The following is a 55928-nucleotide window of genomic DNA, read 5'->3' on the forward strand; positions in this document are numbered from 1 at the left end:
AGGGTCAGCAGGTCCTGGCGCAATTCCAGTTCGGCGTATTGCTCGCATTCGTTACCCAAACGGTACTTCGTTTGCGCCCCCGGCAACTGGAAGCACTGCTGCTTGCCACTGCCCGTTGAAGTGCCCGCGCCGCTGCGCAAGTAACCGGCAAATTCCAGGGCCTGCGCGGCAAAAGGTGCGGTAAGGCATGACGCAATGAGGCCCAACTTTATTGTTGTTTTCATGAAGCACTCCTTTATTTTTATTTTTTTCTTAGTTTTTGTCTTACGCGCGGCGTGCAGAGGCCGGCTCGCTGGCATTGGCGCGTTCAGGGCGCTATCGCCGGCAAGTGGGCTCCTACGGGTGACTCGCGGTGTTTCAGTCGGTCAGGTGCAGGACGAATGATTCATAGGGGCGCAACACCACCGTGGCCGTACGCAACGGGCAATCGGGGTAGTTGCTGATCAGCAGGCGTTGCTCGCTTGAGGCGTTGATCACGCCTTGCGGCAGCTGGATTTCGCAGGGTTTGCCATAGAAGTTGTTCACCACCAGCAAGCGCTCGCCATGACCTTCGCGCAGGTAGGCCCAGACCTGGAGGTGGTCTTGCAGCAGTTGGCGATAAACCCCCGCCTGAATCAGCGGCTCATGCCGACGCAACGCAATCAGCGCACGGTAGTGATGCAGCACCGAATCCGGGTCATCCCGTTGGCTTTCGACGTTGATCTGCGCCGCGTTGGCTGGAATACCGATCCAGGGTTCACCGCTGCTGAAACCGGCGTTGGCTTGAGTGCTCCACTGCATCGGCGTGCGGCCGTTGTCGCGCGACTTCTGCATGATCGCCGCCATGCTGGCGGCCTCGGACTCACCGGCATCGCGCTTGAGCCGGAAGATGTTCAGGGTCTCGACATCGCGGTACTGCTCGATCTTGTTGAAGCCAGGATTGGTCATGCCCAGCTCTTCGCCCTGGTACACATACGGCGTGCCCTGAAGGAAGTGCAGCGCCGTGGCGAGCATCTTGGCCGAGACCACGCGGTGCTCGCCGTCGTCACCAAAACGCGAGACCACCCGCGGCTGGTCGTGGTTACACCAGAACAGCGCATTCCAGCCACCACCGGCCTGCATGCCCAGTTGCCAGTCAGAGAAAATCTGCTTGAGCTGCAGGAAGTCGAAGTCGGCCTTCACCCACTTTTGCAGGTTCGGGTAATCGACCTTCAAGTGATGAAAGTTGAAGGTCATCGACAGCTCTTTCGACTCAGGATTGGAGTAGCGAATGCAGTGCTCCAGGCTGGTGGATGACATCTCGCCGACGTTGATCAGGTCATGCCCTTCGAAGACTTCGCGGTGCATTTCCTGCAGGTAGTGGTGCACATTCGGGCCGTCGGTGTAGAAGCGCCGGCCATCAGTGTTGTCTTCTGGGAAATCGGCGGGCTTGGAGATCAGGTTGATCACGTCCAGGCGGAAACCGCCCACGCCTTTGTCGCGCCAGAAGCGCATCAACTTGAACACCTCGGCGCGCACCTTGGGGTTGTCCCAATTCAGGTCGGCCTGGGTGTGATCGAACAGGTGCAGGAAGTACTGGCCGGTTTGCGCCTCGTATTCCCAGGCGGAGCCGCCGAACTTGGACTCCCAGTTGTTTGGCTGGTCGCGCCAGATATAGAAGTCGCGGTACGGGTTGTCGAGGCTGCTGCGCGCCTGCTGGAACCACTCGTGCTCGATGGAGGTGTGGTTGACCACGATGTCGAGCATCAGCGTGATGCCGCGCTTGGCCGCTTCGCTGATCAGCAGGTCGCAGTCGGCCATGGTCCCGTAGCTTGGGTCGATGGCGTAGTAGTCGCTGATGTCATAGCCGTTGTCGCGCTGCGGCGAGCGCAGGAATGGAGTGATCCACAGGCAATCCACGCCCAGCCATTGCAGGTAATCGAGCTTGTCCACGATGCCCAGCAGGTCACCGGTGGCGTTACCCGCGTGGCTGTGGAAGCTTTTTGGGTAGATCTGGTAGATCACCGAGTGCTGCCAGTTTTGCATGGTGGATTCCTTCAATAGAGTTGTGTGCGGGCCTTGCCGGCCTCATCGCGGGCAAGCCCGGCTCCCACAGGGGAACGCATTTCAAGTGTGGGAGCTGGCTTGCCTGCGATAGCGATCGATCAGGCGACCCGGTATCCAGGCCGAACAATTTTCATGCTCAACGCACAGGTCAGAACAAACGGCACCACAATCGCGATGACCATCCCGATGACAAAAACCGGGATGTACTGCGGCAGGATTGAGATAAACGCCGGCAAACCACCGACACCAATCGCCGAGGCCTGCACCTTGTTCAGCGACAGGAAAATGCTGCCCAGTGCCGAGCCGAGCAAGGCGGCATAGAACGGAAACTTGAAGCGCAGGTTCACGCCAAACATCGCCGGCTCAGTGATACCGAAGTAAGCGGAAATCGCCGAGGTCGAGGCCATGCTCTTGTCCCGCGCATTGCGTGTCGTGTAGAACACGGCGAGCGCGGCGCTGCCCTGGGCCAGGTTGGACATGACGATCATCGGCCAGATAAAAGTGCCGCCCTGGGTGGAGATCAGTTGCAGGTCCACGGCAAGGAACATGTGGTGCATGCCGGTGATCACCAGCGGCGCGTACAGCAGGCCGAAAATCGCCCCGCCGACCATCGGCGCCAGGTCAAACAGGGTGACCACGCCTTCGGTGATCAGGATGCCGAGGTGACGGGTCACCGGGCCGATGATCGCCAGGGCCAGTACGCCGGTGACGACAATCGTGGTGATCGGCACCACCAGCAGCTGGATGGCATTGGGTACTCGCGCACGCAGCCATTTCTCGATGACGCTCATCACATAGGCGGCCATGAGGATCGGCAGGATCTGCCCCTGATAACCGACTTTTTCGATCTTGAACCAACCGAAAATATCGAAGTAAGGCAGGCTCTGGCCGTCGAGGCCGGCGACTGCCTTGCCGTAGTTCCAGGCATTGAGCAGGTCCGGGTGCACCAGCATCAGGCCGAGCACGATGCCAAGGATTTCACTGCCGCCAAACCGCTTGGCCGCCGACCAGCCCACCAGCGCCGGCAGGAACACGAACGAGGTGTTGGCCATCAGGTTGATCAGGCTCCACAGGCCATCCAGGTTCGGATACGCCGCAAGCAGCGTCTTGCCCTCGATGAACATGCCTTTGGCGCCCATCAGGTTGTTAACGCCCATCAGCAGGCCGGCGATGATCAACGCGGGCAGGATCGGCATGAACACATCAGAAAATACGCGCACCAGCCGCTGCATGGCGTTGGTCTTGTCGGCGCCCTTCTTCTTCACGTCGGCAATGGTGGCGGCGGCAAGGCCGGTCTGCTCGCGCAGCGCGGCGTAGACCTTTTCCACTTCGCCGGGGCCGATCACCACCTGGAACAGGCCGCCGGTGAAGAACGACCCCTTGACCAGATCGACCTGGTTCAACGCACCGCTGTTGACCAGGCTCGGGTCCTTGAGCGCCAGGCGCAGGCGGGTCACGCAGTGGGCAGCCTGCTCAAGGTTGTCGCTGCCCCCGAGGTTCTCGAGAATCTCGCGGGCAATAGTCGAATAGTCGTGGCTCATGCTTGGTTTCCACTTTGATTTTTTTATTTGGGGGCAGTCATTGGCAGCACGCCGAGGGCAAAAGTACTCGTCTGTACGAGTTAAAGCAACAACTCGTCTGTACGAGTTACAAAAAGTTTAATTTTCTGAATGTGGAGTCAGACTTTTCCTCTATTCCACAGGTGGCCAATGGACAAAGCCCACCTCTGCCACTAAGGTTCCTGCCTTGAACGCGCAGTTCACCCTCATCAAGTCGGGCATAGAGCCATCCCCATGAGCAAATACAACCAGATCTATACGGATCTGCTTGCCAACATCACCACCGAACGCCTGCAACGCGGCACGCGCCTTCCCTCCGAAACCGAACTGATGGACGCCTACCAGGCCAGCCGTGGCACCGTGCGTCGCGCAATCGAGCAGCTGCAGGAGCGCGGTTTCGCGCAAAAAATTCACGGCAAGGGCACGTTCGTGCTGTCGCCCAACCCGATCGAGTTTCAACTGGGCGGCATCGTCAGCTTCCACGAAACCCACGCTGACCTGGGCGATGACGTACGCACCGAAGTCGTCGAATTCAGCCAGATCCCGTTGGAAGGTTCACTGCTGCAACACATCGAAGCCGAACCCGGCACCCTGATCACGCGGATCAAACGGGTACGGCGCATCGGCGGCAAACGGGTGATCCTCGACATCAACCACTTCGTCGCCGAACTGATCCCCGGCCTGGACCGCGACATCGCCGAACAGTCGATCTACGCGTTTATCGAGCAGACGCTGCAGCTGCAGATCAGCTACGCGCAACGCACCATCGAAGCCCTGCCGCGCAGCAAGGACGATCAGACCCATCTGGACCTCGAAGGTCAGAGCCATGTGATCGTGGTGAGCAACCAGACGTTTTTGCAGGATGGCCGCCAGTTCGAGTACACCGAGTCGCGGCATACGCTGGATAAGTTTTACTTTTCTGACATTGCGCGGCGCTGAGGCAAGAGAGGTCAGCTACTGTGAATATCCCAAACAAGTGGCGTGCACAGTTTGCGCAGTCGCTGATTGAGCAACAGGCCATTGGTGAATCGCGGGCTGACGTGTTTCGCCTGCGCCAGGTCGGGGGTACGGATCTGTTCCTGAAGGCCGAACCCCTGGTGGAGTTCAGCGAACTTGCGGACGAAATCGAGCGCCTTCGGTGGCTCCGGCAAGTTAATTTGCCTGCACCCGTCGTACTGGATGAGCTGATAGACACCCACCACCATTGGCTGCTGATGACCGCCGTGCAGGGGCAGGATCTGGCCAGCGCCAACACTCTGTCCGCCGCGCAGACCGTCGACATCCTGGCGACAGCCCTGCGCACCTTGCACCAGATACCCATCGCGCAATGTCCCTTCGATCACGCCTTGCAACACCGCATCGCGCTCGCGCAGGCGCACGTCAATGCCGGGCTGATCGATGAGACGGACTTCGACGACGAACGACTCGGGCGAAGCCTTGAGGATGTGTTCGCCGAGCTCTTGTCGAATCAGCCCAACACCCACGACCTGGTAGTGACCCACGGTGACGCCTGCCTGCCAAATTTCATGGCCGCAGACGGCCGTTTCAGCGGCTTTATCGACTGCGGACGCCTTGGCATCAGCGACCGCCATCAAGACCTGACCCTGGCGGCACGCAGCATCGAACGTAACGTTGGGCCGGAATGGGTAAAGCCATTCTTTGAGCTTTATGGTGTTGAGCCTGATGAGCAGCGGATGAAGTTTTACTGCCTGTTGGATGAGTTTTTCTAAACGCCTGAAGCCTGAGTGGAACTTCACCACCTCCGGAGGGACATTTTGGCCAATCAGGACGCCACTCGTATGGCCGCTTATCAGCCTCTATTCTTCTGGCGAAGCAGCTTGTTACCGTTCAGATAAGCAGCGGCCTTACAAAACAGATCCAACCTGACGTAGGATGCCCCCCGTGGCTATGGAACACCTTCCTTCTAACCTCCTATGACCTAGGGGTTTCGCTCTCCACACTGCGCCTGCTTCTTGCAGGCGTTTTTACATCAGCTGTAGGACGATGCTGCAACTCGTACACGACGGCGGCCAAGGAGAAAATCAAGCATGCATCAGGATCTGTTTTTGCGTCGCCGTAGCAAAATTCTTGTTCCGATGGGCACTGGCGGTGCCACGCAAGCTCAAGTCGCGTCGGCTATCAGGGAAATCGCGGCGTTTCGATGCGTACTGTCAGAGCCGCTGATCGAGCAAATCGGCTTGTTGTCAGCGACAGAGCTCAAGTACTGGCTACACGAAATTGTCGCCGTCCTGCGGCGAGAAGCTGGCGGCCATGTACATCACAGGCCGTTTTATCCTGACTTTCCAGAACAGGTTCTGACGGCCTCAGAGGCGGACTTGTACCTTAACGCCGTCGTGCACTACCTGACGCTTTGGCGTTTACCACCGACCGAACACGCTCGGCCCGCGATGCTCGAAGGCAACGTCATATCCCGCGTTATCGAACTGGGTAGCGTCTCTGAGTTCGAGTCACTGCTCAAGCCGTTGGTATCATCGCGCACCTCGCTCTCCGCAGCGGACACTGCCGATGTTGTCTGGTTTATCCGAGAGTACAAAAGCGATGTGTTCCGTCTGCTGCCTGAGGCCGTTCCGTTCCGGGAAACCCGCGCGCTGGTTGGCGGCGCACTTATCCTGCTTGTAGCCGGCGATGCACGGGTGGACGCATTCCTGGAGCGAAACGTCGAAACGGCGACCGACGTGCTAAGGCTCGCGGTCGCGTTGAGTGGAGGAGACGTGTCACTGACGACATCTTCGACGCGTTTCAAAGCGATGAAGCGCTCAATGCGCCGCCTGCTATTGCGCCTGCTCGATCGCACACCCAACGCTGTAGACGACGTGATGCGCCATGCTGAGCGATGGAAACGTCTGGCTGAAGTACTGCACCCAGGCGACTACGCCGATAAATACCCAAAAGCACTAGCTGCCATCACCGCAGCACGTCGCAACGAGGCGCCAGCCTCATTTGGGTCTCGTGTCGAAACATTGCTTGCCCAGCGTCACATCGCCACGCTTACAACCATACTACAAAGCCATCCTGGGGAGTTCGCACGACGGCTGGACGTAACCCTGCGACGCGCGACGGAACCAGAATCCGTTCTCGACGCGTTCGAGGCGGTTGCCACACAAGTGTCCTCACCTGTCCTGCTGCAGTTGCTGACCCACTTACGTGCGCCGCGCCCCCTCCCTCTGCGAGCCTTCACTCCGAAAGGTGCATTTGCCAAAATCTATGGCACCAAGGATCGACGCGAGCCTCTCTTGCCCGACGTGTTGGCGCGTGCAGCCAGAATCTGCGAAGACGCTCTTGTCACGCGTTTTGCGTCACTACCACCCCTAGGAGGCTGTTTCGTCGATCCAGCATTAAGTGAATACAGGGTGCCGCTGGCGCAACGCGCCTCATCGAAGTCGCTACGAACGCTGGTGCGAGGCAGTCGGCTGCCAATGCCTGACACACGTTTCATTCGCCTGTTCCTGTGGTGGAAGAACGGCAGCGGGCGCACGGATATCGACTTGTCCGCCGCATTTTTCGACGCCAACTTTGTATTCAAAAAAACGGTCGCGTACTACAACCTCAGGGATTTCGGCGGCTGTCACAGCGGTGACATCGTCGACGCGCCTAACGGGGCTTCGGAGTTCATCGACCTCGATCTTGATGTGCTCGTCAAGAAGGGTATCCGTTACGTCGTCACGTCTATCAATTCGTTCACCGAGCAACCGTACTGCGATCTTCCAGAATGCTTCGCTGGCTGGATGGCCCGTACCGACACAGCGTCGGGTGAAGTATTCGAGCCGCGCTCTGTGTTCGACCGTATCGATATAGCATCCGACACAGGGGTCTGTCTGCCATTCGTGATGGACTTGCAGGACCGACGCATGATCTGGGCCGACCTGGGACTCACTTCGTCTGTGCGGTGGAACAACGTCCAGAACAACCTCAGTGGGGTATCGTTGATGCTACGGGCTTTAATACATACACCAAAGCCGGATTTGAAGACCCTGTTCGATTTACACGTTCGAGCACGAGGCGAACGAGTAGTGTCACCGCAGCAGGCACAGACGGTGTTTACGCCGGACCAAGGGATAACACCATTCGATACGGATTTGATTCGATCACAGTTTCTCTAATATCTACGCCAGCCTTTGGCGCTTATTAAAAACCACAGCTCTTGCTTCGGAGCGTTTTACCCAAAAACAAAATGCCAGTCAGCATAACTGACTGGCATTGGCTAAAACCCTTCCCGCGCAAGTACGAATCTAGCGCTGTACTCTAGTCAGTGCAGGGCGCCCTATTACTCCCACTCAATCGTCGCCGGCGGCTTGCTCGACACGTCATACGTCACGCGCGAAATACCTTCGATCTCATTGATGATACGACCGCTGACAGTCTCCAGCAGCTCGTAAGGTAGGTGCGCCCAACGGGCGGTCATGAAGTCGATGGTTTCCACCGCACGCAGGGCAACAACCCATGCGTAACGACGGCCATCGCCTACCACACCAACCGACTTAACTGGCTGGAACACCACGAACGCCTGGCTGACTTTGTGGTACCAGTCGGCTTTGCGCAGTTCTTCGATGAAGATGTGGTCGGCGCGACGCAGCAGGTCGGCGTATTCCTTCTTCACTTCACCGAGGATCCGCACGCCCAGGCCCGGGCCTGGGAATGGGTGGCGGTAGACCATGTCGTACGGCAGGCCGAGTTCCAGGCCCAGACGGCGGACTTCGTCCTTGAACAGTTCGCGCAGCGGCTCTACCAGCTTGAGGTTCATTTCCTCAGGCAGGCCACCTACGTTGTGGTGGGACTTGATCACGTGGGCCTTGCCGCTCTTGGCGCCGGCCGACTCGATCACGTCAGGGTAGATGGTGCCCTGGGCGAGGTACTTGATGTTGTCCAGTTTGTTGGACTGGGCATCGAATACGTCGATAAAGGTGCGGCCGATGATCTTGCGCTTCTTCTCTGGATCGGACTCGCCGGCCAGGTTGTTCAGGAACTGGTCTTCCGCGTTGGCGCGGATCACCTTGACGCCCATGTTCTCGGCGAACATAGCCATCACCTGCTCGCCTTCGTGCAGGCGCAACAGGCCGTTGTCGACGAACACGCAGGTCAACTGGTCGCCGATGGCTTTGTGCAACAGGGCAGCAACTACCGAGGAGTCAACGCCGCCGGACAGGCCGAGCAGCACGTTGTCGGTGCCGACCTGGGCGCGCACTTGGGCGATGGCGTCTTCAGCGATCTTCGACGGGGTCCACAGGGCTTCACACTCGCAGATGTCGAGGATGAAGCGCGACAGGATGCGACCGCCTTGCTTGGTGTGGGTCACTTCCGGGTGGAACTGCACGCCGTAGTAGCCGCGCTCGTCGTTGAACATGCCGGCAATCGGGCAGCTCGGGGTGCTGGCCAGGATGTGGAAGTCTTCCGGCATCTTGGTGACCTTGTCACCATGGCTCATCCACACGTCGAGGCCGAACAGGCCGTCGGCGTCGATGTGGTCTTCGATGCCGTCCAGCAGACGGCTCTTGCCGACCACATCAACACGGGCGTAACCGAATTCACGCAGCTCGGAACCTTCAACCTTGCCGCCCAGTTGCTCGGCCATGGTCTGCATGCCGTAGCAGATACCGAAGACGGGCACGCCCAGGTCGAATACGGCTTGCGGGCAGCGCGGGCTGTTGGCTTCGTGCACGGACTCGGGGCCACCGGCGAGGATGACGCCCTTAGGGGCGAATTCGCGAATCGCTTCGTCATCCATGTCGAACGGGTGCAGTTCGCAGTACACACCGATTTCGCGCACGCGGCGGGCGATCAGCTGGGTGTACTGGGAACCGAAGTCGAGGATCAGAATGCGGTGGGCGTGAATGTCGAGGGCCATGAGGATCAGTCTCGTCTATGTAATTCAGAAACAACTCGGGGCTGAATAAAACAGCCCCGGTTACTTAACATTTTGCTGGAAGCCTCAACCTACGCGGTAGTTTGGCGCTTCCTTGGTGATCTGCACGTCGTGGACATGGGATTCAGCCATGCCGGCGCCGGTGATCCGTACAAATTCAGGCTTGGTGCGCATTTCTTCGATGTCGGCGCTGCCGGTGTAGCCCATCGAGGAACGCAGGCCGCCCATCAGTTGATGGATGATCGCGCTCAGGGTGCCTTTGTACGGCACACGGCCTTCGATGCCTTCCGGTACGAGCTTCTCGGCGCCTGCCGAGGAGTCCTGGAAGTAACGATCAGAAGAGCCTTGCGCCTGGGACATGGCGCCCAGCGAACCCATGCCGCGGTAAGCCTTGTACGAACGACCCTGGAACAGTTCGATCTCGCCCGGCGCTTCTTCAGTACCGGCGAACATCGAGCCCATCATCACGCAGGAAGCACCAGCGACGATGGCCTTGGACAGGTCACCGGAGAAACGGATGCCGCCGTCGGCGATCAACGGCACGCCGGTGCCTTCAAGAGCAGCGGCGACGTTGGCGATAGCGCTGATTTGTGGCACGCCCACACCGGCGACGATACGCGTGGTGCAGATCGAGCCCGGGCCGATGCCGACCTTGACGGCGTCGGCGCCCGCTTCGGCCAGGGCCTTGGCGGCAGCGCCGGTGGCAATGTTGCCGCCGATCACTTGCACGTCAGGGAAATTCTGTTTGACCCAGCGCACGCGGTCGATCACGCCTTTGGAGTGACCGTGGGCGGTGTCGACCACCACCACGTCAACGCCGGCAGCGACCAGGGCCGAAACGCGATCACCGGTGTCTTTACCGGTGCCGACCGCAGCGCCAACGCGCAGACGACCTTGGTCATCCTTGCTGGCCAGCGGGTAAGCCTTGGCTTTTTCGATGTCGTTGACGGTCATCATGCCTTTAAGGGCGAATTTGTCGTCGACGATCAGCACGCGCTCGATGCGGTGCTTGTGCAGCAGCTCGCGCACATCGTTCTTGTCGGCGCCTTCCTTGACAGTCACGAGGCGCTCTTTAGGCGTCATCACTTCGCGGACGGTGACTTCAAGACGGTTCTCGAAACGCACGTCGCGGGAAGTGACGATGCCGACCAGGTCGCCATCGTGCAGCACCGGAACGCCGGAGATGTTGTGCAGGCGGGTCAGGTCGAACAGGTCACGCACGGTGGCGTCGGCTTCGATGGTGATTGGATCTTTCACCACACCGGCTTCGTAACGCTTGACCTTGCGCACTTCGGCAGCTTGCTGCTCGATGGTCATGTTCTTGTGGATGATGCCGATGCCGCCTTCCTGAGCCATGGCGATTGCCAAACGGGCTTCGGTGACGGTGTCCATGGCAGCAGAAACCAGGGGAATATTCAGCTCGATGCCACGGGTTAGGCGGGTCTTGAGACTGACTTCGTTAGGAAGCACCTCGGAATAACCGGGCACTAGGAGAATGTCGTCGAATGTCAGAGCTTCTTGGCTGATACGCAGCATCGCGGGGGCTCCCGAGCGGGAAAATGGAAGCGCGCCATTATATACATGCACCCTGTCAGGCTCAATGTAAAACTCTGACAAACTTGGTAATACTGATAGAAGGGTTAAAGCTCGACTTTGACCCAACTCATCTTCTGGTCCAACCAATCGGCAAATTCGTCGATAAAGCTCTGCTTGAAGCCCGCCTCTGCCCAATTGTTGAAAATGAACCCCAGGTTGGAAAACCCGCATTCCTGCAGGAATAGAAACCCGTTGATGTCATCTTCATGCCCACACAGCGGGCAGGTGAAGTTGTCGGTGTGGCCGGGCATCCAGTCTTCCAGGCTTTCGAACAGTGCCTCGCCGACTTCCTTGAGGCATTCAGGGCAGCCGGCTTCTTCGAGAAAGCCCTTGGCCGGCGTGTAGATGCAGCGTTTGTAGATAATCTCGAGGCCATTGATCGGCTCGTTGAACGGCAGCGCTTCGGGGTGCAACACCACGGCGCGAGCGCCGTCGGCCAGGGCGTAGCCCATGCGATTGCCGGTGCGCCCGCAGGTGGTCAGCTCTTCCTTGATGATGTTCTTGCGCACCAGCCAGCGCACGATTGCCCGCGCGCGGGGTTCGTGGACGGGCAAGGTGGAAATTTTCGGGACAAGGATGCTTTGGGAGTTCATGAGAGTCCTGCGGTGTGGCTTCTGGCCCCATCACGGACAAGCCCGCGATTAAGACCCCAGAGCCCGGCAGCTTAATCCCTGATACCCACAGGTCAAGTACTCAAGTAACGGGCAATCAACGCAAGGCCGCTCGCCAGCACCAGCCACGTCACCAACCGCACAAAGGCTTCACGCGACATACGCATCGTCAGCCTGCGCCCCACCCACAGCCCCAAGGCCATCGCCGGCAACAGGCACAGCGCCAACAGCAACAGCGGCCAGTCCGCGTACACCCCGGCAATCAGGAACAGGCTCAGGCGCACCACGGTGCTGCAACTGATCAACGCACTTTGCGTGGCCCGCGCCGCGTCCTTGGGCAAACGACTGTTCAGGTAGATCGCATATAAAAAGCCGCCACTGCCAAACAACGCACCAAACAACCCGCCGACCGTGCCCATGGGAATCGACCAGCCCGCCGCCAGCTGCGTCGGCCGCGCCTTTACCGCCAGGCTGTAAATCGCATAGGCGCTGATAAACAGCCCCATCAACAGCAGCAACAGGTCCGAATGCAGATTGAGCAAAAACACCACCCCAAGCGTGCAACCAATCGCCATGCACGGCAGCAATCGCAACAGCTCCGGCTTGTTCACCTCCCGCCGCGATTGCAGCAGGTTGCCAAAGGCCGCGACAAAGTCGAGCAACACCAGCAGCGGGATAAGTTTCGACAACGGCATAAACACAACCAGGATCGGCCCCGCGACCAGCGCCGTACCAAAGCCTGCGATACCAAACACGACGTAGGCCATGACAATGCCGAGGCCGATCACCAGCCAATCAACGCCGCTGAACGACCACTGACTCATCAGCTCAACCGGGCTCATGGGCACTTCCTTGAAAGAGATGACGTGCACTTTAGCCATCGACGAGTGTTGCGACTAATATCTTCAAAGCCCTCCACTCATCTCGAAAAGGCATGACGCGTGATCTCCACTCGCCAACTGCGCTACTTCGTCGAAATCGCCGACAGCGGTAGCTTCAGCGCCGCCGCCGAACGCCTGTTTGTGGCGCAATCGGCCCTGAGCCGACAAATCAAGGAGCTGGAAACCCAGCTGCAAACGCCACTGTTCGAACGCACCGCGCGCCAACCCCGGCTGACGGCGGCCGGCGAAGCCTTTTACCCACGGGCGCGCAACCTGCTGAGCGAGTTGCTCAAGGCCAGCGAAATGGCCACCCAGGTGGGCAATGGCCAGCTGGGCACGTTGCGCCTGAGCCACTCGAGCACCGTGCCGATGAGCGGGCACTTGTTGAAAGCCATCAGCACCTGGCTGGAGCGCTGCCCTGGCGTGTCGATGGACATCGTCAAACTGTCCTCTGAAGCGCAACTTGAGGAAATCGCCGAAGGTCGGCTTGAAGTCGGGCTGTTGCGCTTGCCGGTGTTGCGCCAACGCGAAGGTGTCCGGGTGGTGCCCTTGTACAGCGAACAGCTGGTGCTGGCTGTGCCGCCTGACCACGCGCTGGCCCGCAGCAATGCACCTGTCGAACTGGAACAGCTCAAGGACGAAGTGTTTATCTCGATCCCCCATCCTCAGCGCGGCGGCCTGAGTTATCTGTCAGCCGAACTCTGCATGCGCGCCGGATTTTTCCCCAAGGCTGCACGGGTGATGTCACGCAAAACCACGCAGCTGCAACTGATCCAGGCCGGCTTCGGAATTGCCTTGTTACCAAAATCCATGCAGGACATCGCACCCGCCAACCTGCACTTTTTGCCCCTGGCTGATCCGGACTGCCTCAGCACCGTGGCCCTGGCCTGCGCGCAGACGCCGAGCGCGCTGGTCGAGCAATTCTGCCAAACCTTGCGCGAATGCCTATAAACTGCCGCCCATGATTAAAGATCCTTTTGCCCGTCTGGGCCTGGACCGCGAAGTCCTGACTGTCAGCCAGCTCAACGGCCGCGCGCGGGTGTTGCTCGAAGACGTGTTCACTAATATCTGGGTCGAAGGCGAGATCTCCAACCTCGCCCGCCCGGCGTCCGGCCATGTGTACTTCACCCTTAAGGACAGCGGCGCCCAAGTGCGTTGCGCGTTGTTTCGCAACAACGCCGCACGGGTGCGCCAGGCCTTGAAGGATGGCTTGGCGGTCAAAGTGCGCGGCAAGGTCTCGCTGTTCGAGGGCCGTGGCGACTATCAATTGATCCTCGACACCGTAGAGCCCGCCGGTGATGGCGCGCTGCGCCTGGCCTTTGATGCGTTGAAGGAAAAGCTCAGCGCCGAAGGCCTGTTCAGTGCCGAACGCAAGGTGCCGCTGCCGACGCACCCTCGGCGCATTGGCATCATCAGTTCGCCCACAGGCGCGGTGATCCGCGACATCATCAGCGTGTTCGGCCGCCGCGCGCCAAACGTTGAATTGACGCTGATCCCCACGGCCGTGCAAGGTCGCGAGGCCGTGTCGCAGATTGTGCGCGCCCTCAAGCTGGCCGACGCGCGCGGCTTTGACGCGTTGATCCTCGCTCGCGGCGGCGGCTCTCTGGAAGATCTGTGGTGCTTCAACGAAGAAGCCGTGGCGCGTGCGGTGGACGCGTGCGTGACGCCGATTGTCAGCGCCGTCGGCCATGAAACCGATGTGTCGATCTGCGATTTCGTGGCCGACGTGCGCGCGCCCACGCCCTCCGCTGCCGCCGAGTTGCTCGCCCCCGATGCCAGCCATTTGGTGCGCCAGGTCGAAAACCTGCACCGCCGCCTGGTGATGCTGATGCGCAATCGCCTGAGTCATGAGCGCCTGCGCCTGGAAGGCATGGCCCGTCGCCTGCGTCATCCCGGCGAACGTCTGCGCCAACAGGCCCAGCGCCTGGATGACCTGGACATGCGCATGCGCCGCGCCTTCGAACGCAGCCTCAATACCCGCCGCGAACGCCTGATCCGCCTGGAAACCCGCCTCGCCGGCCAGCACCCCGGCCGTCAGCTGGCCCTGCTGCGCCAGCGCCTGGACAGCCTCGCCGAACGCCTGCCGCGCGCCATGCGCGAAGGCCTCAAGGCGCGTCGCTTGCAACTGCAAAGCCAGGTGCAGACGCTGCAAGTGGTCAGCCCACTGGCGACCCTGGGCCGTGGCTACAGCATTTTGCTGGACGAACGTGGCCAGGCGATCCGCAACGCCGCGCAAACCCACACCGGCCAGCGCCTGACCGCGCGCCTCGGTGAAGGCCAATTGCAGGTGCGGGTGGAAGATAACCACCTGACGCCCGTCACCCTATCGTTATTGGATTGATTGATGCCCCGTCTATTTAGCCTGCTGATGCTGTTGTGCCTCACCTTCAATGCCCACGCCGACAGCTACATCACTCGGTTGCTGAACAAGCCGGTGCCGGGTGGCGTCGCAGTGGTCGATCTGGGTACGTCGGCAACCGCGCCGAAAGCCACCTACCAGAACAGGCCGGTGTTGGTGGTCAAGGAACAGAACACCTGGCTGGCGATTGTCGGGATTCCTCTGACGGTTAAACCCGGCACCCAACGCCTCACCAGCGGTGGGCAAACCCTGCCGTTCGTGGTGGGCTTCAAGAAATACCCCGAGCAGCACATCACCCTGAAAAACAAAAGCCAGGTCAATCCGGACCCGGCACAGCTCAAGCGCATCGAGGGCGAACTGGCGGTCCAGCTCAAGGCTTACCGCAGTTTCAGTCCGAACACGCCCAGCAACCTGCTACTGGATAAACCCGTGAACGGACCGCTGTCGAGCAAGTTTGGCGTACGCCGGTTCTTTAACGGCGAGGAGCGCAACCCGCACTCGGGCCTCGACTTCGCTGTCGGGGCCGGCACGCCGATCAAGACCCCGGCGGCCGGTAAAGTCATCCTTACCGGCAACTACTTCTTCAACGGCAACACCGTCTTTGTCGACCATGGCCAGGGCTTTATCAGCATGTTCTGCCATATGTCGAAGATCGATGTGAAGGTGGGCGACCAACTGGCACGCGGCGCGGTGGTGGGCAAGGTCGGCTCGACGGGCCGCGCGACCGGGCCGCACATGCATTGGAACATCAGCCTCAACGATGCACGGGTCGACCCGGCGATCTTCATCGGCGCGTTCCAGCCCTGAATGAAGCGATTGCGCGCCCGATCAACGGCGCGCAATTAAAACGAGTCTTCAGCTAATTCAGCACCATAAGATCTCGTTTCCCACGCCAATAGCAGAACTTATCTCAATTTTTCTCGACAGCTTGCCATCTTTCACCCCGGCGGTTAGGGTTGAGCTTATGAAAACCTCTCACACCCTCATTCAGCTCCGCCAGCACCGCAGCCTGTGCCTCGTCAGCGCACGACTGCCAGGCTGAATCGATCTGCCTCGTCTTCTTGCTTTATCCCTAAAAACAGTTCTACGGCAGGCCGCCTTTTCTCGGCCCCTACAACAAAGGATTTCCCGATGAGCATGCTCAAAGACCCGTCTTCGAAGTACCGTGCGTTCCCGACCATCGATATCCCGGACCGCACCTGGCCGTCGAAAACCATCACCGAAGCGCCGATCTGGTGCAGTTCCGACTTGCGTGATGGCAACCAGTCGCTGATCGAACCGATGGACGCCGCGAAAAAACTGCGTTTCTGGAAGACCCTGGTTGCGGTGGGCGTGAAGGAAATCGAAGCCTCGTTCCCGGCTGCCTCGCAAACCGACTTTGACTTCGTGCGCACCCTGATCGAAGACAACCATATCCCCGAGGACACCACCATCCAGGTGCTGACCCAGGGCCGTGAAGACTTGATCGCACGCACCTTCGAATCCCTGCGCGGCGCCAAAAAGGCCATCGTGCACTTGTACAACGCCACTTCGCCGTCCTTCCGCCGCATCGTGTTCAACCAGGACAAGGACGGCATCAAGGCCATCGCGGTCAACGCCGCCAAGCTGTTCGTCAAATACGCCGCCCAGCAGCCGGAAACCCAGTGGACCTTCGAATACTCCCCGGAAACCTTCAGCGCCACTGAACTGGAGTTCGCCAAGGAAGTGTGTGACGCGGTGATCGAGGTGTGGAACCCGACGCCTGAGCACAAGATGATCCTCAACCTGCCCGCCACCGTTGAGTGCGCAACGCCGAACATCTATGCCGACCAGATCGAGTGGTTCGGTCGTCATATCAACCGCCGCGACAGCGTGATCATCAGCCTGCACACCCACAACGACCGTGGCACCGGCGTAGCCGCCACCGAGCTGGGCCTGATGGCTGGCGCCGACCGTGTCGAAGGCTGCCTGTTCGGCAACGGCGAGCGCACCGGTAACGTCGACCTCGTGACCGTGGCCCTGAACATGTACACCCAGGGTCTCGACCCACAACTGGACTTCTCCGACATCGACGGCGTGCGCAAAGTGGTCGAGGAATGCAACCAGATCCAGGTGCACCCACGCCACCCGTACGTCGGCGACCTGGTGCACACCGCGTTCTCCGGCTCCCATCAGGACGCGATCCGCAAGGGCTTCACCCAGCAGAAGGCCGACGCGCTGTGGGAAGTGCCGTACTTGCCGATCGACCCTGCCGACATTGGCCGCAGCTACGAAGCGGTGATTCGTGTGAACAGCCAGTCGGGCAAAGGCGGCATCGCCTACCTGCTGGAGCAGGAATACGACATCAGCTTGCCGCGCCGCATGCAGATCGAATTCAGCCAGGTGGTCCAGGCTGAAACCGACCGCGTGGGTCTTGAGATGACCGCGCCACAGATCTACGCCTTGCTGCAGCGTGAATACCTGCAAGCCAACACGCCGTATGCGCTGGTCAGCCATCGTCTGCAGGAAGAAAACGGCAACAGCTTTGTCGAAGTGGAAGTCTCGGGCAAAGGCCAGGGCGAAACCAACCTGCACTGGAAAGGCAAAGGCAACGGCGCACTGGAAGCGCTGGTGGCTGGCTTGCCGATTGGTGTGGAGATCATGGACTACAACGAACATGCCATCGGTGCAGGCACCAACGCCAAGGCTGCGGCCTACATTGAGCTGCGTGTGAATGGCGAGCGTCCGGTGCATGGCGTGGGCATTGATGAAAACATCACCACAGCCAGCTTCAAGGCGCTGTTCAGTGCGCTGAACCGCTCGTTGAGCCAGCAGGAAGCGAAAGCGGCGTAAGCCGGTTCGTAGGAATGCAAAAGGCCCCTGGGTGAGCACTCAGGGGCCTTTTTACTTTAGATCTGTGGTGATGCTGATGGCCTCTTCGCGGGCAAGCCCGCTCCCACAGGGGGAATGCATTCCAAATGTGGGAGCGGGCTTGCTCGCGAAAGTGGTCTTTCAGACAAACTCAAACCTATCTGCGTCAAGGTTCGCCGGAAATTTTTCGCGATACGCCGCCAGCTCCGCCGCCTCCAGGCACACCTGAAACACGCCATCCGCCTCCCCTGCACTCAGCAAGGTCTCGCCCTGAAAATCCAGCACCTGACTGTCTCCGGTGTAGGCAAAGCCCTTCCCATCCGTGCCCACCCGATTCACCGCCGCCACGTAGCACAGGTTTTCGATCGCACGCGCTGGCAGCAAACGGTTCCAGTGCAGGCGCCGTGCACCCGGCCAATTGGCGGTGTACAGCAGCAAGTCAGTGTCCTGGGCATCACGGCTCCACACCGGGAAGCGCAGGTCATAGCAAATCAACGGCCGAATACGCCAACCCTTCAATTCGAACTGCACCTGGCGCTCGCCTGGCGTGTAGTGGTCGTGCTCGCCCGCCATACGGAACAAGTGGCGCTTGTCGTAGTGCAACACCTCGCCGTCCGGCCGCGCCCACAGCAGGCGGTTGCGATGACTGCCATCGGCGGCCTGGATAATCACACTGCCGGTGATCACGGCGTTGTACTTCGCCGCCTGGGCCTGGAGCCAATGATGGGTCGGGCCGTTTTCCCGTTCAGCCAGGGTTTCCGACTCCATTGAAAACCCGGTGGTAAACATCTCCGGCAGCACAATCAGATCGGCCCCTTTGGCCTGCTCCAGCAACAGCTCGAAATGTTCCAGGTTGGCCTGACGGTCATGCCACACCAGGCTGGTCTGCACCAGGGCGATGTTCAGGTTGGGTAATGCACTCAGATCACGCATAGTTTTTCGGCTGCTTGTTGCAGCGTCTCCTCGCGTTTGGCAAAGCACAGGCGCACCAGGCGCTGGCCTTGGGGTGGGTTCTGGTAGAACACCGAGACCGGAATTGTCGCCACGCCGTGCTCGCGGGTCATCCATAGCGACATGGCGACGTCATCCAGGTCCGGGCGAATCTGTGAGTAATCCACCAATTGGAAGTAAGTACCGGCCACCCGGGAGAAGCTGAAGCGCGATGGCGCCAGCAAGTCGCAGAACAGGTCGCGCTTGGCCTGGTAGAAAGCCGGCAATTCTTCGACATGTTCCGGGTGTTCGGCCATGAAGTCCGCCAAAGCGTACTGCAAAGGGGTCACGCCGCAGAAGTTGACATATTGATGCACCTTGCGCAGTTCAGCGGTCAGCGCCGGTGGCGCGACCACGTAGCCGGTTTTCCAGCCGGTGACGTGGTAAGTCTTGCCGAAGGAGCTGACCACGAACGCACGCTGATACAGTTCTTCATGGGCCAACACGCTGACATGGGGCACGCCATCGAACACCAAGTGTTCATAGACCTCATCGCTGACCAGATAGATATCGCGGTCGCGGACCAATTCGGCCAACTGGTCGAGCTCGGCGCGGCTGATCAGTGCGCCGGTCGGGTTGTGCGGGGTGTTGAGGATGATCATGCGTGTGCGCGGCGACAGCGCGGCCTTGATCTTTTCAAAGTCCAGGGAGAAGCCCTGCAGGCTCAGCTGCGCATGCACGCAGCGACCGCCAGCCAGTTCGACCGAGGGCTCGTAGCTGTCGTAGCAGGGGTCGAACACGATGACTTCATCGCCGTTGCGGATCACCGCCTGAATCGCACAGAAAATCGCGGCAGTGGCGCCGGGAGTAATGGTCACCTCACTGTCGGGGTTAACCGTGGCGCCATAACTGCGGGCGATCTTGGCCGCCACTTGCTGGCGCAGGGCCGGCAGGCCGGTCATAGGTGAATACTGGTTATGCCCGCTGGCAACGTGCTGGCCCACCGCATCGAGCAACGCCTTGGGGCCATTGAAATCGGGAAAGCCCTGGGACAGGTTGAGCGCGCCGGTCTCGGCAGCGAGTTGCGACATGGTGGTGAAAATGGTCGTACCGACATTCGGCAGCTTGCTGGTGATCATGGGAGCCCCCTTCGGGTGAGCTGCAAGTTTTAAGCTGCAAGCTGCAAGCAGGTCAAGCCAGCAATCCACCAGGCACAAAAAAGGGCTCAAAAAGAGCCCTCTCTTGCAGCGTGTAGCGGACAACGTGAAGCGGCGCTTATTTCTTGTCGCGGCGCTTCTTGTCGGCCTTCTTGTGGTGAGTCATCAAACGACGCTTCTTGTTCACCTGACGGTCAGTCAGTGTGTTCTTGTTGCCTTCGTATGGGTTCTCGCCACCTTTGAACTCGATGCGGATCGGCGTACCGACCAGTTTCAAGACGCGGCGGTAGGTGTTTTCCAGGTAACGCACATAGGACTTAGGCACCTTCTCGATCTGGTTACCGTGGATCACGATAATCGGCGGGTTGGCACCACCCAAGTGGGCGTAACGCAGTTTGATCCGGCGGTTGTTGACCATCGGCGGCGCGTGCTCGCCAACCGCGTCTTCCAGGATCTGGGTCAGACGGTTGGTCGGCCAGCGGGTGACCGCGGACTTGAAGGAGTTCTGTACGGACGCGTAGAGGTTACCCACGCCAGTGCCGTGAAGTGCCGAGATGAAGTGGATATCGGCGAACTCAACAAAGAACAGGCGACGCTGCAGCTCGATCTTGACGAAATCGCGCTCGCTCGGCGTCATGCCGTCCCACTTGTTGATCGCGATCACCAGGGCGCGACCGGCTTCCAGGGCAAAGCCCAGCAAGTTGAGGTCGTGGTCCACCACGCCTTCGCGGGCGTCCATCACGAAGATCACCACGTTGGCGTCTTTGATCGCCTGCAGGGTTTTGACCACCGAGAACTTTTCAACTTCCTCGTGGATCTTGCCGCGCTTGCGCACACCGGCGGTGTCGATCAGCGTGTACTTCTCGTCGTTACGCTCGAACGGGATGTAGATACTGTCGCGGGTGGTGCCGGGCTGGTCATAAACGATTACCCGGTCTTCACCGAGCATGCGGTTAACCAGGGTCGACTTGCCAACGTTCGGGCGGCCGATGATGGCGATCTTGATACCGTCTTTTTCGCTCGGGCCAGGAATGCGCTTGGCTTCCTCACCTTCGGCGACGATCTCTTCCTCGCCCTCTTCTTCCTCGGCGTCATCCTTAGGGAAGTCGCGCAGGGCGATTTCCAGCATCTGGGTGATACCGCGACCGTGAGCACCGGCGACCGGGATCGCGTCGCCCAGGCCCATCGGGCTGAACTCGGCGCGGGCCGCCTCAGGATCGATGTTATCGATCTTGTTGGCGATCAAATAGGAACGCTTGTTGCGCTTGCGCAGGTGCTCGCCAATCATCTGGTCGGCAGCGGTGTAGCCCGCGCGGGCGTCCACCAGGAACAACACGACATCGGCTTCTTCGATAGCGAGCAGCGACTGCTCGGCCATCTTTTCGTCCATGCCATGCTCGTCACCGGAGATACCACCGGTGTCGACAATAATGTAGGAGCGCCCTTGCCACTTTGCCTCACCGTATTGGCGATCACGGGTCAGACCGGACAAGTCGCCGACGATGGCGTCGCGAGTCCTGGTCAGGCGGTTGAACAAGGTGGACTTGCCGACGTTAGGTCGGCCCACCAGGGCGATTACGGGAACCATGCGGCTCTCCACTTCGTTATTTCAGAAAATACAAAAGCCGCTGCAAGGCAGCGGCTGGTGCTCGGGGCAGCATATTCAAATGCCGCATGCCCCGCCGAAGCGGGGCCGCCTGGGTTTTACCCCAAGCATAGTTCTTACTTGATGGTCAGGGCTTCCAGCTTGCCGCTGTTGCCATACACGTAAAGCATGTTACCCACGACCAGCGGACGGGCACGCAGGCCGTCGCTGTCGATACGCTCGCGGCCGACAAAACGACCGTCCACCTGGCTCAGCAGATGCAGGTAACCTTCGAAGTCACCTACCGCTACGTAGCTGGAGAACACTTCCGGGGCCGACAGTTGACGGCGGGCCAGAGAGTCGTTGCTCCACAGTGCAGTGGTGGAACGCTCGTCGACACTTTCAACGGTGCCGGACGCCAGGCTTACGTAGACGCTGCCAAACCCTTGGGCGACACCGGCATAGCTGGAGGCATCACGCTGCCAGTTGATGCGGCCACTTTGCAGGTCCAGCGCAGCGACACGGCCCTGGTAGGTGGCCACGTAAATGGTTTCACCCGACAGCAGCAAGCCGCCGTCGATGTCCACCACGCGATCCAGTTCGGAACGACCTTGAGGGATTGCCACGCGGGTTTCCCAGGCCGGTACGCCGTTCTGGGTATCCAGGGCGACCACTTTACCGGTCGACAGGCCTGCAACGGCCAGGTTGTTGGTCACAATCGGACCACTGGTACCGCGCAGGGTCAACACCGCAGGGGTGCTGTCGTACAGCCAACGCTGGTTGCCGGTGGCGGCGTCCAGGCCGATCACACGGTCATCCTGGGTCTGCACCACCACGACATCGCCGTTGGTGGCAGGCGCTGCGAGCACTTCACTGGTCACGCGAGCGCGCCATTTCTCTTCACCCGTCGCCGAGTCCAGAGCAACCACGTCGCCTTTGAGCGTACCGACCAGCACCATGCCGTAGCCGACACCCACGCCACCGGAAACCGGCAGCTCGAGGTCTTTCTTCCACTTCACGTCGCCATTCATGCGATCCATGGCCATGATCACGCCAGTGGAGTCAGTGGCCACAATGTTTTCGCCGTCGATTGCCGGCTGCAGCAGGTTGTACAGGTCGCCCTGGCCATCACCGACGGAGCGGCTCCACTGCTTTTGCAGGACCACTTCTTCCTTGAAGCTGGTCAGCTCGGCCGGAGGCAGTTCTTTTTTACTGTTGCTGCTGCAACCCGCGGCCAGAACGGCCAGAGCCAGCAATGCTGCATGTTTCCAACGGATCACGTCACGCATCCCCTTTGGCCAAGTCGTCCAGCTTGATTTGTAAGCCACCGACTGCCGCTTCATCAGACAGCGCCGCCTTGGCTTTTTGGTACGCAGCATGGGCTTCGTCGGTACGACCCAATTGGACCAACAGGTCGCCCTTGAGCTCTTCACGAGTGGCCACAAATGCTTTGTCAGCATCGCCGTCGAGCAGTTTGAGTGCTTCGTCAGCCTTGTTCTGTGCCGCCAATACCTGTGCCAGGCGCTGACGTGCGATTTCACCCAGGGTCGGGTTGGTCGGCTTGTCGGCGATGGCCTTCAGCTCGGTCGCGGCGTCATCCAGCTTGCCGGTGTCGACCGCGACTTTCGCGACGAACAGGCTGCCGTATTGGGCGTAGGTGCTACCGCCGAATTCGCTTTTGAGCTTGCCGGCCAGGTCTGCAACCTGGGCAGGGTCAGGCTTGCCGTCCGGCGTGAGCGTGGTTTCCAGCAATTGCTGATAGAGGACCGAGGCGCCTTGGGACTGGTTGGCCTGATACTTGTGCCAGGCTTGCCAGCCGAACACCACCACTAAAGCCAGCAGACCGCCGGTAACCAGGGGCTTGCCGTTACGCTGCCACCAGTCCTTGAACTCGGCCATCTGCTCATCATCAGTACTCGACACCCCAATACTCCTTAATCGCTAAATTCGGCTGTTCGACAGCTTCAACCCTGCACGACGCAGGTGGCCAAGTGCGCGGCAAGCGCATCAAAGGCAATGTTCTGTTGCTCGCCCTGGCCACGCAGGGGTTTGAAACCTATCACTTGCTGGGCCAGTTCGTCATCGCCGAGGATCAGTGCATACAGCGCACCGCTCTTGTCGGCCTTCTTGAACTGGCTCTTGAAGCTGCCGGCGCCGGCATTGACCTGCAGGCGCAGGTTCGGCAGTTGGTCGCGTACTTTCTCGCTCAGGGCCAGGGCTGCCAGTTCGGCGGCCTCGCCAAAGGCGCACAGGTACACGTCCACCTGACGGGAAATTTCTTCCGGAACCTGCTCCAGGGTTTCGAGCAGCAGGATCAGCCGCTCGATGCCCATGGCAAAGCCCACGCCCGTGGTCGGCTTGCCGCCCATTTGCTCAACCAGGCCGTCGTAGCGACCACCGGCACACACGGTGCCCTGGGCGCCGAGTTTGTCGGTGACCCACTCGAAGACGGTCTTGCTGTAGTAATCGAGGCCGCGCACCAGTTTCGGGTTGATCACGTAGGGAATACCGGCCGCATCCAGACGAGCCTTGAGGCCCTCGAAATGCGTGCGCGATTCGTCGTCCAGGTAGTCGGCCATTTTCGGCGCATCGACCAGTACCGCCTGGGTGTCGGCGTTCTTAGTATCCAGTACACGCAACGGGTTGGTTTTCAGACGGCGCTGGCTGTCTTCATCCAACTTGTCCAGGTGAGCGGACAGGTACTCGACCAGGGCTTCGCGATAGCGGCCCCGGGATTCGCTGGTGCCCAGGCTGTTGAGTTCAAGTTTGACCGCGTCGCGGATACCCAGTTGGCCCCACAGGCGCCAGGTCAGCACGATCAGCTCGGCGTCGATGTCCGGGCCATCCAGGTTGAAGACTTCGCAGCCGATCTGGTGGAACTGGCGGTAACGACCTTTCTGCGGGCGCTCGTGGCGGAACATCGGGCCGATGTACCACAGCTTCTGGGTCTGGCCGCCACCCGTGATGCCATGCTCGAGCACGGCGCGCACGCACGCAGCGGTGCCTTCCGGACGCAGGGTCAGGGAGTCGCCGTTGCGGTCTTCAAAGGTGTACATCTCTTTTTCGACGATGTCGGTCACTTCACCGATGGAGCGCTTGAACAGCTCGGTGAATTCGACGATCGGCATGCGGATCTGCTTGTAACCGTAGTTATCCAGCAGGCGCGCGACCGTGCTCTCGAAGTAGCGCCACAACGGCGTCTGCTCCGGCAGGATGTCGTTCATGCCACGAATGGCTTGCAGAGACTTGCTCACATCTAATCCTTAAATTCGTTCTTAGCCGCGCGCGATCAGCGCTGCGTCAGCCGCGACCTTCTCGGCCGCTTTCTCGCGGATCAGTCTTTCGAGCTCATCCACCAGATTGTCATTCGTCAACTTCTGCGACGGCTTGCCGTCGATGTAAATCAGGTTCGGCGTACCGCCAGTCAGGCCGATGTGCGCCTCTTTGGCTTCACCCGGGCCGTTCACCACACAGCCAATCACCGCAACATCCAGTGGCACCAGCAAGTCCTCGAGGCGCCCTTCCAGTTCGTTCATGGTTTTCACCACGTCGAAGTTCTGCCGCGAGCAGCTCGGGCAGGCAATGAAGTTGATGCCACGGGAACGCAAATGCAGGGATTTGAGAATGTCGTAACCGACCTTCACTTCCTCTACCGGGTCCGCCGCCAGGGAGATGCGGATAGTATCGCCAATCCCTTCGGCGAGCAGCATACCGAGACCCACCGCAGATTTCACTGTGCCTGAGCGCAAACCGCCCGCTTCAGTGATACCCAGGTGCAGCGGCTGCACGATTTCCTTAGCCAGCAGGCGGTAGGCTTCTACCGCCATGAACACGTCGGAAGCCTTTACGCTGACCTTGAAGTCCTGGAAATTCAGGCGTTCAAGGTGTTCAACGTGGCGCAGCGCCGACTCAACCAGCGCGGCCGGGGTCGGTTCGCCGTATTTCTTTTGCAGGTCTTTTTCCAGGGAGCCGGCGTTGACGCCGATGCGGATCGGGATCCCGCGATCACGGGCAGCATCCACCACTGCGCGCACACGGTCTTCGCGACCGATGTTGCCCGGGTTGATGCGCAGGCAATCGACGCCCAATTCGGCAACACGCAAGGCGATTTTGTAATCGAAGTGAATGTCGGCAACCAGCGGCACCTTGACCAGCTGCTTGATGCGGCCGAAGGCTTCGGCAGCATCCATGTCCGGCACGGAAACCCGCACGATGTCTACGCCGGCGGCTTCCAGACGGTTGATCTGGGCGACGGTGGCGGCGACATCATTGGTGTCGCTGTTGGTCATGCTCTGTACCGCGATGGGGGCGTCGCCACCCACCGGCACTGAGCCGACCCAGATCTTGCGCGATACGCGACGTTTGATTGGAGATTCGCCGTGCATGACTATTGTCCCAACTTGAGGCGAGCGGTCTCGCCACTGGTGAACGGCGCTACGTCCACAGGCTGGCCGTTGTAGGCCACTTGCGCGCCACGGGCAAAGCCCAGACGCAGCGTCAAAGGAGGCTTGCCGCCTTGGTCAAGCGTATCTCCCTTACGCTTCAAACCGCTGAACAGCACTTTGCCGTTGCCATCGGTGACTTGCGTCCAGCAGTCAGCGACGAAGGTAATCTGGATATGCCCGTCGCCAGCGACCAACGCAGGCGCAGCAGGCGGCGCAACGGTCGGCGCTGCCGGTGCAGCTGGCGCGGTGGTCGCTGGAGCCTGTGCGGCAGCGGCTGGGGTATGGGCCTGGGCAGTTGGCGCGGCCGGGGCCGCCGGTACGGCTGGAGTCGGCACGGCAGCAGTCGCCGCTGCAGTACCCGCTTCCGGCGCGGGCTGCTCGGCGGTGGCCGGTGCTTCTGGCGCGGCTTGCCCTTCGGCAACGGCCTGGTCTTCCGGCTCGTCCAGCGGGTGAATCTGGGTGGTGCCGTCGGCGCTTTCGACTTCGACGTGCTCCATGGCGTTGCTGGTCAGGTCCTTGCTGCGCTGGGTGGTCTGGTCTTGCCACCAGACGAAACCGCCGCCGATCACGGCAATCAGCAGCAACAGGCTGACAATTCGCAAAATCGTGTGGGAAACCCGCACCGGCTCTTCGATGCGACCCAGGCCATGCACATTGCTGCCCTGAGAGTCGGTGCCGGTAAATTGGTCGAATTCCTGGACCAGCACGGTCTGGTCAATGCCCAGCAACTTGGCATAAGCGCGGATATAGCCGCGGGCGAAGGTATGCCCTGGCAGCTTGTCGAACGCGCCGGCTTCCAGGTTGCCCAGGGAAGTCGTGGTCAAATTGAGCTTGAGGGCCACTTCTGCCAGCGACCAACCATTGCTTTCGCGGGCCTGACGCAAGGTCTCGCCTGGGTTTACGCGATTAGCTGCTACAACTTCCGGGTGCGCCGCTTTCATCATTGCTCCGACAGGTATTGCTGATATTCCGGCGTACCGGGATAGAGTCGTTCGAGTTGCTGGCCAAAACGTGCGGCGGTGTCGCGTTCATCATGAACCGTCGCCAGCCGCACACCGAGCAATAGACTACGTGCATTTTGCCCGCTGAGCAGGCTAAAACGCTCGTAATAGTCACGTGCCGGCACATAATGCCTGTCTTCGTAAGACAACTCAGCCATTTCGAGCAACGCGCGTGGCTGACGACTGTTCAAATGCAGGGCTTTTTCCAGCTGCTGGCGCGCGCTGTCACGCTGGCCGAGGCGCATCGAGGTGACCCCAAGGTTCTCGAACACCCGCGACCGCTCCGGGTAGAGGGCGTCAGCAGAGGCTTGTTGGAAATAACGGGAAGCCTGGTCATAACGTTTCTGCTCGAACAGGAAGCTGCCGTAATTGTTCAGCAGCCGAGGGTCGGCAGGACGCGAAGACAAGGCCTTGTGGAAATATTGATCGGCCAACTCAGGCTCGGCCTGGGCCTGGAACACCAAAGCCAGCGCGGCATTCGCGTCGGCATCGTCGCTGTCCAGCTCGAGGGCCTTTTTCAACGGCACCTTGGCCTGCTCGCTCATGCCTTGTCGCAAATAACCCAAACCCAGTTGCACATAGGCAACTCGCGCCTCGTCACGGCCTTTACCCGTCTGCAACGGGCTGTCATGACCCGATGACACACAACCGGCCGCGAGGCCGGTAACTAGCAAAAGCAGCGCAAGGCGCAAGGGCATAGAGATCCTCTCTCAGATTCGATTCACAGCAATTTGCGGCAAATCTTCGGCGGCGTTAAGTTCGCGCACGGCGATATAACGTTCGCTACGGCGGGTGCGGTCCATCACCTGCCCTACCAATTGGCCACAGGCGGCGTCGATGTCTTCACCACGAGTGGTGCGTACGGTGACGTTGTAGCCGGCCTGGTGCAGTTGATCCTGGAAACGGCGGATAGCATTGTTGCTCGGCCGCTCGTAGCCAGAATGTGGAAACGGGTTAAACGGAATCAGGTTGATCTTGCACGGGGTGTTCTTGAGCAACTCGATCATCTCAACAGCGTGCTCAACCTTGTCGTTGATGTCCTTGAGCATGGTGTACTCAATGGTCAGCACACGCTTCTCGCCCAAGGTCGCCATGTAACGCTGGCAAGATTCGAGCAGCATCTTAAGCGGATACTTCTTGTTGATCGGCACCAATTGGTTACGCAATGCGTCATTGGGTGCGTGCAGCGACAACGCCAGAGAGACGTCGATGTGCTTGGCCAGCTCATCGATCATCGGCACCACGCCCGAGGTCGACAGGGTCACACGGCGCTTGGAAATGCCGTAGCCCAAGTCGTCCATCATCAAATGCATGGCCGCAATAACGTTGTCGAAGTTCAGCAGCGGCTCACCCATGCCCATCATCACCACGTTGGTGATGGCACGGTCGACGGTTGCCGGGACGCTGCCAAAGGATTTGTTGGCAATCCACACCTGGCCGATGACTTCGGCGGCAGTGAGGTTGCTATTGAAGCCTTGCTTGCCGGTGGAGCAGAAACTGCAGTCCAGGGCACAGCCTGCCTGGGACGAAACGCACAACGTGCCGCGCTTGCCCTGGGGAATGTAGACGGTCTCGACGCAGCTGCCGGACGCCACGCGCACCACCCACTTACGGGTGCCGTCGCTGGAGATGTCCTCGCTGACCACTTCGGGACCACGGACCTCAGCAATGGCCTTGAGCTTGTCGCGCAGGGCCTTGCTGACGTTCGTCATGGCGTCGAAATCGTCGACGCCAAAGTGGTGAATCCACTTCATTACCTGACCGGCACGGAAACGCTTCTCCCCGATTGAGTCGAAGAATTTCTCCATTTCCGGCTGAGTCAGACCCAGCAGGTTGGTTTTAACAGTCGATGTAGTCATGGATTCACCCTCACTCTTTAAGCCGATGCTTAGCGAGCGGTTACTTCAGTAGCAGCGAAAAAGTACGAGATTTCGCGAGCAGCAGCGGCTTCGGAGTCCGAACCGTGAACAGCGTTGGCGTCGATGGACTCAGCGAAGTCAGCACGGATGGTGCCGGCAGCAGCTTCTTTAGGGTTGGTAGCGCCCATCAGCTCACGGTTCAGAGCGATAGCGTTTTCGCCTTCCAGAACCTGAACAACAACAGGACCGGAGATCATGAAGGCAACCAGGTCGCCGAAGAAACCACGAGCGCTGTGCTCAGCGTAGAAGCCTTCAGCTTCAGCTTTGGACAGTTGCTTGAGTTTCGAAGCTACAACCTTCAGGCCGGCTTTTTCGAAACGAGTGGTGATCTCGCCGATGACGTTTTTTGCAACAGCGTCAGGCTTGATGATGGAGAAAGTACGTTGAACAGCCATGGTGTAACTCCAGAAACGGTAATTTACGAAAAATTAAACCCGCGAATTATACGCGGGTTATTGGGTATTGCCTAACTGCGTAATAAGGCGGCTCAGTCTGCTTCTTCGATCCACAAGCCTTGAATCGCCTCCAGAACCTTTTCGCCACCCCGGTCGGGGATGTCGTCAAAGTCCGGCAGCTCCATCACCAGATTGCGCAGCTTGACGAAGTTGACCGTCAGAGGATTGACCTCTGGGTGGGCTTCAGCAAGTTGTATAGCGATTTCTTGTACATCAACCCATTTCAGGCTCATGACATTTCCTTGAATCAATGCGGTGCTTCGGCCGCATGGTTGAGGGAATATTTCGGAATTTCGACGGTGATGTCTTCAGTTCCAACCTTTGCCTGACAGCTTAGGCGAGAAGTCGCTTCAAGGCCCCACGCGCGGTCCAGAAAGTCTTCTTCCAGCTCATCCGCCTCTTCAAGCGAGTTGAAACCCTCGCGAATCACGCAGTGGCAGGTGGTGCAGGCGCAAACACCGCCGCAGGCACTCTCGATCTCGATGTGGTTGTCATGGGCAACTTCGAGGATGGACTTGCCGGTCTCAGCCTCCACGACCATACCGTCCGGGCAATGCTCGGCGTGTGGCAGAAAAATGACCTGCGGCATTAATTATTCCTCGATTTCATTCAGGTTGCGCCCGGCCAGTGCGGCTTTCACCGTCTGATCCATGCGGCGGGCGGCAAAGGCATCAGTCACTTGCGACAGGCGCTTGGTCTGCTGCTCGATGGCGTAACCATCGTTGCCTTTCATCAGTTCGGCCAGCTCCTGCATCTGCAGGTCGATGACCATGCGCTCTTCGGCGTCCAACAGGTGCTCGCCATCGGTATCGAGAGCGCCTTGCACGGCCTCAAGCAGGCGCTGCGCATCGACTTGCTGTTCACGCAGCACGCGAGCGACTTTGTCGTCACCGGCGTACTGGAACGAGTCCTTGAGCATTTTGGCGATTTCGCCGTCGGTCAGGCCGTAGGACGGCTTGACCTGGATGCTGGCTTCTACGCCTGAGCCCAGCTCACGCGCAGCCACGCTGAGCAGACCATCGGCGTCAACCTGGAAGGTCACGCGGATTTTCGCCGCACCGGCTACCATCGCCGGAATGCCGCGCAATTCAAAGCGCGCCAGGGAACGGCAGTCGCTGATCAGCTCGCGCTCACCTTGCAGCACATGAATCATCATGGCCGTCTGGCCATCTTTATACGTGGTGAAGTCCTGTGCGCGGGCAACGGGGATGGTGGTGTTGCGTGGAATCACCTTCTCCATCAGGCCGCCCATGGTTTCCAGCCCCAGGGACAACGGGATCACGTCGAGCAGCAGCAATTCGCCACCGTCGCGCTTGTTGCCGGCCAGGGTATCGGCCTGGATCGCGGCGCCGATGGCAACCACTTGATCCGGATCGATTTCAGTCAGCGGCTGGCGACCAAATGCTTCAGCAACGGCTTCGCGCACACGCGGCACACGGGTCGAACCGCCGACCATGACCACGGCAGCCACGTCTTCCAGTTCAACGCCGGAATCCCGCACAGCACGGCGACAGGCTTTAAGGCTGCGAGCGACCATTGGCTCGATCAGCGCGTCGAAGGCTTCGCGCGTCAACTGAGCCGACCAGGAACCGTAGGAAACATCGACAGAACTGGCGTCAGTCAGCGCTTCTTTGGCCGCACAGGCGGTTTGCAGCAAATGCCGCTGCTCGCCCGGGTCCAGGTCGGCGGACAAACCGGCGCTGGTGATGATCCAGCCGGCAATGGCGTGATCGAAGTCATCGCCGCCCAGGGCGGTATCGCCACCAGTGGCCAGCACTTCGAACACACCGCCGGTCAGGCGCAGGATCGAAATATCAAAGGTGCCGCCGCCCAGGTCGTAAATCGCAACCAGGCCTTCGGCGTGCTGATCCAGGCCATAGGCCACAGCGGCCGCCGTCGGCTCATTGAGCAGGCGAAGCACGTTCAGACCGGCGAGTTTCGCCGCGTCCTTGGTGGCTTGGCGCTGAGCGTCGTCAAAATACGCGGGCACGGTGATCACCGCGCCGACCAGTTCGCCGCCCAAGGTGGTTTCCGCGCGCTGGCGCAGCACCTTGAGGATATCGGCCGACACTTCCACCGGGCTTTTGGGGCCCTGGACGGTGTCGATGAATGGCATATGCGATTCGCCGCCGACAAAGCGATACGGCAGCTGGTCACCCAATTGCTTGACGTCGGACAGACCACGACCCATCAAGCGCTTGACCGACAGCACGGTGTTCAGAGGATCGGAGGACGCCGCCAGCTTGGCCGACTCACCAACTTCAATATGGTCAGCGTGATAGCGCACGGCCGACGGCAGGATAACCTGGCCATCGGCGTCGGGCAGCGGCTCGGACAGGCCGCTGCGCAAGGCGGCGACCAGGGAATTGGTGGTGCCCAGGTCAATCCCGACCGCCAGGCGACGCTGGTGCGGTTGAGGGCTTTGGCCGGGTTCGGCGATCTGCAGTAGGGCCATGGTAATCAGGTCTTATCTGTCTATCAGGCGTGCACGGGCAGCACTGGGTTAATCGTCGAGGCGCTCTTCTAGCTGGCGCACTTCGTAGGTGAGCTTGTCGAGGAACTGCATGCGCCGCATCAGACGTTCGGCCTGTTCACGTTGCGCTGCATCATCCCAACAGGCTGCGAAGCTTTCGTTGAGCTCATCCTGGGCCATTTTCAGACGGCGCTTGAAGACTGCGACACCGGCCACATCGGCTTCGTCCTGCAAATCTTCGAGTTCTTCGCGCCACTGCATCTGTTGCATCAGGAAGTCCGGGTCGTGCACCGTGACTTCAATCGGCAACTCGCCACCGTTCATCGCGAGCAGGTAACGCGCGCGTTTCGGGGGGCTTTTAAGCGTCTGATAGGCTTCATTGAGGCTGGCCGACTTCTCCAGCGCCAGGCGTTGCTCACGCTCGGAAGCGTCAGCGAAGCGGTCCGGATGCACGCCACGCGCCAATTCTCGGTAGCGCGTGGCAAGCTGCTCGAGGTCCAGCCGAAAGCTCGGCTGCAGCTCGAATAAAGCGAAATGACAAGGAGTACCCACAGATAGCCTCAGATGTTGAAGCTTTCGCCGCAGCCACATTCACCGCGTACGTTTGGGTTGTTGAACTTGAAGCCTTCGTTCAACCCTTCCTTGACGAAATCGAGCTCGGTGCCGTCCAGGTAGGTAAGGCTTTTAGGGTCGATGATCACTTTCTCGCCGTGACTTTCGAACACCTGATCCTCTTCGACCACCTCGTCGACAAACTCCAGCACGTAGGCAAGGCCGGAACAGCCCGTGGTGCGAACACCCAGACGAATCCCCTCACCTTTACCGCGCCCATTCAGGGAGCGGCGAATGTGCTGCGCAGCCGCTTCTGTCATGCTGATAGCCATCGTTGACTCCTTACTCGTCGCCAAATGCTTAGATCAAGCCTTTCTTCTGCTTGTAGTCGCGAACGGCCGCCTTGATGGCGTCTTCTGCGAGTACGGAGCAGTGAATTTTCACTGGCGGCAGGGCCAGTTCTTCGGCCAGCTGGGTGTTGCTGATGGTGACAGCCTCATCCAGGGTCTTGCCTTTCATCCACTCGGTCGCGAGGGAGCTTGAGGCAATGGCGGAACCGCAGCCGTAGGTCTTGAACTTGGCGTCTTCGATAACGCCAGCGTCGTTGACCTTGATCTGCAGGCGCATAACGTCGCCGCACGCCGGAGCGCCGACCATGCCAGTGCCGACATCAGGGTCTTCCGCGTTCATCTTGCCGACGTTGCGCGGGTTTTCGTAGTGGTCGATGACCTTTTCGCTGTAAGCCATGGTACTGAATCCTCACTCATCAGGGCCGCTCTGGAACCCTGTAAAAACGCCTGCGTTTTCCGCCACGTTCCTACAGAGCTTGGGTGGCGGCTTCTATATTTAGTGTGCCGCCCACTCGATCTTGGAAATGTCGACACCGTCTTTGTACATGTCCCACAGCGGCGACAGAACGCGCAGCTTGTTGACGGCTTCGCAGACTTTCTGCGCGGCGTAGTCGACTTGCTCTTCGGTGGTGAAACGGCCGAACGTAAAGCGGATCGAGCTGTGTGCCAGTTCGTCGTTGCGGCCCAGGGCGCGCAGCACGTACGAAGGCTCAAGCGAGGCCGAGGTGCAGGCCGAACCGGACGAAACCGCCAGGTCCTTGAGCGCCATGATCAGCGACTCGCCTTCGACGTAGTTGAAGCTCAAATTCAGGTTGTGCGGTACACGGGCGGTCATGCTGCCGTTGATGTACAGCTCTTCAAGGTTCTCGACCTGCTTGTAGAAGCGATCGCTCAAAGCCTTGATGCGCACGTTTTCGGCAGCCATGTCTTCTTTGGCTACACGGAAGGCTTCACCCATGCCGACGATCTGATGGGTCGCCAGGGTGCCGGAACGCATGCCGCGCTCGTGACCGCCGCCGTGCATGGTGGCTTCGATACGCACGCGAGGCTTGCGGCTCACGTACAGCGCGCCGATACCTTTAGGACCGTAAGTCTTGTGGGCGGAGAACGACATCAGGTCGACTTTCAGTTTCGACAGGTCGATGTCGACCTTGCCGGTGGACTGAGCCGCGTCGACATGCAGCAGGATGCCCTTGGAACGGGTCAGCTCGCCGATGGCCGCGATATCGTTGATGGTGCCGATTTCGTTGTTCACGTGGATCACGGAAACCAGGATGGTGTCTTCACGCAGCGCGGCTTCGATCATGGCCGGGGTGACGATGCCGTCGGTGGTTGGCTCGAGGTAGGTGACCTCGAAACCTTCACGCTCCAGTTGGCGCATGGTGTCGAGGACAGCCTTGTGCTCAATCTTGGTGGTGATCAGGTGTTTGCCTTTGGTCGCGTAGAAATGCGCCGCGCCCTTGATTGCCAGGTTGTCGGACTCGGTAGCACCAGAGGTCCAGACAATTTCGCGTGGGTCGGCGCCCACCAGGTCAGCCACCTGGCGACGAGCATTCTCGACCGCTTCCTCGGCTTTCCAGCCGAACACGTGGGAACGGGAGGCCGGGTTGCCGAAGTTTCCGTCAACCAGCAGGCATTCGCTCATCTTTTGCGCGACACGCGGATCAACCGGGGTGGTCGCTGAGTAATCAAGGTAAATCGGCAATTTCATGGACTTTCTCCTAAATCAGGCTGGCTGGCGTGCCGTTAGCTCTGCGGCTGTCACTCGACGGCGGACGCTTCGATCTTGTCCAGACGCGGCGCCTTGGTGTTACAACGGCGCTGGTCCTGACGCTGGGCTACTTCTTGCACCTCACGGCGAGTCACAAGATCAGCCAAGCTGATACCACTCAAAAACTCATGGATCTGCAGGCTCAAGTCACACCACAAGTGGTGCGTCAGGCAGGTGTCGCCGGCGTGGCAATCACCCAAACCCTGGCATTTGGTGGCATCGACGGATTCGTTGACCGCGTCGATCACCTGGGCTACCTGAATGCCCTGCATGTCGCGGGACAGTTGGTAGCCGCCACCCGGCCCACGTACGCTGGAAACCAAGTTGCTACGGCGCAATTTGGCAAACAGCTGTTCGAGGTAGGACAGGGAAATGCCTTGGCGCTCGGAGATATCGGCCAGGGACACCGGCCCAGTTTGCGCGTGCAAGGCCAGGTCAAGCATGGCGGTTACCGCGTATCGGCCTTTTGTAGTCAGTCTCATGGACAAGTACCAAGGTGTTTCAGAATGGGAGCAAGTATGCGATTCCCGAGTATTTAAGTCAACTATAAGACCTAGTACTTTAGTCAGGATTACCCGTAAAAAGGGCGCGCGAATCATAGCAGGATGGGGCGGGATCGAACAGCGGGAACAGGGGCCAAGCCTTATCTCAAGACCAGTGGAGATCAAATGTGGGAGCTGGCTTGCCTGCGAAAGCGGTGGATCAGTAATGAAAGGGTGGCTGGCAGACCGCTATCGCAGGCAAGCCAGCTCCCACAGGAGATTTTTACCGACCTTAAGACTCAGCCAGCCTTGGTGGCGGCCTCGCTCTTGATTTCGGCAAAGTCTTCTTCGCGCAGCTCAGGCAGATCTTTCGCACAATAGTTGCTGCCCAACTCCTTCAACGCGCCGCACATGCCGTCCAGCTTGCCGTCGACTGCCTGCAAGTGGTCTAGCAATTGCCCGATAGCACGCGCCACGGGGTCAGGCATGTCTTCGCTGACGCCGTAGGCATCAAAGCCGATTTTCTCAGCCATGGCCTTGCGCTTGGCTTCCTGCTCATCGCCGACTTCCGGTTTGACGATGATCCGCCCCGGAATGCCCACGACGGTAGCGCCGGGCGGTACGGCCTTGGTCACCACGGCGTTGGAGCCTACTTTGGCACCGGCACCCACCGTAAAGGGGCCGAGCACCTTGGCGCCCGCCCCTACCACCACGCCATCACCCAGCGTCGGGTGGCGCTTGCCTTTATTCCAGGTGGTACCGCCCAGAGTCACGCCTTGATACAAGGTCACGTCATCACCGATTTCGGCGGTCTCGCCAATCACAATGCCCATGCCATGGTCGATAAAGAAGCGACGCCCCACCTTGGCGCCCGGGTGAATCTCGATCCCGGTCAACCAGCGGCCAAAGTTCGACACCACGCGCGCCAGCCATTTCCAGCCCATGCCCCACAACGCGCCGGACAGGCGGTGAATCCAGATCGCGTGCATGCCCGGGTAGCAGGTCAGCACTTCAAAGGCGTTGCGCGCCGCCGGGTCACGGTGGAAAACACTCTGGATATCTTCTCGCAAACGCTCGAACATTTTTAATCCTTCCGCTTAAGCAGCTCGCCACGGGCCGCTTTCTGGGTTTCCGTGAGGATGCCACGCAATATATTCATCTCTGCTCGGCTGACCGAGCTGCGTCCGTACAAGCGACGCAGGCGTGCCATCAAGTGCCGTGGTTTTTCCGGATCAAGGAATTCGATGGCCACCAGGGTTTGCTCCAGGTGCTCATAGAATCGCTCCAGCTCGTCCATCGTGGCCAGTTCGCCACTCTTGGTCGATGCAACTTCATCCTTTTCTACCTTGCTCGGCTGACCCTCAGCGGCCAGCCAGGCCATGCGCACTTCATAACTCAAAACCTGCACCGCCGCCCCGAGGTTCAGCGAACTGAATTCAGGGTCTGATGGAATGTGCACGTGGTAATGACATCGCTGCAGCTCTTCATTGGTGAGGCCGGAGTCTTCACGGCCGAATACCAAAGCGATTTCTGCGCCGCCGGCAGCTTCCTCCACTACCTTGGTGCCGCACTCGCGCGGATCCAGCAGCGGCCAGGGGATGCGACGGTCGCGGGCGCTGGTGCCGAGCACCAGGTTGCAGCCGACCAACGCGTCTTCCAAGGTAGCGACAACCTGGGCTTTTTCCAGGATGTCGTTGGCGCCGGAGGCACGGGCATCGGCCTCGTGGTGCGGGAACACGCGCGGCTCGACCAGCACCAGGCGCGTCAGCCCCATGTTTTTCATGGCTCGCGCCACCCCGCCGATGTTGCCGGGATGACTGGTATTGACCAAAACGACACGAATGTTTTGCAGCAAGGGAGGCGCTCTCGGACACGGGAAAGGGGAGCAAATCTTACAGAACAGCCTAAGGTTATGCCATGAAAGCTAACGTCGTCCTTCACCTGAAGAAAGTTTCTGCTAGAATGCCCGGCTTTCTTTAACAACCTTAGGTGACACATCCATGCAGCCCATGCTGAATATCGCGCTGCGCGCCGCCCGCAGCGCCAGTGAATTGATCTTCCGCTCCATCGAGCGCCTGGATACCATCAAGGTCGACGAAAAAGACGCCAAGGATTATGTGTCCGAGGTGGATCGCGCCGCCGAACAGAAAATTATCGACGCGCTGCGCAAGGCCTACCCTACCCACGGCATCCTCGGCGAAGAAACCGGTTTGCACAAAGGCAGCGGCGAAGGCGAAGACTACCTGTGGATCATCGACCCACTGGATGGCACCACCAACTTCCTGCGCGGCATCCCACACTTTGCCGTGAGCATTGCCTGCAAATACCGTGGCCGCCTGGAACACGCAGTGGTTCTGGACCCGGTTCGCCAGGAAGAATTCACCGCCAGCCGTGGCCGTGGCGCCCAGTTGAATGGTCGTCGTCTGCGTGTCAGCGGTCGCACCAGCCTGGACGGCGCCCTGCTGGGCACGGGCTTCCCGTTCCGTGACGACCAAATGGACAACCTGGAAAACTACCTGGGCATGTTCCGCGCCCTGGTTGGCCAGACCGCCGGTATCCGTCGCGCTGGCGCAGCCAGCCTGGACCTGGCTTATGTGGCTGCCGGCCGTTTTGATGCGTTCTGGGAGTCGGGCCTGTCCGAGTGGGACATGGCCGCAGGCGCCCTGCTGATTCAAGAGGCTGGCGGCTTGGTGAGCGACTTCACCGGCGGTCACGACTTCCTTGAGAAAGGCCACGTCGTTGCCGGCAACACCAAATGCTTCAAGGCAGTACTGACGGCGATCCAGCCGCACCTGCCGGCTTCGCTGAAGCGCTAAGCGAGCGAGCACAAAAAAGCACCCCGAGGGGTGCTTTTTTTATGCCTGGCATTTGGTGCGAACTCAAACACCAGCTACACAATAAATCAAATGTGGGAGGGGGCTTGCCCCCGATTGCGTGGACCAGTCACAAATTCATTAACTGATCTAGCGCTATCGGGAGCCCCCTCCCACATTTTGAATTATGCCAGGCCTTGGATTACTGCTGGTTCTGGCCCAGCACCAAGCGCCCTTCCTTGTCGACCGGGATCTGACCACCTGGGTCACGGTCCATGCGCACCGAACCTTCTTTGCCATCCAGGGTGTACCGCACGTCATAGCCGACAACCTTGTCGCTGATGTCGTTGACGGTGTTACACCGGGTTTGCGTGGTGGTGTAGGTATCGCGGTTCTGCATGCCTTCCTGAACCTTGTTACCGGCGTAACCGCCACCCACCGCACCGGCTACAGTCGCCAGCTTCTTGCCATTACCGCCACCGACCTGGTTGCCCAACAGGCCACCGGCCAGCGCACCCACCACAGTGCCGACGATTTGATGCTGATCCTGCACCGGCTTCTGCCGGGTTACGGCGACGTCCTTGCAGACCTCGCGCGGGGTTTTAATCTGGGTTTTCACCGGCTGCACCGCCAGCACTTGCGCATACTCAGGGCCGCTTTTTACCAGGCTGTAGGTGGCAACAGCACCCCCGGCAGTCACACCGACAGCACCCAATACCGCACCAACCAGCAACGACTTGTTCACGTGAACCTCCTGACCATCACAAGCGGACCGAAACGTCCGCGCTATACCCAGCCTTGGAGCAAAAAAAAAGGCGCGAGTTCAATACTCGCGCCTTCTTTGTAACAGCGTGTCAACAAGCACCCATCAAGGGCGGTCGTCGACCTCCTTGCCGGTAGCGGCAGGAGGGATCAAGTCTTCGCTGTTGAGGTTCAGCCAGATCAGCACCACGTTGGCGATGTAGATCGACGAGTAGGTGCCCGCCAGAACGCCGATGAACAGCGCCAGGGAGAAGCCCCACAGGTTGTCGCCACCGAAGATCATCAGCGCAGCAATCGCCAGCAACGTGGAGATCGAGGTCGCCATGGTCCGCAGCAGGGTCTGGGTGGTCGAGACGTTGATGTTCTCGATCAGCGACGCCTTGCGCAGTACACGGAAGTTTTCACGCACCCGGTCGAATACCACGATGGTGTCGTTGAGCGAGTAACCAATGATCGCCAGCACCGCCGCCAATACCGTCAGGTCGAAGGTGATCTGGAAGTACGCGAGGATGCCCACGGTCACGATCACGTCGTGGATCAGCGACACAATCGCGCCGACGCCGAACTTCCACTGAAAGCGGAACGCCAGGTAGATCATGATGCCGACCAGCGCCATCAGCATGCCGAGGCCGCCCTGGTCGCGCAGCTCTTCACCCACCTGCGGGCCTACGAACTCAACGCGCTTGACCGACGCCGGGTTGTCGCCGCCGACCTTCTGCAAGGCTTCGGCTACCTGGTGACCCAGTTGCGGGTCTTCACCTGGCATACGCACCAGCAGATCGGTAGTTGCACCAAAGCTCTGCACGATGGCTTCGTGATAGCCGGCCTTGACCAGCTCGTTGCGCACCAGGGTAACGTCGGCCGGCTTCTCGTAGGTCAGCTCGATGAGCGTACCGCCGGTGAAGTCCAGACCGTAGTTCAGGCCCTTATGGAACCAGCTGAACAGCGCCAGAACGGTAAGGAGCACAGTGACGCCGAACGCAATGTTGCGAACGCCCATGAAGTTGATTGTACGTAACATGGCAGCCCCTTAAATCCACAACTTCTTGAAGTCACGCCCGCCAAAGATCAGGTTGACCATTGCGCGGGTCACCATGATGGCCGTGAACATCGAGGTAAAGATACCGAGGGACATGGTGACCGCAAAACCTTTGACCGGGCCGGTGCCCATGGCAAAGAGAATCCCGCCGACCAGCAAAGTGGTCAAGTTGGAGTCAAGAATCGCGGTAAATGCCCGGCCGAAGCCTTCATTGATTGCACGCTGTACGGTCATGCCCGCCGCGATCTCTTCACGAATCCGCGAGAAGATCAGTACGTTGGCGTCTACCGCCATACCCATGGTGAGCACGATACCGGCGATACCTGGCAGGGTCAGTGTAGCGCCCAGCAGCGACATCAGCGCCAGCAGCATGACCATGTTGCCCGCCAGGGCCACGGTGGCAATGATGCCGAAGAAGCGGTAGATGGCAATGATGAACAGCGACACGAACAGCATGCCCCACAAGGCCGCGTCGATACCCTTGGTGATGTTGTCGGCACCCAGGCTCGGGCCAATGGTGCGCTCTTCAGCGAAGTACATCGGCGCCGCCAGGCCACCGGCACGCAGCAGCAGTGCCAGCTCGGACGATTCGCCCTGGCCGTTCAGGCCCGTGATGCGGAATTGAGCACCCAGTGGCGACTGGATGGTCGCCAGGCTGATGATCTTCTTCTCTTCCTTGAAGGTCTGCACCGGCACGTCTTTCTCGACGCCGTTGACCACTTGCTTGGTGTAGGTGGTGATCGGGCGCTGCTCGATGAAGATCACCGCCATGCTGCGACCAACGTTGCTGCGCGTGGCGCGGCTCATCAGTTCGCCGCCGTGACCATCCAGACGAATGTTCACTTCAGGCGTGCCGTGCTCGCCAAAACCAGCCTTGGCATCGGTGACCTGGTCGCCGGTGATGATCAAGCCACGCTCGATCAACGCTGGAGGACGGTTACCTTCACGGAACTCGAATTCTTCGGCAGTCGCGCGAGAAGCACCCGGCTCAGCAGCCAGACGGAACTCCAGGTTAGCGGTCTTACCCAGGATACGCTTGGCTTCAGCAGTGTCCTGCACGCCCGGCAACTCGACCACGATGCGGTTGGCGCCTTGACGCTGAACAATCGGCTCAGCCACACCCAGCTCGTTGACGCGGTTACGTACCGTGGTCAAGTTCTGCTTGATGGAGTATTCGCGGATTTCCGCCAGCTTGGCTGGGGTCATCGCCAGACGCAGTACAGGTTGACCATTGAGGTCGGCCGGCACGATGTCGAAATCGTTGAAGTTCTTGCGGATCAGCGCACGGGCCTGTTCGCGGGACGCTTCGTCAGAGAAGCCCAGCTGGATGGCACCGTTGAGCTGCGGCAGGCTGCGATAACGCAACTTCTCTTTGCGCAGCAAGCTCTTCACATCGCCTTCGTAGACTTTCAGGCGTGCGTCGAGGGCTTTGTCCATGTCGACTTCCAGCAGGAAGTGCACACCACCGGACAAGTCCAGACCCAGCTTCATCGGGTGCGCGCCAATGCTGCGCAGCCATTTTGGCGTGGTCTGTGCCAGGTTCAGCGCGACAACGTAGTCGTCACCCATGACCTTGCGCACAACGTCTTTGGCCGGTAATTGGTCTTCTGCCTTGGTCAGGCGCAACAAGCCGCCCTTCGCATCAGCCGCCAATGTTGCCGCTTTAACCTGAATGCCCGCGTCGGTGAGCGCTTTGCTCGCGCGTTCCAGGTCAGCCTGATTGACTTGCAGCGAAGTGCTGGCGCCCGTGATCTGGATCGCAGGGTCATCAGGATAAAGATTGGGAGCGGAATAAATAAAACCGATCGCCAGCACCGCCAGGATCAGTACGTATTTCCACAGAGGGTATTTGTTCAGCATCACGCCGCCCGCTTATAACGCGGGGCGCCTTGCGCGCCCCGTCGATTGGTAAAGGTTGTTACTCAGATCGCTTTGAGCGTGCCTTTTGGCAACGTGGCGGCGATGGCGCCCTTCTGGAACTTCATTTCTACGGTGTCGGAGACTTCCAGAACCACGAAAGCATCGGAAACCTTGGTGATCTTGCCGGCGATGCCGCCAGTGGTCACAACTTCGTCGCCTTTTTGCAGGCTGCCCAGCAGGTTTTTCTGCTCTTTGGCGCGCTTGGCCTGTGGACGCCAGATCATCAGGTAGAAGATGACCAGGAAGCCGACCAGGAAAATCCACTCAAAACCACCGCCCATAGGGCCGGCAGCGGCAGGCGCAGCGGCGTCAGCCATGGCATTAGAGATAAAAAAGCTCATTTAGCACTCCAGTTGCAAATAGTGAATCTTAGGGTCGGAAAACTCAGTCCAAGGGCGGCACAGGGAGCCCGCGCTTGGCATAGAAGGCATCGACGAAGGCGGCCAATGTACCCTGTTGAATAGCCTCGCGCAAACCAGCCATCAGGACTTGGTAGTGACGCAAATTGTGGATGGTATTCAACATGCTACCCAGCATTTCCCCGCACTTGTCCAGATGGTGCAGATAAGCACGCGAGAAGTTCTGGCAGGTGTAGCAGTCACAGGTGGGATCCAGTGGCGAATCATCATGGCGATGGAACGCGTTACGGATCTTCAGCACGCCTGTATCGATGAACAGATGCCCATTGCGGGCATTACGGGTTGGCATCACGCAATCGAACATGTCCACACCGCGGCGCACACCCTCTACGAGATCCTCCGGTTTGCCAACGCCCATAAGGTAACGAGGTTTGTCAGCCGGCATCAGGCCCGGCAGGTAATCCAGCACCTTGATCATCTCGTGCTTGGGCTCACCCACCGACAAACCGCCGATGGCCAGGCCGTCAAAGCCGATCTTGTCCAGGCCTTCCAGCGAGCGCTTGCGCAGGCTTTCGTGCATGCCGCCCTGAACGATACCGAACAGCGCCGCGGTGTTGTCGCCATGGGCATTCTTCGAACGCTGAGCCCAACGCAGCGACAGCTCCATAGAGATACGCGCCACGTCTTCGTCCGCCGGGTACGGCGTGCATTCGTCAAAGATCATCACGATGTCGGAGCCCAGGTCGCGCTGCACCTGCATCGACTCCTCCGGGCCCATGAACACCTTGGACCCGTCGACCGGCGAGGCGAAGGTCACGCCCTCCTCCTTGATCTTGCGCATGGCGCCCAGGCTGAACACCTGGAAACCACCGGAGTCGGTGAGGATCGGGCCCTGCCACTTCATGAAGTCATGCAGGTCGCCATGCTTTTTGATCACTTCCGTGCCCGGGCGCAGCCACAAGTGGAAGGTGTTGCCGAGGATGATTTCGGCACCGGTGGCGACGATGTCACGCGGCAGCATGCCTTTTACGGTGCCGTAGGTGCCCACGGGCATGAAGGCCGGGGTTTCGACGGTGCCGCGCGGAAACGTGAGGCGACCACGACGAGCCTTGCCATCCGTGGCCAACAATTCAAACGACATACGACTCATAGTTGTTCCTCAGGGCCCGCTTCTTTAGGAGCAGTCGGCGCAGGGTTTCGGGTGATAAACATCGCATCACCGTAGCTGAAAAAACGGTACTCGTTGGCGATGGCCGCTTGATAAGCGGCCATGGTTTCCGGGTAACCGGCAAATGCCGACACCAGCATCAACAGCGTGGATTCCGGCAAATGGAAGTTGGTGACCAGGCAATCGACCACATGAAACGGCCGGCCCGGGAAAATAAAGATATCGGTGTCGCCGCTGAACGGCTTGAGCACGCCATCACGCGCCGCACTCTCCAGCGACCGCACGCTGGTGGTGCCCACCGCCACAACACGACCGCCGCGCGCCTTGCACGCCGCCACCGCATCCACCACTTCCTGGCTGACTTCCAGCCATTCGCTGTGCATATGGTGGTCTTCGATGTTATCCACACGCACCGGCTGAAAAGTGCCGGCCCCCACGTGCAGGGTCACATAGGCACTTTCGACGCCCTTGGCAGCAATCGCATCCAGCAGCGGCTGGTCGAAATGCAGCCCGGCCGTCGGCGCGGCAACCGCACCCAAGCGCTGCGAGTACACCGTCTGATAGCGCTCGCGGTCCGCGTCTTCGTCGGGGCGGTCTATATAAGGAGGCAACGGCATATGGCCGACGCGCTCCAGCAGCGGCAACACCTCTTCGGCGAACCTGAGCTCGAACAACGCGTCATGGCGCGCGACCATCTCGGCCTCGCCACCGCCATCGATGAGGATGCTCGAACCCGGTTTCGGCGACTTGCTGGAGCGCACATGGGCCAGCACGCGATGGCTGTCCAGTACCCGCTCGACCAGAATTTCCAGCTTGCCGCCGGACGCTTTCTGGCCAAACAGCCGTGCCGGAATCACCCGGGTATTGTTGAACACCATCAGATCGCCTGGGCGCAAATGCTCAAGCAAATCAGTGAATTGACGGTGTGCGAGGGCACCGCTCACCCCGTCCAGGGTCAGCAGTCGACTGGCGCGACGCTCGGCCAAAGGGTGGCGAGCGATCAGCGAATCAGGGAGCTCAAAAGTAAAGTCAGCAACGCGCATGATGGGGTTCGTCTAGCAGGGCCGGGAAGTCTAGCGGAAATAGTGAAAATAGACCATGAAACGTGATTGACCAACGGTAATCTCATCTCTATACTTCGCCGCCATTGAGCCCTGATGGCGGAATTGGTAGACGCGGCGGATTCAAAATCCGTTTTCGAAAGGAGTGGGAGTTCGAGTCTCCCTCGGGGCACCATCTTAAAGAAAGACCTTGAAATTCAAGGTCTTTTTTTTCGCCTGTGAAAAAGTGAGCAGGCACAGGCGAACGCAGACGTTAAGGAGCCGGGACCATGGAATTGACGCTGGAAGCTGTTGCCCTTTTTGCTCTCAAGCTGGTGCATGAGACCGAAGGCGCGAGCCCGATTCTGCGCGATGACCTGGTCATGGATGGGTATGAGCGGGAAGTGTTCGGGTTGTTGGTGCGTCAGGGGGATTTGGCCGCGATTCGGCTCAAGCTTGATGAATGCCTGACGTTAGCACTCGACTCCCTGGGCGGGCCAAACACAGTGATGGGGCGTGAGCTACAACGGCTCGCGGTGGACGTGCGCCAAGCGCCGACACTTGAAGCACTCGACGCCCCGCTCAACGCACTCAAGGACTACCTGAAAGCCATCCTGTGACGCGCAACTTACCGCCGCCCTTCAACCGCCATTCGCACCGCCAACCCCATCAACACCGAGCCCATCACCCAGCGCTGCGCCACCTGCCAACCCGGGCGGGTGACGAAGAACACCGCGATGGAGCCTGCCATAACGGCAATCACCGAGTTGACGCTCACGCTGATGGCAATCTGCGTAAAGCCCAAAATCAGCGATTGCGTCAGCACACTGCCATGCCCGTTCGGGTCGATAAACTGCGGCAGCAACGACAAGTACATGACTGCCACTTTGGGGTTCAGCAGGTTGGTCACAAAGCCCATCATGAACAGCTTGCGCGGGCTGTCTTGGGGCAATTCCCGAACCTGAAACGGCGAACGGCCACCCGGCTTGACCGCCTGCCAGGCCAGGTACACCAGGTACAACGCCCCGCCGAGCCGCAGCGCGTCGTACGCAAACGGCACCGCCATCACCAACGCGGTAATCCCCAATGCCGCGCACAGCATGTAAACCACAAACCCCAACGCAACGCCGCCCAGTGAGATCAACCCGGCCGCGCGCCCTTGGCAAATCGAGCGGGAAATGAGGTAAATCATGTTCGGCCCTGGCGTAAGTACCATGCCGAGTGAGATCAGGCCGTAGGCTAGCCAGCTGGACAGTTCGGGCATGGTGTCGCTCCTTAAGAGTTGTGCTGGGCACCATGGTAGGGCGATGAAAAGCAGGCCGTTAGATACAGATCCGCGAGCAAAACGTCATACACATAAACAAAAAAAGAGACATTGGCGTCCCAAGGTCTCTTTACTGCCAACACTGATTCAACGGATGTACACGCTCCAATGTGGGAGCTGGCTTGCCTGCGAAGACGCCAGCCGCCACACCCTCAACTCACCCGCCTACACACCAACAGCGTCACCCTCCTCCATCACCCCATTCGGCAACATCCCATTGGCCAAATCATCCACCACCGCCTTCGCCATCTCCCCCAAATAATGCGCCGCCCAGGCGTAGCGATCCGCGCTGTTGTCCATGGCGGCATCCAACGCGAGCATTTTGGAACAGTGCAGAAGCTCGGAGGCATGCTTCAGGGCAACGCGGATGGGTGCGCCGGAGTTGACGCGGAATAGGCGGTGGAGGTTGGGCTGTTGGCCCCCTTTTTAATTATCGTCGCTAACAGGATGACTTTTCCCACGCAAACCACCGAACAAACCCGACATCAACCTCTGATCCCCCCTCGTACGCTCACTCCCTCGCACAAGGAAGTGAGCCCGTCATGTCAGAACGCGCGTACCCCATCACCGAAGAAGAACAACTCAAACGGCGCATCCTGATTCCGCAGCCGAAACGAGAGCCCTATTCGCCGCCGATAGACTTATTCAACTCGGCACCTGCCCCGGCGCCTACGCCCGTAAAGCTTCCGGGCTGCGTGTTCACCAAACCCTGCCAACTGCCCGACGGCATCATTCGCTACAACGACCCCACCGGTTACGTACCGCTGGAGCTGATCAAGGATTACGGCCACTTCAGCCTGTTGGGTGGGCGCGAGGTGGACAGCCGAGGCGCGGTTGCTTTGCGCAAGATCAGCGGCAGCGCCCTGCCCGTTGGTTTAGGGCAGTTGGCGTTGCGTTCGGCGGTGGTGGAATCCGCAGCCACCGCAGCTGGCACTGTCGCCGGTGGATTATTGGCCGGTTTGGTGGCGCTGGCTTGGCCGTCGGAGCTGGGTGATAGCGCGCTCTACAGCGAGGAGCAATTGCGTTCGCTGCCACAGGCGCGGTCGCAGATGCGTTTGCATGTGGAGCAGCGTGAGGACGGCACGCTCAAGGGGTATGGGTTTTACACGGGCAACCATGCCGATTGGCAGATGATTGATGTGGTGCAATTCCAAAGCCGTGGCGACCAGTTTGTGGCGGATTTGGGTGAGGGCGTGGAGCTGATCTGGACGCCTGCGGTTGATCCGAGGGATACGCTGGGTATTCCGGCATTGGAGGCAGCGCCGCAAGCGCCGGTGATTTGGATTTACCCCCCGACGGAGAAGGCCGCGCAGATTCTGGTGAACCCGATTTATCCGCCGCAGTATCGGGATTTTATTCTGGTGTTCCCGGTGGAGTCGGGGGTTCGGCCGCTGTATGTGGTGGTTAGCGTTCGGGCTGGGGATCACAAGTACCACAAAGCGCCTAAAGCGGCACAAATAACCGGATTTTCTAACCTGATAAAGGCGAAGCCTAAAACTCCAAAACAAGGAGGCGGCGGGTTAAGAGAGCGCTGGATTGATGAAAAAGGGAGGACAATCTATGAATGGGATTCACAACACGGCGAGCTGGAAGCCTATCGAGCAAGTGATGGAAGCCACATCGGGGCCTTCAGTCATATAACGGGCGAGCAGCTGAAACCGGCAAACAAAAAACGAAACATCGCTAAATACTTGTGAGGCTATATGGGACTTAAAGTGAGATTAGATTGGTTCGACAAAACCACGGAATGGTTGGTTGGCACGGAAGACTCAAAGGATCTGGGAGAGGACTACTCCATTGTCACAACGCTAGGGCTCTCGAAGGAGGAGGTAGTCAATAACGGCATGTTTGAACTGCGTCGGGAATGGCTATCGCTTGTGCAACCCTTATTCGCTCATGAAATCGCTCTTACAGACAGCGACTATTTCATAGCACTCGATTACGAAGATGCCCAACTGTGACCTCACTTAGGGAAAATAAGATTCCATGCGCAGACTTTCACTAACAAACAAAAAACTCCGCAACATCCCCAGGCGCCTCAAAGCCCTGAGCCGCTGGGCCGACAGCTTCGAAGGCTGTTTCTACGAAGAATTACCGCCTCAACCTGACTACGTAACCGAAAGAATCCCCGTCATCGAAAATCTTGTTGAGGGCAAACAAACCACACCGGAAATTCAGGCGCACTGTGCTCAACAGTTGATCAATGTCTCAGGCCATCTGCTTAAAGCGCGACCAGACGACGCCCCTGAATGCTGGGTTGTCGCCTGCGTCATGCTTCCGGACATGTTCTCAAGCCGAGTCTGTGTCTACACCGATAAAGCTCGCTACTTGGGCCACACTCAACCTTTCGACTATGAGTACTTTCGCCAAGCTCGAATCACTGGCCGAAGCCTGGCCAAAGAATGGAGCCTGACCATCCCACCGGGGCTTCACGAAGTCGGCTTTCACTTCATTCACGAGAATGAAGACGGAGATATCTTCGAGTCAGAGCACTGGTACTTCGGCGAGGTCAGCACGACAGACGAAGACCCAGGCGGTGAGCGCTGGAAGTACCAGACCTTCAGGTCCTTCCAGGCGCAGCACCCGCATTTGTTCGGCTCGACCTCTTAGCTCGACTTGGCCCTGGTCCCTGCCCCTCAACACAATATCCCAGTGTTTTCATGCGCTGTTCCGCGTCGCCTTCGCGGCGTACCAAACGGATTTTTTTGCTGCTAGAGGCGCACAGGACGTGGGAGCGCAGCGATGCAAGTGCTTCGGTCAGTCAGGCGTACCGAGGCGATCCCTTCGTAGCCTCGCTGGGGCTCGACAACTCCCACATTTGAGCCGGGCTGCTTCAGGTTTCGTTGAATACCAGCCGCGCGCGCAGGCCGCCCTGCTCCAGATTGTGCAGCGTAAGCCTGCATCCGATCTTCCCGACAATCATCTCCACAATTGCCAACCCCAGCCCAGCGCCATTGGCGTTATCCCGACTGTAAAACCGCTCAAACAAGCGCTCCATTTCCGCTTCATCAATCCCCGGACCTTGGTCTTCCACGCTCAAGCAGTCAGCGCCGATCACCACTTTCACTTCGCTGCCCGCGGGGGAAAAGTTAAGCGCGTTAGTCACCAGGTTTTGCAGAGCAATCGCCAACGCCACCGGCTCGGTTTGTACCCAACATTGCTCCTCCCCTTCCAGCACCAGCTCCACACCCTTTTCCATCGCCAGCGGCGTCAGCTCCGCCAGTTCTTCGCGCACCAGTTCCGTCAGTTGCACGGGCTTGCACACGGGGTTGTTCAGTTGCGGCTCGATGCGCGCCATGGTCAGCAACTGGCTGCCAATTCGCGTGGCGCGGTCCACGCCATTCACCAGAAAATCCAATGCTTCGCGCCGTTGCTCTTCGGTGGCAGCGCTTTGAGCGTTCTGCGCGTGAATGCGCAAAATCGCCAGCGGCGTGCGCAGTTCATGGGCAGCATCGGCGATAAAGCGGCGTTCGCGCTCGAGCAGGTCATCCATCTGCACCAACAACCGATTAAGCGCGGTTTGCATCGGCTCCAGATCAGTCGGCAGCGGCTTGAGGTGCAGCGGCTGCAAGGTGTCGGTACTGCGCCCGCGAATTGACATCACCATGGCGCGCAACGGTTTCAGGCCCCAGCCGATGGTCAGCCAGATCAACACGGTCAGCAGCGGCACGCCGATCAGGGTGGGCCAGAGGGTGTGGCGCACGATGCGTTCGATCAGGTCCTGGCGAATGTCGTCGCGCTCGCCCACCCAAATCAGCAAGCCCTGCTGCGGGTCGGCGAGGAGGAAGGCGCACCAGTCGTTGCCGTTATCCATGATGTCGTGGGCGCCGAGGGTAGTCGGCGGCGCAGCCAGCACGGGCGCCTCGGCGGAGCGCACGAGGAGTTGACCGTCGGTGCGCCATACCTGGAAGGTCAGGCGGGTTTCATACGGGTGGGCGACGCCGTCTTCGCCGACGCGGCTCATGGCGTGGTCGAAGGCTTGATACAAGCGGTCCCAATCCGCTTCGCCTGGGTCGCGCTGGCGCAGTACGCCTTGCAGCAGGCGCGCGCTTTGGGCGAGTTGGGCGTCATAGACTTCTTCGATTTCATGGTGGCTGTCGCGCAGCACCAGCCAGCTGATCAGCGCGTCGCCGAGCAAAATAAACACCAGCACCGGAATGAGGATGCGCGCGCGAACAGAGGTCATGGCTCGAGCGCCAGCACATAGCCGACGCCGCGCACGGTGCGGATCAGCTCGGTGGATAACTTTTTGCGCAGGTTATGGATCAGCACTTCCAGGGTGTTGCTCTCCACCCGGTCCTGCCAACCGTACAGCGCGCGGGACAGGCGCTCGCGGGTCACGACTTTGCCGGGGCGCACCATCAATTGGTGCAGCAGCTGGTATTCCATCGGGGTGACGATGATGTCTTGATCCTGATAACGCACTTGCTGGGTAGCCGGGTCGAGGCTGACGCCGGCGTGTTCCAGCATCGGTTGCGCGCGGCCCTGGCTGCGGCGCAGCAAGGCGCGCACGCGGGCTTTGAGTTCTTCGACGTCGAAGGGTTTGATCAGGTAGTCGTCGGCGCCAGCATCCAGGCCGGCGATGCGCTCGGCGGTGCCATCGCGGGCAGTGAGGATCAGCACCGGCAGGTCGTGCTGCCCGGCGCGCAGTTGCTGCAGCAGGTCGAGGCCGTCGAGGCGTGGCAGACCGAGGTCGAGCAGGAGCAAATCGAAGCTTTCGGTGCGCAGTGCGTGCAAGGCGCTGAGGCCATCCTGCAGCCAATCCAGGGTGTAGCCTTCTGCGCCCAATGCCACGCGAATGCCCTGGCCGAGGGCACGATCATCTTCGACTAGGAGTAGGCGCATTGCGGAATCTCTGTAGGAAACGGCGGAATGATGCCGGTTCTGCAGCGGCCCCTTCGGGGAAAGATGTTACGGCGCGTTGCCAACTAAGGTTGCGCTAAGGTTGGTTTTGCACTGTGAAATCTCCCACATCTGCTGAGAGCTTTTCCATGCGCAAAATTCTCCTGCTGTCCCTGATTATCGCCAGCCCCATGGCCCTCGCCGGCCCGCAGTGCACCACCGCCGAACGCTCGCAGTGGCAAGACGAAAAAGCCTTCCAGGACACGCTCAAGGCGCAAGGGTACGAGATCAGCAAGTTCAAGGTCACCGACGGCAACTGCTACGAGATCTACGGCTTCGACAAAGACAAACGCAAGGTCGAGATCTACCACGACCCGGTCACCGGCAAAGCCGTGAAGACTGAGATCAAGGGCTGATGCCAAGCGAATCCCTGCGCCTGTGGGACCCTCTGGTAAGGCTGTTTCATCTATCTATCGCCGGGGTCTTCGTCGCCAACTACTTCTTTAACGAAGCGGGCGACGACTGGCATGTGTGGCTGGGCTACTACGCCATGGCCTGGTTGCTGGTGCGACTGGTGTGGGGGTTCGTAGGACCGCGCAGTGCACGTTGGTCAGATTTCTGGCCATCGCCTGCGCGACTCAGTGCCCATGTGCGTCGGGTGTTGGACGGGCGAGGGCTGCACCGCCTCGGTCATTCGCCCATCGGCGCGCTGGTGATGCTGTTGATGTTGTCGGCGCTGCTGACCCTCGGTATCAGCGGTTTCCTGATGCAGGAAGTCGACGCGTTATGGGGTGCCGACTGGCCGCTGCAAGTCCACGAAACCGCCGCCAATGTGCTGCTGGGTCTGGTCTGCGTGCATGTGCTGGCCGCCGTGTATGAAAGTCTCCAGGTGAAGGACAACCTGCCGTTATCCATGCTCACCGGTCGCAGGAAGCGCCTGCCGGATGAGCGTGCGCAGTAATCCTTTTCCCAACAGGTTCTCTATGCGCTCCGCCTTACTGATCTGCAGCCTGCTCGCGGTGTTTTTCGCCGCCTGGCAAAGCCATCCGCCGCACGTGCTGGCGCCGTTTGCCCAGGCGAGCCCGAATACCTCCAAGGTCGCGACGGCGCCGCAATACACCAGCCGCTTTGTGTCCTCGCAACTCACCGACTTTGTGCACGCCTCCTCCGTCACCGCCCTGCCCGGCGGCGACTTGATGGCCGTGTGGTTTGCCGGCAGCCGCGAAGGCGCCGCCGATGTGCAGGTGCGCACCGCAAGGTTTGATGCGCGCAGCGGCGAATGGGGCGCCGAGCAGGTGCTGGCCACGCGCGAAAGTACCCGCGACGGCACGCAGCGCTACATTCGCAAACTGGGCAACCCGGTGATTGCGCTGGGGCCGGATAAACGCCTGTGGATGTTTTATGTGTCGGTGTCGGTCGGCGGCTGGGCCACCAGCGCGATCAACGTGATGGTCTCCACTGACCTGGGCGCAAACTGGTCGGCGCCGCGGCAATTGGTGACCTCACCGTTCTTTAATATCAGCACGCTGGTGCGCGCCGCGCCGGTGTTTCACGCCGACGGTTCGATTGGCTTGCCGGTGTATCACGAGTTCATGGGCAAGTTTGCCGAGTACCTGTACTTGAGCCCCGACGGCGCGGTGATCGACAAATTCCGCATCAGCCGTGGCAAGCACTCCCTGCAACCGACCATCGTGGCGCAGGACGGCCAGCGCGCCGTGGCGATGTTGCGCTACGCCGGCGAAACCCATCACCGCGTGCTCGCCAGCCGCACCATCGATGCCGGGCAAACCTGGAGTGAGCCGTACCCGCTGGAGCCGGCCAACCCCAATTCATCCCTGGCGGCAGTGGCTACTGAGGATGACGGTTTGCTGGTGGCCCTCAACGACCTGCAAGACGGTCGCTTCAAGCTCAGCCTCTACGGCACCAACGCCCAGTTCAGCCAATGGCGTACGGTGGTGGAACTGGACCAGTCGCCCGACCCGCTCGGCCAGCCGTTCTCCCACGAGGCTTACAAAGAAATCATCGGCGAGGGCTTTCGCGCCTCCAGCGGCGCCAAGCGTCTGCCACTGGAACAACGCTTTCTGAGCAACCTGGATTACCGCGTGTGCAAACCGCGCGGCTGCGATTTCGAGTACGAGTACCCGTATTTCAGCCGCAGCCCGGACGGCATGTACCACGTGGTGTACTCGTGGAATAACACCTTTATCAAACATGTCAGCTTCAACGAAGCCTGGCTGGCGGAGCATTTGTGATGGTTTCTGTGTGGCAGGCCCATTTGAGTTTTGTGCTGCTGGGGTTTGTGCTCTTAAGCCTGTTTCGCTTTACCGCGCCGTGGCGGCCGTGGTTGCTGCCGATGCTGGTGGTGTTGAGTTTTATCCCGGTGAATGAACTGCCGTTGGCGGCGTACGTGCGCGGCTTTACCGATGACCTGGCGATCAGCACCTTGGTGTTGCTGGCGTGGGTGACGCTGTGCCGATTGGGCGTGGTGCAGCGGGTTAATCGCCCACATCAAGTGCAACTGCTGGTGCTGTTTGGCACGCTGAGCCTGCTGCTGTATCCGGCCACGATGGGCCTGACGTATTACGACCCTTACCGCTGGGGCTTCAACCCGCGGCCGATGATTGTGCTGGTGGGCGCGGCGGCCTTACTGCTGCTCTGGCTGCGCAACACGTTGACGGTGTGGATGCTGGCAGTGGGCACCCTGGCCTTCGCGCTGCGGCTCAAGGCGTCGGAGAACTATTGGGATTACCTGATCGATCCGCTCCTGGCGGGCTACTGCGTAGTCGCCGGGTTAATGCAATTCAACCTGTGGGAGCGGGCTTGCTCGCGAAAGCGGCGTGTCAGGTAACAACGCTGGCACTGATAAACCGCCTTCGCGGGCAAGCCCGCTCCCACATTGGAGTGGCGTCGTTTTGGAGATTGGGAGGGGTCACCGATGGCGATCCGCTCCTGGGGCTACTGCGTAGTCGCCGGGTTAATGCAACTCAAACTGTGGGAGCGGGCTTGCCCGCGAAGGCGGCGTGTCAGGCAACAACGCTGGCACTGAACCACCGCTTTCGCGGGCAAGCCCGCTCCCACATTGGAGTGGCGTCGGTTTGGAGGTTGGGAGGGGTCAGTGATGGCGATCCGCTCCTGGGGCTACTGCGTAGTCGCCGGGTTAATGCAACTCAAACTGTGGGAGCGGGCTTGCCCGCGAAGGCGGCGTGTCAGGCGACAACGCTGGCACTGAACCACCGCTTTCGCGGGCAAGCCTGTTCCCTCATTTGCTGTGTGGTGTTTGTGAGATTGAGTAGAGGTCAATGATGGGTGTGTTGCAATCACGCCGCCTGCGCTACGGCGTGGGCGCGATCGGGTTGGTGTTTGCGTTGCTGGCGGCTTTGCGGCTGGTGTTTTTGATCAGCTTTTCCGGTCTGGATTTAAACACCCCGGCGCTGGCAGAAACCCTGGGCATCGGCCTGCGTTTCGACCTGCGCCTGGCCGTGCTGATCATGTTGCCACTGGCCGTGCTGGCCTGGCTCCCACGCTGGAACCTCACCACCCTGCCCGCCCTGCGCTGGCTGGCGCGCGGCTATCTGGTCGTGGCCCTGGCCGTGGTCGGCCTGGTGTACATCATCGACTTCGGCCACTACGCCTACCTCGGCGTGCGCATCAACGCGACCGTGTTGCGCTACCTGCAAGACGCACAGATTTCGCAACAGATGGTGTGGGAAACCTACCCGGTGCTGTGGATAACCGCCTGCTGGCTGGCCGCCGTGGCGCTGTGGGTATGGGCGCTGGTGTGCCTGGAGCGATTGACCCTGGATCGCGAACCCACAGTCATCGGCAAATGGGCCGTAGCTTCCGTGGCCGTCGTCGGGGTTGTCGCGGTGCTGCTGGCCCTGCTCGGCCGCGTGGCCAACCTCAACCTGGAAAACCCGGTGCCGCTGCGCTGGAGCGATGCGTTTTTTTCCGGCAACAGCCAGGTTGCCGCCGTGGGCCTGAACCCGGTGCTGTTTTTATACGACACGCTCAAGGTCGGCCAAGCGCAATTCGATGAAGCCACAGTGCGCAAGCATTACCCGCAAATAGCCGAGTATCTGGGCGTTGACCAGCCCGATCCCCAACAACTGAATTTCACCCGAGAACAAGGCGTGCAACCTTATCGTCTGCAAGGCGAGCGCCCGCCCAATGTGATTTTCGTGATGCTTGAATCCCTCGGCACCAGCGCCGTCGGTGCCTACGGCAACCCGCTGAACCCCACGCCGAACCTGGACACGTTGGCAACGCAAAGCTGGTTCTTCAAACACTTCTACGTGCCCGTCACCGGCACCGCCAAAACCGTGTGGGCGAGCATCACCGGCGTGCCCGATGTGACCCGCCAGGAGACCGCCACGCGCAACCCGCTGATCACGCGGCAGCACACGCTGATCAACGCGTTCGAGGGCTACCAGAAGTTCTACATGATCAACGGCAACGCTGGCTGGGCGAATATCAATGCGTTGATCCGCCAGAGCATCGACGGCGTGCAGCTGTTTGATGAAAGCTACTGGCGTTCACCGCGGGTGGACGTGTGGGGCATCTCTGACCTGGACCTGTTCAAGGAGGGCGACCAACTGCTGCGCGCCGTGCCCAAGGACAGGCCGTTCTTCGCTTACGTGCAAACCTCCGGCAACCATCGCCCGTTCACCATTCCCAAGCAGAACGACGGCTTCCAGGTCCGTGACGTGACCCTGGAGCAGGCCCAGGCCGCTGGCTCGCGCAGCGTCGAGCAGTACAACGCAGTGCGTTTGCTGGACTTCAACATCGGCCGCCTAATGGACATCGCCAAGGCCGGCGGCTGGTACGACAACAGCATTTTTGTGTTCTTCGGCGACCACAACACCCGCATCAGCCAGATCCCGCACATGGCCCCGGCCTTCGAGCAACTGGGTCTGGAAAGCAACAACGTGCCGTTGCTGATCCACGCGCCGGGCCTGCAACCACGGGTGATTGAAGAGGCGGTGGGCCTGGCGGATTTGTTGCCGACAGTGGCCGGCATGGCGGGCGTCCCCTTTCGCACTGGCGCGATGGGCCGCGACATCCAGCAGCCGGCACCGGAAGGCGAACGTGTGGTGCCACTGGTGTTGCACGAGGGCACGTTCCCGATTATCGGCGGCGTGACCCAGGACTTCCTGTTGCAAATGCAACACGACGGCAGTTCACCAACCCTGCATGACCTGGCGTCGCCAACACCTCGCGAAGACGTGGCCGAGCAGCACCCTGAAGAGTTTCAGCGCCTGCAGGGCCTGACGCGCGGGCTGCATGAAAGTGCGCGGTTGATGCTGTTCAGGAACGTGCGCGAGTGATCATTTGGGCTGGAAGGTTTCGAGGTAGGCCAGGATGTTTTCAATCTTTTCCGGGTCGCTGATGCCCCAGAAAATCATGCGCGTGCCGCTGACGACTTTTTTTGGCGCCTCGATATAGGCGGCGAGTTTGTCGCGGGTCCAGACCACGCCGGAGTTTTTCATCGCGTCGGAGTACTGGTAGTCCGTGGTGGTGCCGGCAGGGCGGCCGATGATGCCGTTAAGCTGCGGGCCGAAGCCGCCGCGCGCGCCTTCGCCGATGCTGTGGCAGCCGCCGCAGGTCTTGCTGAAAAGCTTGCCGCCCGCCTCGGCATCGCCTGCCGCTAAAGCCGGGGTGGTGGTGAGAATCAGGGCGAGGGTCAATAAAGCGTGCTTCATGAAGGCTCCACATCAGGCAACGGTGAGGCGATTATGCCTGCAAGCGCACTGTGCCGCTGCGGGCAACGCCCTGCTACCCGCTCTAAACCGACCATCCATCG

The 55928-nt window shown here is 59.9% G+C and carries 55 protein-coding genes, 1 tRNA gene and 1 pseudogene (1 of these 57 cut by a window edge); 18 read left to right on the forward strand and 39 right to left on the reverse strand.

Annotated elements, in window-relative coordinates:
- From ACP7B3_RS20995 to treP, 3 genes are all read right to left on the reverse strand, one after another.
- Positions 1-224: the 5' end (the start) of a maltoporin gene (locus ACP7B3_RS20995; RefSeq protein ID WP_426180597.1), read on the reverse strand. 997 nt of this gene lie to the left of the window's left edge; the window shows 224 of its 1221 coding nt (coding positions 1-224); its start codon is at positions 222-224; the stop codon falls past the left edge of the window.
- Positions 225-357: 133 nt separating this feature from the next.
- Positions 358-2004, reverse strand: a complete 1647-nt coding sequence (gene treC, locus ACP7B3_RS21000) for an alpha,alpha-phosphotrehalase (protein WP_426180599.1) — start codon at positions 2002-2004, stop codon at positions 358-360.
- Positions 2005-2123: 119 nt separating this feature from the next.
- Complete coding sequence (gene treP, locus ACP7B3_RS21005) at positions 2124-3566, reverse strand: PTS system trehalose-specific EIIBC component (RefSeq protein WP_426180601.1); 1443 nt, start codon at positions 3564-3566, stop codon at positions 2124-2126.
- A gap of 252 nt (positions 3567-3818) precedes the next feature.
- On the opposite strand from treP, the gene treR reads away from it, so the two are divergent.
- The 3 genes from treR (at position 3819) to ACP7B3_RS21020 (ending at position 7705) form a co-directional block, all read left to right on the forward strand.
- Positions 3819-4523 (forward strand): trehalose operon repressor, encoded by a 705-nt coding sequence (treR, locus tag ACP7B3_RS21010; protein WP_145164174.1) that lies wholly within the window; start codon positions 3819-3821, stop codon positions 4521-4523.
- A gap of 20 nt (positions 4524-4543) precedes the next feature.
- Positions 4544-5314, forward strand: a complete 771-nt coding sequence (locus tag ACP7B3_RS21015) for an APH(3')-II family aminoglycoside O-phosphotransferase (protein WP_426180603.1) — start codon at positions 4544-4546, stop codon at positions 5312-5314.
- A gap of 318 nt (positions 5315-5632) precedes the next feature.
- Positions 5633-7705 carry a TerD family protein gene (locus tag ACP7B3_RS21020; RefSeq protein ID WP_369302131.1) on the forward strand — a complete coding sequence of 691 codons (2073 nt, stop codon included), beginning with the start codon at positions 5633-5635 and terminating at the stop codon, positions 7703-7705.
- A gap of 164 nt (positions 7706-7869) precedes the next feature.
- Here ACP7B3_RS21020 and guaA read toward each other — a convergent pair whose 3' ends face one another.
- From guaA to ACP7B3_RS21040, 4 genes are all read right to left on the reverse strand, one after another.
- Positions 7870-9447 carry a glutamine-hydrolyzing GMP synthase gene (gene guaA / locus ACP7B3_RS21025; RefSeq protein ID WP_145164180.1) on the reverse strand — a complete coding sequence of 526 codons (1578 nt, stop codon included), beginning with the start codon at positions 9445-9447 and terminating at the stop codon, positions 7870-7872.
- A gap of 84 nt (positions 9448-9531) precedes the next feature.
- On the reverse strand, positions 9532-11001 hold the full coding sequence (gene guaB / locus ACP7B3_RS21030; RefSeq protein WP_016977684.1) for an IMP dehydrogenase: 1470 nt from the start codon (positions 10999-11001) through the stop codon (positions 9532-9534).
- Positions 11002-11105: 104 nt separating this feature from the next.
- Positions 11106-11654, reverse strand: coding sequence for a hypothetical protein (locus ACP7B3_RS21035; RefSeq protein WP_025859262.1), 549 nt, complete (start codon positions 11652-11654; stop codon positions 11106-11108).
- A gap of 92 nt (positions 11655-11746) precedes the next feature.
- Positions 11747-12514 (reverse strand): sulfite exporter TauE/SafE family protein, encoded by a 768-nt coding sequence (locus tag ACP7B3_RS21040; RefSeq protein WP_426180606.1) that lies wholly within the window; start codon positions 12512-12514, stop codon positions 11747-11749.
- 99 nt (positions 12515-12613) lie between these two features.
- Here ACP7B3_RS21040 and ACP7B3_RS21045 point away from each other — a divergent pair, with 99 nt between their 5' ends.
- The 4 genes from ACP7B3_RS21045 to leuA all read left to right on the forward strand — a co-directional run bounded on the left by ACP7B3_RS21045 (position 12614) and on the right by leuA (position 17723).
- Positions 12614-13504, forward strand: a complete 891-nt coding sequence (locus ACP7B3_RS21045; protein WP_262209891.1) for a LysR family transcriptional regulator — start codon at positions 12614-12616, stop codon at positions 13502-13504.
- A 10-nt stretch (positions 13505-13514) separates the two neighbouring features.
- Positions 13515-14894, forward strand: a complete 1380-nt coding sequence (gene xseA / locus ACP7B3_RS21050) for an exodeoxyribonuclease VII large subunit (protein ID WP_426180609.1) — start codon at positions 13515-13517, stop codon at positions 14892-14894.
- Positions 14895-14897: 3 nt separating this feature from the next.
- Complete coding sequence (locus ACP7B3_RS21055) at positions 14898-15719, forward strand: peptidoglycan DD-metalloendopeptidase family protein (RefSeq protein ID WP_145164186.1); 822 nt, start codon at positions 14898-14900, stop codon at positions 15717-15719.
- Between the two features lie 324 nt (positions 15720-16043).
- On the forward strand, positions 16044-17723 hold the full coding sequence (gene leuA / locus ACP7B3_RS21060) for a 2-isopropylmalate synthase (RefSeq protein WP_083356880.1): 1680 nt from the start codon (positions 16044-16046) through the stop codon (positions 17721-17723).
- A 159-nt stretch (positions 17724-17882) separates the two neighbouring features.
- Here leuA and ACP7B3_RS21065 read toward each other — a convergent pair whose 3' ends face one another.
- The 21 genes from ACP7B3_RS21065 to trmJ form a co-directional block, all read right to left on the reverse strand.
- Positions 17883-18674 carry an amidohydrolase gene (locus ACP7B3_RS21065; protein WP_145164189.1) on the reverse strand — a complete coding sequence of 264 codons (792 nt, stop codon included), beginning with the start codon at positions 18672-18674 and terminating at the stop codon, positions 17883-17885.
- Positions 18662-19810 (reverse strand): pyridoxal phosphate-dependent aminotransferase, encoded by a 1149-nt coding sequence (locus ACP7B3_RS21070; protein WP_426180612.1) that lies wholly within the window; start codon positions 19808-19810, stop codon positions 18662-18664. Before ACP7B3_RS21070 ends, ACP7B3_RS21065 begins: the two co-directional genes overlap by 13 nt.
- A gap of 136 nt (positions 19811-19946) precedes the next feature.
- Positions 19947-21416 (reverse strand): ribosome biogenesis GTPase Der, encoded by a 1470-nt coding sequence (gene der / locus ACP7B3_RS21075; protein WP_122489126.1) that lies wholly within the window; start codon positions 21414-21416, stop codon positions 19947-19949.
- 134 nt (positions 21417-21550) lie between these two features.
- Positions 21551-22702 (reverse strand): outer membrane protein assembly factor BamB, encoded by a 1152-nt coding sequence (gene bamB / locus ACP7B3_RS21080; protein ID WP_145164194.1) that lies wholly within the window; start codon positions 22700-22702, stop codon positions 21551-21553.
- Entirely contained in the window at positions 22695-23312 is a 618-nt protein-coding gene (locus tag ACP7B3_RS21085; protein ID WP_177410102.1) for a tetratricopeptide repeat protein, read from the reverse strand. Before ACP7B3_RS21085 ends, bamB begins: the two co-directional genes overlap by 8 nt.
- Positions 23313-23377: 65 nt before the next feature.
- Positions 23378-24667, reverse strand: coding sequence for a histidine--tRNA ligase (gene hisS / locus ACP7B3_RS21090; protein WP_106578273.1), 1290 nt, complete (start codon positions 24665-24667; stop codon positions 23378-23380).
- Positions 24668-24688: 21 nt separating this feature from the next.
- Positions 24689-25798 carry a flavodoxin-dependent (E)-4-hydroxy-3-methylbut-2-enyl-diphosphate synthase gene (gene ispG / locus ACP7B3_RS21095; protein WP_025859271.1) on the reverse strand — a complete coding sequence of 370 codons (1110 nt, stop codon included), beginning with the start codon at positions 25796-25798 and terminating at the stop codon, positions 24689-24691.
- 2 nt (positions 25799-25800) lie between these two features.
- Positions 25801-26799 (reverse strand): RodZ domain-containing protein, encoded by a 999-nt coding sequence (locus tag ACP7B3_RS21100; RefSeq protein WP_426180615.1) that lies wholly within the window; start codon positions 26797-26799, stop codon positions 25801-25803.
- Positions 26799-27557 (reverse strand): type IV pilus biogenesis/stability protein PilW, encoded by a 759-nt coding sequence (gene pilW / locus ACP7B3_RS21105; RefSeq protein WP_426180617.1) that lies wholly within the window; start codon positions 27555-27557, stop codon positions 26799-26801. The genes ACP7B3_RS21100 and pilW overlap by 1 nt, the downstream gene beginning before the upstream one ends.
- A 12-nt stretch (positions 27558-27569) precedes the next feature.
- Entirely contained in the window at positions 27570-28718 is a 1149-nt protein-coding gene (rlmN, locus tag ACP7B3_RS21110) for a 23S rRNA (adenine(2503)-C(2))-methyltransferase RlmN (RefSeq protein ID WP_005791178.1), read from the reverse strand.
- Positions 28719-28747: 29 nt separating this feature from the next.
- Positions 28748-29173, reverse strand: coding sequence for a nucleoside-diphosphate kinase (gene ndk, locus ACP7B3_RS21115; RefSeq protein WP_003175956.1), 426 nt, complete (start codon positions 29171-29173; stop codon positions 28748-28750).
- A 92-nt stretch (positions 29174-29265) separates the two neighbouring features.
- Complete coding sequence (gene iscX, locus ACP7B3_RS21120; RefSeq protein ID WP_003238461.1) at positions 29266-29466, reverse strand: Fe-S cluster assembly protein IscX; 201 nt, start codon at positions 29464-29466, stop codon at positions 29266-29268.
- 14 nt (positions 29467-29480) lie between these two features.
- A complete protein-coding gene (fdx, locus tag ACP7B3_RS21125; RefSeq protein ID WP_015885743.1) occupies positions 29481-29822 on the reverse strand; it encodes an ISC system 2Fe-2S type ferredoxin in 342 nt (113 codons plus the stop codon).
- Between the two features lie 3 nt (positions 29823-29825).
- Positions 29826-31688, reverse strand: coding sequence for a Fe-S protein assembly chaperone HscA (hscA, locus tag ACP7B3_RS21130; RefSeq protein WP_426180620.1), 1863 nt, complete (start codon positions 31686-31688; stop codon positions 29826-29828).
- Positions 31689-31736: 48 nt separating this feature from the next.
- Entirely contained in the window at positions 31737-32258 is a 522-nt protein-coding gene (hscB, locus tag ACP7B3_RS21135; RefSeq protein ID WP_242199880.1) for a co-chaperone HscB, read from the reverse strand.
- A gap of 8 nt (positions 32259-32266) precedes the next feature.
- The gene (iscA, locus tag ACP7B3_RS21140) at positions 32267-32590 is read right to left on the reverse strand and encodes an iron-sulfur cluster assembly protein IscA (RefSeq protein WP_003209680.1); all 324 of its coding nucleotides are present in this window, start codon (positions 32588-32590) and stop codon (positions 32267-32269) included.
- A gap of 28 nt (positions 32591-32618) precedes the next feature.
- Positions 32619-33005 carry a Fe-S cluster assembly scaffold IscU gene (iscU, locus tag ACP7B3_RS21145; RefSeq protein ID WP_003175965.1) on the reverse strand — a complete coding sequence of 129 codons (387 nt, stop codon included), beginning with the start codon at positions 33003-33005 and terminating at the stop codon, positions 32619-32621.
- Positions 33006-33104: 99 nt separating this feature from the next.
- Positions 33105-34319: an IscS subfamily cysteine desulfurase gene (locus tag ACP7B3_RS21150; protein ID WP_017530022.1), complete on the reverse strand. Its 1215-nt coding sequence runs from the start codon at positions 34317-34319 to the stop codon at positions 33105-33107.
- Between the two features lie 50 nt (positions 34320-34369).
- A complete protein-coding gene (gene iscR, locus ACP7B3_RS21155; RefSeq protein ID WP_003194020.1) occupies positions 34370-34861 on the reverse strand; it encodes a Fe-S cluster assembly transcriptional regulator IscR in 492 nt (163 codons plus the stop codon).
- Positions 34862-35160: 299 nt separating this feature from the next.
- Positions 35161-35943, reverse strand: a complete 783-nt coding sequence (gene cysE / locus ACP7B3_RS21160) for a serine O-acetyltransferase (protein ID WP_242199879.1) — start codon at positions 35941-35943, stop codon at positions 35161-35163.
- Positions 35944-35945: 2 nt separating this feature from the next.
- Positions 35946-36716 carry a tRNA (cytosine(32)/uridine(32)-2'-O)-methyltransferase TrmJ gene (gene trmJ / locus ACP7B3_RS21165; RefSeq protein WP_003210307.1) on the reverse strand — a complete coding sequence of 257 codons (771 nt, stop codon included), beginning with the start codon at positions 36714-36716 and terminating at the stop codon, positions 35946-35948.
- 145 nt (positions 36717-36861) lie between these two features.
- Here trmJ and suhB point away from each other — a divergent pair, with 145 nt between their 5' ends.
- The gene (gene suhB, locus ACP7B3_RS21170) at positions 36862-37677 is read left to right on the forward strand and encodes an inositol-phosphate phosphatase (protein ID WP_003175971.1); all 816 of its coding nucleotides are present in this window, start codon (positions 36862-36864) and stop codon (positions 37675-37677) included.
- A 199-nt stretch (positions 37678-37876) separates the two neighbouring features.
- Here the strand turns inward: suhB and ACP7B3_RS21175 are convergent, their stop codons facing one another.
- The 6 genes from ACP7B3_RS21175 to queA form a co-directional block, all read right to left on the reverse strand.
- Positions 37877-38419: a glycine zipper 2TM domain-containing protein gene (locus ACP7B3_RS21175; protein ID WP_015885750.1), complete on the reverse strand. Its 543-nt coding sequence runs from the start codon at positions 38417-38419 to the stop codon at positions 37877-37879.
- Between the two features lie 123 nt (positions 38420-38542).
- Positions 38543-39457: a protein translocase subunit SecF gene (gene secF, locus ACP7B3_RS21180; RefSeq protein WP_106578267.1), complete on the reverse strand. Its 915-nt coding sequence runs from the start codon at positions 39455-39457 to the stop codon at positions 38543-38545.
- A 9-nt stretch (positions 39458-39466) separates the two neighbouring features.
- Positions 39467-41335, reverse strand: a complete 1869-nt coding sequence (gene secD / locus ACP7B3_RS21185; protein ID WP_106578266.1) for a protein translocase subunit SecD — start codon at positions 41333-41335, stop codon at positions 39467-39469.
- A 62-nt stretch (positions 41336-41397) separates the two neighbouring features.
- Positions 41398-41736 (reverse strand): preprotein translocase subunit YajC, encoded by a 339-nt coding sequence (yajC, locus tag ACP7B3_RS21190; protein WP_003175975.1) that lies wholly within the window; start codon positions 41734-41736, stop codon positions 41398-41400.
- Between the two features lie 43 nt (positions 41737-41779).
- Positions 41780-42895 (reverse strand): tRNA guanosine(34) transglycosylase Tgt, encoded by a 1116-nt coding sequence (gene tgt, locus ACP7B3_RS21195; RefSeq protein WP_003175976.1) that lies wholly within the window; start codon positions 42893-42895, stop codon positions 41780-41782.
- A 5-nt stretch (positions 42896-42900) separates the two neighbouring features.
- Positions 42901-43965, reverse strand: coding sequence for a tRNA preQ1(34) S-adenosylmethionine ribosyltransferase-isomerase QueA (queA, locus tag ACP7B3_RS21200; RefSeq protein WP_262209908.1), 1065 nt, complete (start codon positions 43963-43965; stop codon positions 42901-42903).
- Positions 43966-44073: 108 nt separating this feature from the next.
- Here queA and ACP7B3_RS21205 point away from each other — a divergent pair.
- Both ACP7B3_RS21205 and ACP7B3_RS21210 read left to right on the forward strand, forming a co-directional pair.
- Positions 44074-44158, forward strand: a tRNA-Leu gene (locus ACP7B3_RS21205).
- A gap of 94 nt (positions 44159-44252) precedes the next feature.
- Entirely contained in the window at positions 44253-44582 is a 330-nt protein-coding gene (locus ACP7B3_RS21210; RefSeq protein WP_369302142.1) for a hypothetical protein, read from the forward strand.
- Between the two features lie 8 nt (positions 44583-44590).
- On the opposite strand, the gene ACP7B3_RS21215 is transcribed toward ACP7B3_RS21210, so the two are convergent.
- Together ACP7B3_RS21215 and ACP7B3_RS21220 are read right to left on the reverse strand one after the other, a co-directional pair.
- Positions 44591-45226 (reverse strand): LysE family translocator, encoded by a 636-nt coding sequence (locus ACP7B3_RS21215; RefSeq protein ID WP_426180625.1) that lies wholly within the window; start codon positions 45224-45226, stop codon positions 44591-44593.
- Positions 45227-45451: 225 nt separating this feature from the next.
- Positions 45452-45706, reverse strand: a pseudogene (locus ACP7B3_RS21220) (DUF3077 domain-containing protein); the annotation flags it as partial.
- A 122-nt stretch (positions 45707-45828) separates the two neighbouring features.
- On the opposite strand from ACP7B3_RS21220, the gene ACP7B3_RS21225 reads away from it, so the two are divergent.
- Genes ACP7B3_RS21225 through ACP7B3_RS21235 form a run of 3 tightly spaced genes read left to right on the forward strand, consistent with a single transcriptional unit; the run spans position 45829 to position 47896 of the window.
- Entirely contained in the window at positions 45829-46983 is a 1155-nt protein-coding gene (locus ACP7B3_RS21225) for a colicin E3/pyocin S6 family cytotoxin (RefSeq protein WP_426180627.1), read from the forward strand.
- Positions 46984-46989: 6 nt separating this feature from the next.
- The gene (locus ACP7B3_RS21230; protein WP_404484811.1) at positions 46990-47247 is read left to right on the forward strand and encodes a colicin E3-like toxin immunity protein; all 258 of its coding nucleotides are present in this window, start codon (positions 46990-46992) and stop codon (positions 47245-47247) included.
- Between the two features lie 25 nt (positions 47248-47272).
- Positions 47273-47896 (forward strand): DUF3916 domain-containing protein, encoded by a 624-nt coding sequence (locus ACP7B3_RS21235; protein ID WP_145164213.1) that lies wholly within the window; start codon positions 47273-47275, stop codon positions 47894-47896.
- Between the two features lie 223 nt (positions 47897-48119).
- Here the strand turns inward: ACP7B3_RS21235 and ACP7B3_RS21240 are convergent, their stop codons facing one another.
- Together ACP7B3_RS21240 and ACP7B3_RS21245 are read right to left on the reverse strand one after the other, a co-directional pair.
- Positions 48120-49472 (reverse strand): ATP-binding protein, encoded by a 1353-nt coding sequence (locus ACP7B3_RS21240; RefSeq protein WP_426180630.1) that lies wholly within the window; start codon positions 49470-49472, stop codon positions 48120-48122.
- Entirely contained in the window at positions 49469-50131 is a 663-nt protein-coding gene (locus ACP7B3_RS21245) for a response regulator (protein ID WP_242199870.1), read from the reverse strand. Before ACP7B3_RS21245 ends, ACP7B3_RS21240 begins: the two co-directional genes overlap by 4 nt.
- A gap of 146 nt (positions 50132-50277) precedes the next feature.
- Here ACP7B3_RS21245 and ACP7B3_RS21250 point away from each other — a divergent pair, with 146 nt between their 5' ends.
- From ACP7B3_RS21250 to ACP7B3_RS21270, 5 genes are all read left to right on the forward strand, one after another.
- The gene (locus ACP7B3_RS21250; protein WP_119736807.1) at positions 50278-50544 is read left to right on the forward strand and encodes a PepSY domain-containing protein; all 267 of its coding nucleotides are present in this window, start codon (positions 50278-50280) and stop codon (positions 50542-50544) included.
- Positions 50544-51089, forward strand: coding sequence for a cytochrome b/b6 domain-containing protein (locus tag ACP7B3_RS21255; protein WP_242199869.1), 546 nt, complete (start codon positions 50544-50546; stop codon positions 51087-51089). Before ACP7B3_RS21250 ends, ACP7B3_RS21255 begins: the two co-directional genes overlap by 1 nt.
- A 22-nt stretch (positions 51090-51111) precedes the next feature.
- The gene (locus ACP7B3_RS21260; protein ID WP_242199868.1) at positions 51112-52380 is read left to right on the forward strand and encodes a sialidase family protein; all 1269 of its coding nucleotides are present in this window, start codon (positions 51112-51114) and stop codon (positions 52378-52380) included.
- Positions 52380-52976 (forward strand): hypothetical protein, encoded by a 597-nt coding sequence (locus ACP7B3_RS21265; RefSeq protein ID WP_426180633.1) that lies wholly within the window; start codon positions 52380-52382, stop codon positions 52974-52976. Before ACP7B3_RS21260 ends, ACP7B3_RS21265 begins: the two co-directional genes overlap by 1 nt.
- A gap of 454 nt (positions 52977-53430) precedes the next feature.
- Positions 53431-55452 (forward strand): LTA synthase family protein, encoded by a 2022-nt coding sequence (locus tag ACP7B3_RS21270; protein ID WP_426180635.1) that lies wholly within the window; start codon positions 53431-53433, stop codon positions 55450-55452.
- Here the strand turns inward: ACP7B3_RS21270 and ACP7B3_RS21275 are convergent, their stop codons facing one another.
- Complete coding sequence (locus ACP7B3_RS21275; protein WP_369302149.1) at positions 55453-55827, reverse strand: c-type cytochrome; 375 nt, start codon at positions 55825-55827, stop codon at positions 55453-55455.
- Positions 55828-55928 lie beyond the last annotated feature (101 nt).

Source organism: Pseudomonas sp. TWRC1-2 (genome assembly GCF_049896685.1).
Classification (GTDB): domain Bacteria; phylum Pseudomonadota; class Gammaproteobacteria; order Pseudomonadales; family Pseudomonadaceae; genus Aquipseudomonas.

Excerpts from the sequence above, each read along its gene's own strand:
- leuA (WP_083356880.1), top strand. The coding sequence starts at position 16,044 with ATGAGCATGCTCAAAGACCCGTCTTCGAAGTACCGTGCGTTCCCGACC.
- ACP7B3_RS21245 (WP_242199870.1), bottom strand. The coding sequence starts at position 50,131 with ATGCGCCTACTCCTAGTCGAAGATGATCGTGCCCTCGGCCAGGGCATT.
- ACP7B3_RS21040 (WP_426180606.1), bottom strand. The coding sequence starts at position 12,514 with ATGAGCCCGGTTGAGCTGATGAGTCAGTGGTCGTTCAGCGGCGTTGAT.
- treC (WP_426180599.1), bottom strand. The coding sequence starts at position 2,004 with ATGCAAAACTGGCAGCACTCGGTGATCTACCAGATCTACCCAAAAAGC.
- ACP7B3_RS21240 (WP_426180630.1), bottom strand. The coding sequence starts at position 49,472 with ATGACCTCTGTTCGCGCGCGCATCCTCATTCCGGTGCTGGTGTTTATT.
- ACP7B3_RS21085 (WP_177410102.1), bottom strand. The coding sequence starts at position 23,312 with ATGGCCGAGTTCAAGGACTGGTGGCAGCGTAACGGCAAGCCCCTGGTT.
- ACP7B3_RS21250 (WP_119736807.1), top strand. The coding sequence starts at position 50,278 with ATGCGCAAAATTCTCCTGCTGTCCCTGATTATCGCCAGCCCCATGGCC.
- ACP7B3_RS21255 (WP_242199869.1), top strand. The coding sequence starts at position 50,544 with ATGCCAAGCGAATCCCTGCGCCTGTGGGACCCTCTGGTAAGGCTGTTT.
- iscR (WP_003194020.1), bottom strand. The coding sequence starts at position 34,861 with ATGAGACTGACTACAAAAGGCCGATACGCGGTAACCGCCATGCTTGAC.
- ACP7B3_RS21265 (WP_426180633.1), top strand. The coding sequence starts at position 52,380 with ATGGTTTCTGTGTGGCAGGCCCATTTGAGTTTTGTGCTGCTGGGGTTT.
- iscA (WP_003209680.1), bottom strand. The coding sequence starts at position 32,590 with ATGGCTATCAGCATGACAGAAGCGGCTGCGCAGCACATTCGCCGCTCC.
- cysE (WP_242199879.1), bottom strand. The coding sequence starts at position 35,943 with ATGTTCGAGCGTTTGCGAGAAGATATCCAGAGTGTTTTCCACCGTGAC.
- iscU (WP_003175965.1), bottom strand. The coding sequence starts at position 33,005 with ATGGCTTACAGCGAAAAGGTCATCGACCACTACGAAAACCCGCGCAAC.
- ACP7B3_RS21230 (WP_404484811.1), top strand. The coding sequence starts at position 46,990 with ATGGGACTTAAAGTGAGATTAGATTGGTTCGACAAAACCACGGAATGG.
- rlmN (WP_005791178.1), bottom strand. The coding sequence starts at position 28,718 with ATGACTACATCGACTGTTAAAACCAACCTGCTGGGTCTGACTCAGCCG.
- ACP7B3_RS21225 (WP_426180627.1), top strand. The coding sequence starts at position 45,829 with ATGTCAGAACGCGCGTACCCCATCACCGAAGAAGAACAACTCAAACGG.
- pilW (WP_426180617.1), bottom strand. The coding sequence starts at position 27,557 with ATGCCCTTGCGCCTTGCGCTGCTTTTGCTAGTTACCGGCCTCGCGGCC.
- tgt (WP_003175976.1), bottom strand. The coding sequence starts at position 42,895 with ATGTCGTTTGAATTGTTGGCCACGGATGGCAAGGCTCGTCGTGGTCGC.
- ACP7B3_RS21210 (WP_369302142.1), top strand. The coding sequence starts at position 44,253 with ATGGAATTGACGCTGGAAGCTGTTGCCCTTTTTGCTCTCAAGCTGGTG.
- ispG (WP_025859271.1), bottom strand. The coding sequence starts at position 25,798 with ATGCACGGCGAATCTCCAATCAAACGTCGCGTATCGCGCAAGATCTGG.
- ACP7B3_RS21270 (WP_426180635.1), top strand. The coding sequence starts at position 53,431 with ATGGGTGTGTTGCAATCACGCCGCCTGCGCTACGGCGTGGGCGCGATC.
- ACP7B3_RS21100 (WP_426180615.1), bottom strand. The coding sequence starts at position 26,799 with ATGAAAGCGGCGCACCCGGAAGTTGTAGCAGCTAATCGCGTAAACCCA.
- ACP7B3_RS21260 (WP_242199868.1), top strand. The coding sequence starts at position 51,112 with ATGCGCTCCGCCTTACTGATCTGCAGCCTGCTCGCGGTGTTTTTCGCC.
- ACP7B3_RS21065 (WP_145164189.1), bottom strand. The coding sequence starts at position 18,674 with ATGCGTGATCTGAGTGCATTACCCAACCTGAACATCGCCCTGGTGCAG.
- ACP7B3_RS21275 (WP_369302149.1), bottom strand. The coding sequence starts at position 55,827 with ATGAAGCACGCTTTATTGACCCTCGCCCTGATTCTCACCACCACCCCG.
- ACP7B3_RS21070 (WP_426180612.1), bottom strand. The coding sequence starts at position 19,810 with ATGATCACCAGCAAGCTGCCGAATGTCGGTACGACCATTTTCACCACC.
- suhB (WP_003175971.1), top strand. The coding sequence starts at position 36,862 with ATGCAGCCCATGCTGAATATCGCGCTGCGCGCCGCCCGCAGCGCCAGT.
- ACP7B3_RS21215 (WP_426180625.1), bottom strand. The coding sequence starts at position 45,226 with ATGCCCGAACTGTCCAGCTGGCTAGCCTACGGCCTGATCTCACTCGGC.
- ACP7B3_RS21150 (WP_017530022.1), bottom strand. The coding sequence starts at position 34,319 with ATGAAATTGCCGATTTACCTTGATTACTCAGCGACCACCCCGGTTGAT.
- ACP7B3_RS21020 (WP_369302131.1), top strand. The coding sequence starts at position 5,633 with ATGCATCAGGATCTGTTTTTGCGTCGCCGTAGCAAAATTCTTGTTCCG.
- treR (WP_145164174.1), top strand. The coding sequence starts at position 3,819 with ATGAGCAAATACAACCAGATCTATACGGATCTGCTTGCCAACATCACC.
- ACP7B3_RS21035 (WP_025859262.1), bottom strand. The coding sequence starts at position 11,654 with ATGAACTCCCAAAGCATCCTTGTCCCGAAAATTTCCACCTTGCCCGTC.
- guaA (WP_145164180.1), bottom strand. The coding sequence starts at position 9,447 with ATGGCCCTCGACATTCACGCCCACCGCATTCTGATCCTCGACTTCGGT.
- ACP7B3_RS21235 (WP_145164213.1), top strand. The coding sequence starts at position 47,273 with ATGCGCAGACTTTCACTAACAAACAAAAAACTCCGCAACATCCCCAGG.
- ndk (WP_003175956.1), bottom strand. The coding sequence starts at position 29,173 with ATGGCTGTTCAACGTACTTTCTCCATCATCAAGCCTGACGCTGTTGCA.
- der (WP_122489126.1), bottom strand. The coding sequence starts at position 21,416 with ATGGTTCCCGTAATCGCCCTGGTGGGCCGACCTAACGTCGGCAAGTCC.
- bamB (WP_145164194.1), bottom strand. The coding sequence starts at position 22,702 with ATGCGTGACGTGATCCGTTGGAAACATGCAGCATTGCTGGCTCTGGCC.
- treP (WP_426180601.1), bottom strand. The coding sequence starts at position 3,566 with ATGAGCCACGACTATTCGACTATTGCCCGCGAGATTCTCGAGAACCTC.
- hscA (WP_426180620.1), bottom strand. The coding sequence starts at position 31,688 with ATGGCCCTACTGCAGATCGCCGAACCCGGCCAAAGCCCTCAACCGCAC.
- guaB (WP_016977684.1), bottom strand. The coding sequence starts at position 11,001 with ATGCTGCGTATCAGCCAAGAAGCTCTGACATTCGACGACATTCTCCTA.
- queA (WP_262209908.1), bottom strand. The coding sequence starts at position 43,965 with ATGCGCGTTGCTGACTTTACTTTTGAGCTCCCTGATTCGCTGATCGCT.
- iscX (WP_003238461.1), bottom strand. The coding sequence starts at position 29,466 with ATGAGCCTGAAATGGGTTGATGTACAAGAAATCGCTATACAACTTGCT.
- xseA (WP_426180609.1), top strand. The coding sequence starts at position 13,515 with ATGATTAAAGATCCTTTTGCCCGTCTGGGCCTGGACCGCGAAGTCCTG.
- ACP7B3_RS21055 (WP_145164186.1), top strand. The coding sequence starts at position 14,898 with ATGCCCCGTCTATTTAGCCTGCTGATGCTGTTGTGCCTCACCTTCAAT.
- yajC (WP_003175975.1), bottom strand. The coding sequence starts at position 41,736 with ATGAGCTTTTTTATCTCTAATGCCATGGCTGACGCCGCTGCGCCTGCC.
- secD (WP_106578266.1), bottom strand. The coding sequence starts at position 41,335 with ATGCTGAACAAATACCCTCTGTGGAAATACGTACTGATCCTGGCGGTG.
- fdx (WP_015885743.1), bottom strand. The coding sequence starts at position 29,822 with ATGCCGCAGGTCATTTTTCTGCCACACGCCGAGCATTGCCCGGACGGT.
- secF (WP_106578267.1), bottom strand. The coding sequence starts at position 39,457 with ATGTTACGTACAATCAACTTCATGGGCGTTCGCAACATTGCGTTCGGC.